This is a genomic window from Anaerolineae bacterium, assembly GCA_016931895.1.
Lineage (GTDB): Bacteria > Chloroflexota > Anaerolineae > 4572-78 > J111 > JAFGNV01.
This window is the reverse complement of sequence record JAFGDY010000039.1, coordinates 1-42,643: the sequence shown is the minus strand read 5'-3', so window position 1 is coordinate 42,643 and position 42,643 is coordinate 1. Positions and strand designations below refer to the sequence as shown.

The 42,643-nt window shown below is 52.1% G+C and carries 24 protein-coding genes and 1 tRNA gene; 18 read left to right on the top strand and 7 right to left on the bottom strand.

The window, feature by feature from the left end; all coding sequences use genetic code 11:
• Positions 1–197: 197 nt before the first annotated feature.
• Both JW953_03500 and JW953_03495 read left to right on the top strand, forming a co-directional pair.
• The gene (locus JW953_03500) at positions 198–2,267 is read left to right on the top strand and encodes a hypothetical protein (GenBank protein MBN1991743.1); all 2,070 of its coding nucleotides are present in this window, start codon (positions 198–200) and stop codon (positions 2,265–2,267) included.
• 42 nt (positions 2,268–2,309) lie between these two features.
• The gene (locus JW953_03495) at positions 2,310–3,821 is read left to right on the top strand and encodes a hypothetical protein (protein MBN1991742.1); all 1,512 of its coding nucleotides are present in this window, start codon (positions 2,310–2,312) and stop codon (positions 3,819–3,821) included.
• Positions 3,822–3,831: 10 nt separating this feature from the next.
• Here the strand turns inward: JW953_03495 and JW953_03490 are convergent, their stop codons facing one another.
• From JW953_03490 to JW953_03480, 3 genes are all read right to left on the bottom strand, one after another.
• Positions 3,832–5,118, bottom strand: a complete 1,287-nt coding sequence (locus JW953_03490) for a glycosyltransferase (GenBank protein ID MBN1991741.1) — start codon at positions 5,116–5,118, stop codon at positions 3,832–3,834.
• 18 nt (positions 5,119–5,136) lie between these two features.
• Entirely contained in the window at positions 5,137–6,150 is a 1,014-nt protein-coding gene (locus tag JW953_03485) for a GNAT family N-acetyltransferase (protein ID MBN1991740.1), read from the bottom strand.
• Between the two features lie 201 nt (positions 6,151–6,351).
• Positions 6,352–6,422, bottom strand: a tRNA-Gln gene (locus JW953_03480).
• A gap of 100 nt (positions 6,423–6,522) precedes the next feature.
• Between JW953_03480 and JW953_03475 the strand changes: the two genes are divergently transcribed.
• The 9 genes from JW953_03475 (at position 6,523) to JW953_03435 (ending at position 23,085) form a co-directional block, all read left to right on the top strand.
• Positions 6,523–11,175: a glycosyltransferase family 39 protein gene (locus tag JW953_03475; GenBank protein MBN1991739.1), complete on the top strand. Its 4,653-nt coding sequence runs from the start codon at positions 6,523–6,525 to the stop codon at positions 11,173–11,175.
• Position 11,176: 1 nt separating this feature from the next.
• The gene (locus tag JW953_03470) at positions 11,177–11,947 is read left to right on the top strand and encodes a class I SAM-dependent methyltransferase (GenBank protein ID MBN1991738.1); all 771 of its coding nucleotides are present in this window, start codon (positions 11,177–11,179) and stop codon (positions 11,945–11,947) included.
• A 122-nt stretch (positions 11,948–12,069) separates the two neighbouring features.
• Positions 12,070–12,612 (top strand): hydrolase, encoded by a 543-nt coding sequence (locus JW953_03465; protein MBN1991737.1) that lies wholly within the window; start codon positions 12,070–12,072, stop codon positions 12,610–12,612.
• 29 nt (positions 12,613–12,641) lie between these two features.
• Positions 12,642–13,808 carry a hypothetical protein gene (locus tag JW953_03460; protein ID MBN1991736.1) on the top strand — a complete coding sequence of 389 codons (1,167 nt, stop codon included), beginning with the start codon at positions 12,642–12,644 and terminating at the stop codon, positions 13,806–13,808.
• A gap of 148 nt (positions 13,809–13,956) precedes the next feature.
• A complete protein-coding gene (locus JW953_03455; protein ID MBN1991735.1) occupies positions 13,957–16,608 on the top strand; it encodes a hypothetical protein in 2,652 nt (883 codons plus the stop codon).
• Between the two features lie 62 nt (positions 16,609–16,670).
• Positions 16,671–17,237 (top strand): sigma-70 family RNA polymerase sigma factor, encoded by a 567-nt coding sequence (locus tag JW953_03450; protein MBN1991734.1) that lies wholly within the window; start codon positions 16,671–16,673, stop codon positions 17,235–17,237.
• Complete coding sequence (locus tag JW953_03445; GenBank protein ID MBN1991733.1) at positions 17,234–17,755, top strand: hypothetical protein; 522 nt, start codon at positions 17,234–17,236, stop codon at positions 17,753–17,755. The genes JW953_03450 and JW953_03445 overlap by 4 nt, the downstream gene beginning before the upstream one ends.
• 233 nt (positions 17,756–17,988) lie before the next feature.
• On the top strand, positions 17,989–19,803 hold the full coding sequence (locus JW953_03440) for a glycosyltransferase family 39 protein (GenBank protein MBN1991732.1): 1,815 nt from the start codon (positions 17,989–17,991) through the stop codon (positions 19,801–19,803).
• 78 nt (positions 19,804–19,881) lie between these two features.
• Positions 19,882–23,085 carry a TIGR03663 family protein gene (locus JW953_03435; GenBank protein MBN1991731.1) on the top strand — a complete coding sequence of 1,068 codons (3,204 nt, stop codon included), beginning with the start codon at positions 19,882–19,884 and terminating at the stop codon, positions 23,083–23,085.
• Here the strand turns inward: JW953_03435 and miaB are convergent.
• From miaB to glpK, 4 genes are all read right to left on the bottom strand, one after another.
• Complete coding sequence (gene miaB, locus JW953_03430; GenBank protein MBN1991730.1) at positions 23,048–24,388, bottom strand: tRNA (N6-isopentenyl adenosine(37)-C2)-methylthiotransferase MiaB; 1,341 nt, start codon at positions 24,386–24,388, stop codon at positions 23,048–23,050. The genes JW953_03435 and miaB overlap by 38 nt on opposite strands.
• A gap of 151 nt (positions 24,389–24,539) precedes the next feature.
• Positions 24,540–25,319 (bottom strand): methyltransferase domain-containing protein, encoded by a 780-nt coding sequence (locus JW953_03425; protein MBN1991729.1) that lies wholly within the window; start codon positions 25,317–25,319, stop codon positions 24,540–24,542.
• A gap of 43 nt (positions 25,320–25,362) precedes the next feature.
• On the bottom strand, positions 25,363–26,445 hold the full coding sequence (locus JW953_03420; protein ID MBN1991728.1) for a ketopantoate reductase family protein: 1,083 nt from the start codon (positions 26,443–26,445) through the stop codon (positions 25,363–25,365).
• Positions 26,446–26,651: 206 nt separating this feature from the next.
• On the bottom strand, positions 26,652–28,163 hold the full coding sequence (gene glpK, locus JW953_03415) for a glycerol kinase GlpK (protein ID MBN1991727.1): 1,512 nt from the start codon (positions 28,161–28,163) through the stop codon (positions 26,652–26,654).
• 395 nt (positions 28,164–28,558) lie between these two features.
• Between glpK and JW953_03410 the strand changes: the two genes are divergently transcribed.
• The 7 genes from JW953_03410 to JW953_03380 all read left to right on the top strand — a co-directional run.
• Positions 28,559–30,844 (top strand): S1 RNA-binding domain-containing protein, encoded by a 2,286-nt coding sequence (locus tag JW953_03410; GenBank protein ID MBN1991726.1) that lies wholly within the window; start codon positions 28,559–28,561, stop codon positions 30,842–30,844.
• Positions 30,845–30,896: 52 nt separating this feature from the next.
• Positions 30,897–36,944: a GAF domain-containing protein gene (locus JW953_03405; protein ID MBN1991725.1), complete on the top strand. Its 6,048-nt coding sequence runs from the start codon at positions 30,897–30,899 to the stop codon at positions 36,942–36,944.
• A 31-nt stretch (positions 36,945–36,975) separates the two neighbouring features.
• A complete protein-coding gene (locus JW953_03400; protein MBN1991724.1) occupies positions 36,976–37,356 on the top strand; it encodes a response regulator in 381 nt (126 codons plus the stop codon).
• Positions 37,357–37,471: 115 nt separating this feature from the next.
• Positions 37,472–39,427, top strand: coding sequence for a winged helix-turn-helix domain-containing protein (locus JW953_03395; protein MBN1991723.1), 1,956 nt, complete (start codon positions 37,472–37,474; stop codon positions 39,425–39,427).
• A gap of 448 nt (positions 39,428–39,875) precedes the next feature.
• The gene (locus tag JW953_03390; GenBank protein MBN1991722.1) at positions 39,876–40,976 is read left to right on the top strand and encodes a hypothetical protein; all 1,101 of its coding nucleotides are present in this window, start codon (positions 39,876–39,878) and stop codon (positions 40,974–40,976) included.
• 31 nt (positions 40,977–41,007) lie between these two features.
• Positions 41,008–42,126 carry a hypothetical protein gene (locus JW953_03385; GenBank protein MBN1991721.1) on the top strand — a complete coding sequence of 373 codons (1,119 nt, stop codon included), beginning with the start codon at positions 41,008–41,010 and terminating at the stop codon, positions 42,124–42,126.
• Between the two features lie 317 nt (positions 42,127–42,443).
• On the top strand, positions 42,444–42,643 hold a 200-nt coding region (locus tag JW953_03380; GenBank protein MBN1991720.1), incomplete at its 3' end, for an aldo/keto reductase.

Here is a 42,643-nt window from a genome sequence, read left to right as displayed (position 1 = left end):
CGGTTTCGAGGAGATTTCTCCCTTCGGTCGAAATGACATATCCGCCATTGTTACTGAAAGTAATGGTTTCAAACTAATCTCAGTATAGGTCAAACGATTCGGAATAGGACGGGGTAAAATGACCGTGATTTTTGGCGATTCCATTCGCCTTGATTTCTGGCTTGGCTGTAAAGCGCCCCTGGCCAGGTGAGGACATCATGAAGCCTTGTTTTTGGCTTTTAATATGCTGTGGGTTTTTAGTTTTTGATTTGACAGCGTGCCAGGCCGAAGTCACTTCGTTGCCTCACTGGCGCTGGGAACGAGCCGAAGCTGGCCTGCCTCGCCGGGCTATTATGCTGGCCGTAGCCGCCGACCCGCTCACTGATGATCGGTTTTGGGCCGGCTATTACGCTCCTGCTGGCCTGGCTACCACCCACGATGGCGGTCAAACGTGGACCACCGGCGCTGCTGGCCTGGCGGACAATCCTGTTTTTGACCTGTTGCCGCAACCCATTTTAAGCAACGGCCAGGTGGATTTATGGGCGGCTACCCGTGACGGCTTGTTGGGAAGCGCCGACGCCGGAGCAAGTTGGCAACCAGTTACAGGCTTACCAGCAGTAACTGCCTTTGCCCTGGCCGCCGATGCAACCGGGCGTCTCTATGTAGGCCTAGATGGGGTCGGCGTTTATGCCGAGGCGCAGAATGGACAGGGGTGGCAGGCGCTAGCCGCTAATGAGTCGCCCCTGGCCTCTGCCGCCGTAATTTCCCTGGCCGTTTCTCCCGATGGCCGGTATCTTTACGCCGGCACCTCCGGCCAGGGTGTGTTTGCCAGCCAAGATGGCGGCCAAACCTGGCAAAGCACCTATCCGGGCCGGTACATAACTAATCTGGCCGTTAATCCGGTTAACCCCACGCAGGCTATGGCCAGCCTGCGCGAGCAAACCATTAAAGAGGATGGCCTGGCCAGGGTGTTAGACAATTACAGTACGCAGGACCGTTTAACGCGAACGCTGGATGGCGGCCAATCCTGGCATACGTTGTTATCGTTAGCCTGGGCGCAGGATGAAGTGACTGCTTTGCTCTGGCTGGCGGATGGAGTGGTGGGGGCCGGAACCGGCCAGGGAGAAATTTATCGCAGCCCAGACAGCGGCGAAACCTGGCAACAAGGCGGGCCGGGACGAGCCGCCGGTAGTATTTTAGGCCTGGCCGCAGTCAGGTCGGCCAGCGGCGTGGAGAAATTTTTGGCCGCTACCTGGAACGGTCTTTATGCCAGTATTGACGAAGGGCAAACGTGGGCGTATCTTGCCCCCTCGGTGGGCAGCCCCAACGCGCAAACCCTCCTGACAACCGATGCCGGGGTTTTGCTGGGCGCTCAAACCGGCCTCTTTCGCTGGCAACCCGATACCCGCTGCTGGACTCTGTTAACGGATGAATTTCCATTGGGCGTAGCCTCACTTGCTGTTGCGCCTCAAGATGGCCAACGGCTTTACCTGGGGACCTCGTTTGCCGGAGTTTATTATAGCCATGATGCCGGAGCAAGCTGGCAGCCGACTTCCTCGCCGGGGGTGGGGATTCCCGCCCTGGCCGTTGACCCCCAAGAACCCAACCACCTCTATCTCCTGGCCGCCTGGGAGCGCCCTTATGAAAGCCAGGATGGCGGCCAAACGTGGCATGCTCGCTGGGCAGGTTTGGGCGAGGTGCTGGAAACAACCAGTTTGGCGGTTGATCCCCTGGAGCCGGTGGTTTATGTGGGTACGGAAACCGGCCTTTACCGCAGCCGCAAACTTGAGGAGTGGCAGGGGAAGTTGCAAACATTGCTGTTCCAGATGTGCCCAGATTGGTTATGCGCCTCGCCGTACCGGTCTGAAATATGGCAATTGGTTGCCCCGGAGTTGAACGAGCAATCCATTCTGGCGCTGCTGCCCCAGGCCGGTTCATCCATCTTTGGAAACGATCCGGTTCTTTATATTGGCGCAACGCGCGGCGCGTATCGCAGCCTTGACCGCGGCGATACGGTGCAAGGGCCAACCGGCGAGCCGGGCTGGGGCTATGGCCTGGCAGACATCTCGGTGACGGCTTTTTTGGCCGATCCCGCTGAAAGCCGGCTGCTTTACGCCGGAACGGCTTACGCTGGGGTGTACCAATCGGCGAATGGGGGGCAAACGTGGCAGCCCATCGGCCCGCCTGATTTGAGCGACGAGGTGGTTAAAGCGATGGCCTGGGGGCCAGATGAGGAATTATTTGTGGCTGCTGCCGGCGGGGTTTGGGTGGGGCAAAGGGTGGATTAAAGGCGGGGTGTCGAGTGTTAAGTGGAGCGTCAAGGGTCAAGTATGCGATACGCACTACGTAATATGCAATACGTTTTATTGATCTTGATTTTCATCACTTTAGCCGGGTGCAGCGAGAGCAGGAACCCGGCGCGGATGCCTCTCCGTTTTGCCGTCCACACCCTGCGCCCCGCTGACTCAATGCTGGTTTTGGCCCAACAGTCAGGGGCGGATACCATTGTGCAAGTTTTTCCCTGGCGAGAAGTTGAACCGACGCGGGGCCAGTTTCACTGGGAAGTGACCGATCAGATTGTGGCCGGGGCCGAGTATTATGGCCTGGATTTAATTGTGCGGCTGGACCAACACCCGGCCTGGGCCAGTAAAGTTGACTTATCGCTGAACGCGCCGCCGGATAACTTGGACGATTATGGCTATTTTGTGCGCCGGGTGGTTGAGCGGTACCGTGGGCGAGTGGGGACTTACATCATCTGGAATGAACCCAATTTGGCCCTTGAATGGGGCGGGCAGCCGCCGGACCCGGCGGCTTTTACGGAGCTTTTGCGGGTAGGATATCAGGCCGTCAAAACGGTTGACCCCAACGCAGTGGTTGTAGCGGCCGGGCTGGCTCCCACCAACAGCAACAATGGCCAGGCGATGGACGAGCGACTTTTTTTGCAAGAGATGTATCGCGCCGGGGCGTCGGCCTATTTTGACGTGCTGGCGGCCCATCCTTACAGCTTTGGTCAACCGCCCCTCGCTGCGGCAGGAGACCGGGAACATCCCGCCTTTAAACGCTTGGCCGAGTTGCGAGCCATTATGCTTAAAAACGGCGACGCCCATAAGCCGGTCTGGATTACGGAAATGGGCTGGACCGTTGACCCGCCGCCGGAACAGCCGGACATCGGGGTGAACTTGGCGCAGCAAGCCGCCTATTTGGTTGACGCTTTAAACATGATCCGTCGCGAGTGGCCCTGGGTGGAATTGGTGACGGTGTGGAATCTGTCTGTGCCGGAGCCGGGCGACCCCTTTGGCGGTTATAGTTTGCTTAACTTTGACGGCACGCCTCGCCCTGTTTACCGGGCCTGGCAAGAAGCCATCGGCAGCCGGGACGAACGGGGCATACCTGCGTCCCAACTTGAGCCGCAGGACACTATCCAAATTTTGGGTCGGGATGTTCTCCTACACCTGGGCGATAGCGACTTGCGCCCGCCCTGGTGGCCCCTCTTTGCCGGGCGTAAGCCCAGCCTTTCCTGGACCGGCGGTTTTTACGTGGTTGACCCCGGGCCGGTGGCCTGGACGCTGCGGCTGGAGTTGATGCAGCAAAATGAAGTTGGGACTACGGTGGCCGTTAACGGCACGCCCCTCTCCCCGGATTTACCCCAGCAGGATTATACTCGCCGCTGGCTAACAATACGCCGTTCCGTGCCGGCCTCGTTGTTGCGCCCCGGCTATAACGAACTGACCATTACCACTACCCGCCTTATCCCCGACGCCCAACATGAAAATTTTGTTTGGGATGATTTTCAGGTGAGACACATCCGGCTGGCGCGGCCGGCCGTAACCACTACCCACTGACCTATACCTTTCACCACACCACATCCATCTTTTCTTTGCGTTTCTTTTCGTACTGGGTCAAGGTATCGGCAAAAACATCCAACAACTCGTCGGCAATGTCAACCCAACTGTAGCGAGAAACCCAGGCGCGGGCCTGTTCGCCAAACTGCTCCCGCAAAATGGGATACTTGAGCAGCATCACTATCTTGTCGGCCAGGGCCTGCGGATTACGGCCCGGCACCAGGTAGCCGTTGAAACCGTCTTCAATGCTAAAGGATAAACCGCCCACATCCGAAGCGATGATGGGCGTGCCGCAGGCCATTGCTTCCAGGGCCACCATGCCAAATGACTCGTAATGGGAGGGCATAACCACCATTTCGGCGGCAGAGTAATAATAAACCAGGGTGTCCTGGTCTTTGGCCCCCAGAAACGTCACCAAATCGCTAATGCCCAGTTCCGCGCGGAGCGATTCCAGGCGTTCAAGCTCAACTTTTTCTGTTTCAGCGTCAGGATTAGGATCGCCGCCAATGATAGTAACACAGATATTTTGGGCAATTGCCGGGTCTCTTTGTTTCACCAGGGCCAAGGCTCTCATCAAAATATCAATGCCTTTTAACGGCTGAATGCGGCCCACAAATAGGATCATCTGGTGATCGGGCGGTATGCCAATGTAACGCCGCGCCTCAGCTCTATCCAGCGGCTGAAAACGCTCCAGGTCAACGCCGGGCGGAACAATATTGATTTTGTCGGAGGGCGCGCCGTAAAGCCAGGTCATCTGGTTTTTTTCCAGGGGCGTGGCCGCAATCAGGCGGTCGGCCAAGCGCATCACTTCTCCCTCACAATCAACGCGCCGCGCAGGCTCGCGTTCGGCGGGGGATTGGGCCACCCGGTTTTTCATCTCGGCCAGGGTATGAAACATTTGCACAATGGGGATATCCCAGGTTTGGCGCAAGGCCGCAGCCGCAATGCCTGAGAGCCAATAATGGCTGTAAATCAAATCATAAGCCAGGCGATCGGCTTCAACTTGGGCTTTGACCCCTCTGACAAATTCATCTAAATGGTCATAGACCAGATTTTTGTTGTAAGGATGTTCCGGCCCGGCTTTTACGTGGATCACCCGCCCCCGTTCGGCCAGGGAGTTACTGACCCGGGCGCTGGTTGTATTTTGGGAACGGGTGTACACGTCTACATAGATTCCGCGCCGGCTCAAGGCTTTACTTAAATCGCGCACGTACACGTTCATCCCCCCTGTCTCCTTGCCGCCTAACATGGCCAGGGGGCAAGTATGTACGCTTAACATCGCTATTCTCTGGATCATGGTTACCCCTTTGTGACCTTATTGCCAGGTAATATGCAAATCATACACCGGCTCGGCTTTGGCTCCAAAACGGAATTTGTAAACCTCGTCGCCGCGCAAAAAGTCGTAGCGGCTGCGCCCCAACCTGATGGCTTGCTGGATAGAGTAAGCCACTAGCACGTTGCCCGGACTCAGATTGGCAAATTGGTCGGGGTCGTATCCGGAATTATAAACCAGGAATTCGTTATTATAGTCAAAACAAAGCAGCGCTGCGGCTGTTCTCCCATTGACTTCGATAAAGAACAGTTTGAGCCAGCCCGCCCTGGCCAACTCGGCGGCCAGAGCCTTGAAGAACAAAATCATCTCCTCACCCCAAAAATTTCGCTTATCGCGGGTTGATTTTTGGTGCAGGTCAATAAAAATATCCATTGCTGCCGCTAACCCCTCTTCCGAATCAACCACGTTCCAACGTACCTGGGCGCTGTCTTCGATGCGCCGGATCTTACGCCGGATTTCGTGGCGCTGTTTTTTGTCAATCCCGGCCAGGTACTCATCCCAACTATTGGCCAGGGTGATGACGGGACACACATCCTGCTGGCAGACCTCAACTTGCCAGCCACGGGCGCGGGCGGCCTGGGCCAGGAGAGTGGAGGTGAGAGAGGACTGCGGCAAACTGCATAGATAGAGTTTATCCCAGGGCGGCCCGTCTGTCCCGGCCAAACAGTCGAGCAAAGCCTGATGCACCCTGTCCACGCTCTCTTTATCAACCAACAGATCCAGATAATCCGACACATCCACGCAACCCACAAAGCTCAGCTCTCGCTGTCCGGTCAGGTTGATTTTGCTGTAGAGTGGGGCCAGGCCCACAAGCTGGTTATTGTTATCGCGGATGGCAATCAACACCAATTCATTATTGCCTAAATATTGCCACCAGGTTTGCTGATAAACATATCGCATAAAAATAGGAGCATGTTTAGTCCGCGCCAGTAGTTCATCCCATTCACCGGCCAATGCCTCAAATCCACCGACATCATTATACACTATTGTTTTCATGGCAGTTCCTTATGCTGACTCCAAGGCTATGCTGGGCCAAGTTTGGCTGTTCTGTATCTCGGTACCGCAAAAACTTCCGCAGTCGGGAACCTGGATTTACTGGGACTGGACTTTTAAGGGTGGAGAGAGTAAACAGAAAAAACGAGGCCACAACATAAAAAAGTAGGGCAAGTTTTTGTCTTGCCCTAGCCAATAGTGATACTGGGGAGCAGGGACTCGAACCCCGACCGACAGATCCAGAGTCTGCTGTCCTACCATTAGACGACTCCCCAATGATAAAAATATTGTAGCATTATCAGACGGTAAGAGCAAATTGGTCACTTACCCCCTTATCACTTGCTCAACCTCCATCCCCCGATTACAATACTCAGCATGCACCAACAAAGATTAACCCACCGACTGGCGCCAGTGCTGCTAATTGTGATTATGGCCATAGCCGCTGGCCTTCGCTTCTACAATCTCAATTGGGACAATGGCATCTTCGCTCATCCCGACGAGCGTTCGACCGTGGCTTTTTATGCGCCCACCATCCACTGGCCGGAAGACCCGGCCAAGATTCTTAATCCCCGCGCCTCAACCCTGAATCCTTTTTGGGATGTTAATCATCAAACACGGCGCAGTTACACCTACGGCCATTTTCCGCTGTACACCCTGGTTTTTGTGGCCAACGTGTGCAATGATTTAGCCCAATATACCGACTCTCTGCCGTTTGACCTGCCCCCGGAATGGAAACAATTTCTATCAAGCAGCCTCACGCCACACGGTTTTGCCCGCATCGGTCGTGGCCTGATGGCCCTGGCCGATTTACTGAGCGTCTACCTGATCTTTCTATTGGGCCGGCGTTTGTACGGGGTTTGGGCGGGTTTGTTGGCCGCAGCTCTTTCTACCTTTACTGTTTTGCAGGTGCAGTTGGCTCATTTTTTTGCCGTAGACCCGGTTTCCACTACTTTTACCTTACTGGCCATTTATGGCGCTATTTTGTTGTACGACTGTCAGTCCATTGGGGCCGCCCTGGTCACCGGCCTGGGCATTGGCCTGGCTGTGGCCTCAAAGTTCAGCGCCCTGCCCATAGCCTTTGCTCCGGTGGTAGCCGGTTATTTGATTATTTGCCATCAACAAAAAATGGCGGGCAAGTCTGAATTTCCAACCTCTGCTCTCTCCTCTGCCCTTTCCAGTCGGGTGCTGATCTTGGTTATCATGGCACTGTTTGTGGCCTTTGTTGTTTTCGCCGTCACCTCTCCCTTTGTGCTGCTTGATTTTGAAAACTTCAAGCGGGCGGTCATAGATGAACAGGGTAATATGGTCAGTGGCGTGGCCGACTTCCCCTTTACCCGGCAATACCGCCAGACCTGGCCCTACATTTATTTTATCTGGCAGCAATTACGCTGGGGCATGGGCTGGCCGCTGGGGCTGCTGGCTTTTGCCGGGTTGGGCTGGGTGATCGGTAAGGCCGTTCGCGGCAAAGCCCACCCCGGCGAGTGGATCATTCTCTGGTGGATTATTCTCTACTTTGGCCCCACCGGCCTGTTTCTGGCCAAATTCATGCGTTATATGATTCCGGTGGTGCCCCTCTTTATCCTGTTTGGGGCAGGGCTGGTTGTGGCTTTGTGGCAGTACAAAACCAGTAAAGACAATCAAAAGTCGTCCGCAAATGGGCAAATTATCAATGAAACGCTCCCACCCTCATTTTCCGGCTCTCCCTGGCCGGAGAAATTAACCAAAATCGCTGCCGTTATTCTAACTGTTCTTGCTCTCGGCGGCGCAATTTTCTGGGCCCTGGCTTTTGTCAACGGCGTGTACGGCACCGAACATACCTGGGTTACGTTTGCCCGTTGGGTCTATGCCAACGTGCCGGATGGCTCGTGTATTGCCTGGGAACATTGGGACGACCGCATGCCCACCGACATTCCCGAACCCGGCGGCAACCCCGGCGCGCACGGTTACTTTCAGCCCCAATTGCCTATGTACGATGAGGACAGCCCGCAAAAGTATGCGTTTCTGCGCCAAACCTTGCTGGATTGTGATTACCTTGTGCTGGCCAGTAACCGGCTATATCGCACCATTCCCCGCCTACCGGAACGTTATCCTATGAGTACGCGCTATTACCAGGCTCTCTTTTCCGGCGAGTTGGGCTTTACTAAAATCTATTCTGTGGAAACGCCGCCCCGGCTTGGCCCTGTGGTGTTTGACGACCAGGCCGCCGACGAAAGTTTTACCGTATACGATCACCCCAAACCCATCCTGTTCCAAAAAACTCGCCAGCTTTCTGCCCCAGAATGGGATGCCATTTTGGGCGATACCTGGGCCGGGGCCAAGCCCGGTTACGTTGGCCCGCCCACCCTGCTCACCCGCCTGCGCAGTATTGGTAAAAATTCGCCCGCCCCGTACCAGCCGGAAGAAAAAGATGAGGGTAAATCTCTACTACTGACCACGCCGGTTGACCAACTGCCTGTTGTTGACGATTATAACTGGAACACCCCGGCCAACAATTCAACTTTCCTGGCTGTCTCAATTTGGTGGTTGGCGGTCATATTAATTGGCTTTATGACCTTCCCCCTTACCTTTTTTTTCTTTCACAAATTGCCGGATCGAGGGTATGCCTTGAGCAAAAGTTTTGGACTGCTGCTGGTTAGTTACTTTGTCTGGCTCAACAGTAGCCTGGGCTGGCTGGGTAATACCCGCGCTACGGCTATGTTGGCCGTCATCATCCTGCTTGGTTTTGCTCTTTGGGTCGCTATCAAGTGGCGTCAGAAAATTGCCCAATTCTGGCGGCAAGAGCGATGGCTCATTCTGGTTACGGAAATCATTTTTCTCCTGGTTTATTTATTCTTTGTCCGGCTGCGAGTGCTCAACCCTGATCTGTGGCAGCCCTGGCAGGGCGGCGAAAAAATGCTGGAAATCGGTTTTCTCAACGCCGTGGTCAAAAGCGCCACGATGCCACCCTACGACCCCTTTTTTGCCGGAGGGGTGATGAATTATTATTACTATGGCCTGTTCCTGGTTGGCCTTTTGATCAAATTGACCGGCATCCGGCCGGAGATCGCGTTTAATCTGGCTGTGCCGATGCTGGCCGGCTTGACGGCCAGCAACGTCTTCAGCCTGGCCGGGAATCTATCAAACAGAGGCATGGCAAATGGCAAATCGCAGAGTTTGAGTGCCAGGTATGTCATTGCCGGGCTGCTGGGTATTTTGTTTGTTGTTTTTCTGGGCAACCTGGAAGGAGCGGCCCAATTTTTACGGGAGTTGGGCCAGCTTGGCACCAGCGATTTTCGGAGCGCCATCCCTGGCCTGGAAACAGTGGCGCGGGCCGTAAGCGGTATTCCTCCCCTCATCGGCGGCGAAAGGCTTCCCGCCTATAACTATTGGGATCCCACCCGCGTCATCCCGGAAACAATCAACGAGTTTCCCTACTTCAGCTTTATTTTTGCCGACCTGCACCCACACATGATTGGTCTCCCTTTTACTGCGCTATTTCTGAGTCTGGTCTACCACTGGCTGAGGCCAGCCCGCCCGCCAGTTACCGTGTCGGCGAGTCAACCTGCTGATGAAATTGCTGGCCAACCGGAGAATGGCCCATTGGCGTCCAATTCACTCCTCTCTACCCTCCTCCGTTGGCTGGCGTTGCCTTTTGTGCTGGGCGCAGTGGCCGTGATCAATACCTGGGACCTGCCTACCTATCTGGGCCTGATGGCGGCAGCTTTTCTGCTCAATGATTACCGCTGTTTGGAAAGGCCCTTGACCATGCAAAAAAGTGGCTTACTGTTACTGAAAAGTGGTATCTTTGCCGGGGCTTTATTTACCGTTACCTATCTTCTATACCTCCCTTTCTTCCTCAATTACCAGGCCATTGATGTGGGCCTGGGCCTGGTGCATACCAAAACCCCGCTCGACCAGCATCTCAAAATTTGGGGCTTCTTTTTGTTCATCCTGGTGACATGGTTATGGGTCTCCCTGCTCTATCCGGTCAGTCGTAATAGTCTGCTGCGGGTTATGAGTCTGGCGCTTCGCCGCTGGCGGGTTTGGCCCCATCTTTATGAAATTTATCGCCGGGTGGTCAAACGGCAGACCGATGCCTGCCGGGTGGGTTTACTGAGCCTGGCCGGGATGTTTGTGATTGCCCTGGCCTTGTTCCTGTTGGGGTATGGGGTGCCGGCTTATCTCGTGCCCCTGGTAGCTCTGGCCTTGCTCTTACTTTTCCGGCCAGAAGCTTCCGGAGAAATTGCCTCCCTGAACCTGTTGGCCTTCACCGGCCTGTTGGTTTTGCTGGGCATGGAGTTCTTCTTTTTACGCGATTGGCTCGGCGGCGGAGATTATTACCGCATGAACACCCTGTTCAAATTCTATATCCAGGTCTGGCTCATTTTTGGGGTTGTGGCCGCCGTCACTCTGCCTCAACTCTGGGCGTGGAGCGGACGCTGGTCCTGGCCGGGACAGTTAGCCTGGCAGGACGCTGTTTTACTTTTGCTGCTGGCCACCCTGGTTTATCCCGCGCTGGGCACGCGCACGCGGGTAAACGACCGTTTCCCCGGCGATGACAATCGTCCGCCTATCGGCACGCTCGATGGCCTGGCTTATATGACCGTGGGTACGTTTGAATGGCCTGCCGGTAAACTCATTGAACTCAAATACGATTACGAAGCTATCCGCTGGCTGCAAGCTAACGTGTTTGGCACGCCCATCATCGCCGAAGCCAAAGTGGGTTATTACCGCGAAGGCGGCATGCGGGTGGCGGCTTACACCGGCCTGCCCTCGGTGTTGGGCGGCCTGCATCAGAACGAGCAGCGCTACGCCCGGCAAGTCGGCGAGCGTGACTTTATGATCAATCAATTTTGGACCACCCCAGACCCGCGCCGTACCCTGGAACTGATAGACGAACTTAATATTACTTATGTCTATCTGGGCCAACTTGAGCGCATTACCTATGGCGACCACGTTGCCGTTGAATTTGAGCAGCTTGCGACTCAAGGCGAACTGGCCTTGGTTTTTGAAAATGAAAAAACAAAGATTTATAAACGGGTAAAATAAAATGACCATAGACTTTGGCAAAACCGCCCAGGATTACGGCAAATACCGCGCCGGTTTTCCCGAAGCATTTTTTGAACGTTTGACGACTTTTGGCATCGGGTTGAGAGGGCAGCGTGTGCTTGACTTGGGTACCGGCGCGGGCACGGTGGCTCGCGGCCTGGCCCAACGGGGTTGCCGGGTGGTGGGGCTAGACCCATCAGCCTCTCTCCTGGCCCAGGCTGAACAACTGGATAAACAAGTTGGCGTCACCGTTCATTACCTCAAGGGTGTATCGGAGCGAGTGGCCCTGGCAGACGGCAGTTTTGCCGTGGTTACGGCCGGGCAATGCTGGCACTGGTTTGATCGCCCCAAAGCGGCGGCAGAGGTTCGCCGTTTGCTGGCGCCGGGCGGTCATCTGGTGATTGCCCATTTTGATTGGTTGCCTCTCCCCGGCAACGTGGTTGAAGCCACCGAGCGGTTGATTTTGCAGCATAATCCTGCTTGGCGGGGCAGCGGCGGCAACGGCATTCACGCGGCCTGGTTATATGATATGGCGGTGGCCGGTTTTGAAAATATCGAAACCTTTTCCTTTGACCTTCCGGCCATCTACACCCACCAGGCCTGGCGGGGGCGGATCCGGGCCAGCGCCGGTGTGGCCGCTTCTCTTCCCCCTGCCCAGGTTGCTCAATTTGACCAAGAACTTGAACAACTTTTGAAGGAGCAATTTCCTGATGACCCCCTGGCTACGCCCCACCGGGTTTTTGCCGTTATTTGTACCGCGCCGAAAAATTGAAAGGCTGGGCCATCCTAACGACCAACGACCAATGACCAACTTTTGTCGTTCGCCCTTCGTCATCTGCCGATGACTATAGAGCCACTGAACTTGACCAGTAAGTATTTTTAGGAGAGACAAATATGCTCAAAGTAAACAACACCGCTTTAATTGTTATTGATGTGCAAGGCAAACTGGCCCAACTGATGTATCAAAAAGAAGAATTGTTTGCCCACCTGGAGCAAATCATCAAGGGCTGCCAGGTATTGGCTATACCCATTATCTGGACCGAACAAGTGCCAGAAAAATTAGGGCCAACCTTGCCTGAGTTTGCCGAACTCTTAGCCCCCAATGGCGATCCCCTGGCCAAGTCCAGCTTTAGCTGTTGCGGCCATCAACCCTTTATGGCGGCGCTCCAGGCTTTGGAGCGCAAACAGATTTTGTTAACCGGCATCGAAACCCACGTGTGCGTATATCAAACCGCGCTAGATTTGCTTGAGGCCGGCTACGAAGTGCAGGTGGTGGCCGATGCCGTCTCATCCAGAACCAAACAGAACCGAAAAATTGGCCTGGAACGAATGAAGGAGGCGGAGGCCAAGTTGACCAGCACCGAGATGGCCCTCTTTGAATTACTGCGCGTGGCTGAAGGCGATCAGTTCCGGCAGATTGCCCGTATTGTTAAATAAGAACGTTGATCCCAACCAAGGTAAAGACTATGACCGAACTACATCAAAAATATGCGCCTATTCTACGTTATGCCAAAGGTGAACACTTTTTTCCGATGCGGGTTGATGACTTGCTCAAATATAGTAGCCTGCATGTCAAAAGCCAGAGTACGCCCCTGGCGCCAACAGGCCGAGTCACCCCGGATCATCTGGTCAAACATGCCTCATTGCCGGAAGTGTTTTTACGCTCGGTGGAGACTGGGCCGTTGTCGGGTGGGGAGGTTGTCAAGGGGTGGAGTCAAGCGGCCATCGAGCTGGTGTATCGCTGGTCGTTGGAAGCAGCCTCGAATTGGAGTGAGGAGTTGGCCAGCTGCGCTTATAGCTGGTTCAGCCCCAAGACCAAAAGCGCGGCTCGCTTGTTTTGGTGGAACGACTTGATTACGCCTTTGCTCCAGGGAACGCTCGAAAGCGCCTCACCGGAGGAACTGCCCCGCCTCATTCTCCCGCTCCAAACACGTGACACAGCGGTAGACCGCTTCCAGTCTCGCAAACCGGCCTACACTTATTACTATCGCCAGAGGCGTGATGGCCAGTACCTCTGCCTGCAATATTGGCTTTTCTACAGCTACAACGATTGGGGTCGTAGCTTCAACGGCATGAACGACCATGAAGCAGACTGGGAAAATATGATGCTCTTTTTCCGGCTTGACGCCCAAGGGCGTCCCCATGAGCCGCCCGCTTATGTCACCTTTGTCGGCCACCACTCCCGCCTCACCAAACCCTGGGACCACCAAGATGTAGATAAGGTGGGGTCACACCCCATTGGCTATGTGGCCGCCGGTTCGCATGCCACTTATCCCGAAGCCAAACCTTATCCCCTGATGGAGTTGTATAATCTGGTTGACTACGCCACCGGCGACGGCGTTACTATTGGCTATGATGACTGGGTGCATCGCATTTCTCTGGATGATGTGCCCTGGTTGCCAGCCTATCGCGGTTCGTGGGGCACTCGGTTCTGGCTGCCAGTGGAGCAGACTCACAAGCTGCTGAAATTGGTTACCTTGGCCACTCCGGTTGGCTTTTTAACCGCCCGCTCTAAAACACCTGAAATTGAGTTGCCCGGCGTCAGCGCCCCGCATGGCCCCATGATCGGTGATACCGGCAAGCAGCGCCCGCAGTGGGTCGGGCCAGTGGCATGGGCAGATGTACCAGGATAAAAAATTGCCCCCGGACAAGAATTTTGTCCAGGGAACCTTTCCCCAACGAATGGGGTATTCAACTTGAACAATCATAGGCCAAAGTGTAATTTGCAACAGAACATTTCACGTTATATCATCACTGCAATCTGTTAAGGGATAACCCACCTTGGATCTTACGCCTCTCCTGATTTGGTGGCTGATCACCTTCATCGTTGGCCTGGTCGGCTGGCCGCTGGCGTTTTGCCTGCTGCGCTTTTTGCCCGACCGGGGCTTTGCCTTTGCCCGGCCTGTAGGGCTGCTGCTCGCCGGTTATATTTTGTGGCTGGGCGGTACGTTTCGGCTGCTGCAAAATAATAGTGGCGGTATCCTCATTGCTCTGGTGTTGGTGCTGGCCTTGGGCCTGCTCTGGCGACGACAGCAAGTCCAGACCGGGGACAGGACGCTGCTAACCTGGCTCAAACAGGAATGGCGTTACGTTCTGGCCGTGGAATTACTCTTTCACCTGGCTCTGGTGGGCTGGACTATCTTCAAAGCCTATAACCCCAACATCGAAACTGCGGGGGGTGAAAAATGGATGGAAATCGCCTTTATCAACGGCACATTGAACAGCGATTATTTTCCCCCGCAAGACCCCTGGCTGTCCGGTTTTGCCATCAGCTACTATTATTTTGGTTACGTCCTGATGGCGATGCTGACCCGCCTGTCGGGCCAGGTTTCCACTATCGCCTTTAACCTTTACATCCCCACGCTCCTGGCGCTGACGCTCACCGCGGCTTTTGGCCTGGGCGCTAACCTGATCAATTTATATCAAAGTGTAAATCGCCAATTTGTCCCAGGCAAAGCCCAAGGATCGCCAGACTATTCTGAACCGGGCCAAAGGATCGCCAATCTTCCGGCTGTACTTACCGGCTTTGTAGCTGCGCTGTTTGTGGCCTTTTTGGGCAACCTGGAGGGGCTGCTGGAAGTTTTTCATGAACGGGGCCTTTTTTCGGTCGGCTTTTGGGCCTGGCTCGACATTCGCAATTTAAAAGAACCACCTGTGCCCGGCAGTAGTTGGATTCCCGACCGCTTCATCTGGTGGTGGCGCGGCTCTCGCGTGCTCACCGATTACACGCCTACCGGCCAGGAACAAGAGGTTATTGATGAATTTCCCTTTTTTAGTTTTCTATTAGGCGATGTTCATCCGCACGTGCTGGCGTTGCCGTTTGTGCTGCTGGTAGTGGCCTTGGCCTTGAATTTATTGGTCAGCCGACAGGCGGCGGCCGGTAATCAACATCAGCCAGCCCAAACAAAAATGGGGTCAAGCCTAACCGCTCTTTTTGAGCAAACCAAAATGATTCTAAAGGATAGCTGGCAGGCGATCACCGAAGCTACTGGCGGACGGTTGGCTTTTGCCCTCTATGCCGTGTTTGTGGGCGGTTTAAGTTTTTTGAACACGTGGGATTTTCCCATTTACCTGAGTGTAGTTGGACTGGCCTTTATCCTCTGGTTAACCCAACCCCGGACTGATAAGAGTCAATCTGCTCTCGTTTCAGGAATCATTGGCGTGGCCATTTTGGGTGTTGCGGGCATAATCCTCTACTTTCCCTTCTATGCTACCTTCCAATCACAAGCCAGAGGAATTCTGCCCAATCTGTGGAATCCAACCCGTTTGCCGCAATTCTTCGTTTTCTTCGGCCCGTTTCTGGTAGCCGGTTTTGTTTTTTTGCTGGTTTTATCCCGGCAGTATCAAAATTGGCAAAAAAATCTTAGTTGGTCGCTGCCCCTCACTGTCTTGGGGCCGATCTTGCTGATGTTGGCCTCTCTGGTCGGCATCCTCTTCAGTCCAAGCGGGCGTCGTTACATTGAAGGAATACTCAGTAATCCAGAAATACAGCAAGCCCTGGGTGTGTCAACGGTGGGCGCATTAGCGCAGGTAGCTCTATGGCAGCGCATCCATAATCCCTGGACATTCTTGCTGGTTGGCGGCTTGGTGGGCTGGGCTTTGGCTTTGTTGGTTGGGGAGTCAGCCGGTCAGCGAGTCAACGAACCGGCCTATGGATCAACGCCCAGCCAAGAACAATCTGAAAACCATTCCCCTACTTCCCTTCTCATCGAAAAGTTCATCCTCATTTTACTCCTGGTTGGCCTGGGCCTGACCCTGGCCGTGGAGTTTATCTACCTGCGCGATAATTTTGGGATTCGGATGAACACGGTTTTTAAGTTTTATTTTCAAGCTTGGGTCCTGCTGGCCCTGGCCTCGGCGTTTGCCCTTTATGCTGTTTCAAAAAATTTGCGGGGCTTTTGGGTCGTGCTCTGGCAAGTTGGGATGGGTTTGTTGGTGGCCGGTGGATTGGTCTATCCGATCCTGGCCATCCCCAACAAAGCCAATAACTTCCAGGATGAACCCACCCTGAACAGCATTCGCTGGATTGCGGAACACCACCCCGGCGATTATGCCGCCATTCAATGGCTGCGGGCCAATGCCCCCCCCAACGCGGTCATTCTGGAAGCGCATGGCGGGGGCCAGGCTTATAGTTATACCAACCGTATCTCGGCCCTGACGGGCCTGCCCACCCCGCTTGGCTGGGGCAATCATGAGGCTCAGTGGCGCGGCAATTATGATGAACCAGGCCGCCGCGAGTTGGATATTGAAGAACTCTTTAATACCATAGACTTTCAACGCGCCCAGGAATTGCTGGACAAATACAATATCACCTACGTTTATGTTGGCTTGTTGGAGAAAGAACGCTATTCAGCGCAGGGCCTTAAAAAATTTGCGTTTCTGATGGATGTTGTTTTTGAACAGGATAATGTGACGATATATCAACGCCGGTAGGGAACCAACTCTAACCGGACGGTGTATATGCAGTAAAATAATCTTTTCCGGAAAAGATTCATGTGAACGAATCTGATTTCATCACGCAGGCTCGCCAGGGAGACGAGGAAGCGTGGGCAATGCTGGTTGACCACCATCAACAAGCTATCTTTCGCCTGGCCTATTTGTTATTGGGCGATGCCGACGAAGCCGAAGATGTGGCCCAGGAAGCTTTTATCCGCGCTTTTTACGCCCTGGATCTTTTTGACCTGGCCCGGCCTCTGCGGCCCTGGTTATATCGCATCACCATCAACTTGGCCCATAACCGGCGCCGGTCGGTGGGGCGTTATCTGGCGGCCCTGGGCCGGTGGTTTCAACAAGAGTCAGAACCAGTGGGGCCAACGCCTCAAGAGCAGCAGCTCCAGCAATGGGAAGCCCAAACCCTCTGGCAGGCGGTCCGGCATTTGAACCAGGCTGACCAGGAAATCGTCTACTTACGCTATTTTTTGGAACTATCGGTGGCGGAAACAGCCGAGATAATGAACATCGCCCCCGGCACAGTTAAATCTCGCCTGCACCGCGTCCTGAACCGTCTCCGAGAGGTGGTAAGCAAAGAATTTCCGGCCTTAAAGGAAGAACGTGCGGTATGAACAAACCATCATTTGAACAATCCGTTGAGCCGTTGGCAGCCCACCTGCAAAAAGTGGCCCCTCACTTTCCTTATCCGGCCACACCCAATATAGTCGCAGGGGTCAAACAACACCTGGCGGCTCCAAAGCTGCAAGCTGTTCAATCGTCGCGGCGGTTGGCCTGGACCATGTTGGTGGCCGGGCTGGCCGTAGTAGCCTTATTAGCCTTGCCCCCGGTGCGCGCGGCAATCTTTGACGTATTGCGCCAGGGCGTTGTGCGCATCTTCCTGCTGGAGCCTTTGGCCACCAGCACGCCCCTGGTTACAATCACGCCGGCCGCTTCCGCCGAGTCGCCTGCCTGGGTCAGCCCCCAATCATTTTTGGCGACGCCCCGGCCTTCGGCCACGCCTATTTCGTCTATCCAGGTTTTAATGGGGGTAGATACACCTGCTGCGCCGCCGGTTCAGCCCACTCTGACCGGCCGCCCGTCCCCGCTGCCCCCGGCAATGGGGAACAAGGGGGGCCAGATCGGCCCGTAAACAGGAACAAGCGCGCAATATGCGGCTTTATTTATGAACAAAGCCAAAAGTTGTGCTATAATGATACCCGTTTAGAAACTTCCGGGGCAAAAAATCTTAAAGACGCCTGGACCAACGATTTGTTCAACAACCTTTAGGGTTTACCTACAAAATTTCAATCAATCACAAACGGTATAATCTTGACCAAAAAGATACGCAGAAAAATCAGACCTCATCCTTTTAAAACGGAAATAGTGGAAAAGCCAGGGCCGGAAACAGAAATTCAGGAGGTTATAATTCCTGATTCTGAAACCAGACCTGTTATTCTGCCCTGGTTATCTCTGGAAATCTTTCTCTACGCGCTCATTTTTATCCTGGCCCTGGGCCTGCGGTTGTGGAATTTGGGAACCTATCCCCTTTCAAACGTGGAAGCGCAGCAAAGCCTCTTGGCCCTGGCCCTTTATCGCGGCGACCTGCCCCCAGCGGAATATTACAGCCCCCTGTTAGTGACGCTGAACACGTTCACTTTTTTCCTGATTGGCAGCAGCGATGCTTCGGCGCGACTCGCGGCTGCATTATTGGGCATGGCTCTGGTTTTACTGCCCCTGACCATGCGCTGTCTTCTGGGCGCGCGAGTCTGCTTACTGGCCTCATTTCTACTGGCCATTTCCCCCGGCGCTATCTATCTCTCGCGCACGCTCAATCCCGAAATCGGGGTGGCAGTGGGGACCTTGCTGGTGGTGAGCGGCTTTTTCAATTGGGCTACGGGCAGACAACGGCGTTGGTTTCTACTGGCGGCGGTAGGGTTGGCTTTGATGTTTGCGGCCGGGCCAATGGCCTTTTCCATCGTGTTAGTTTTTGGCCTGATTATCTTTGTCCAGTTTCCGGCTTTTAAAACTTTGGAGAAAGAAAGGAGCGAGGCTGAAGATAAGGCTACCGATACGGGTTCAATTCCTCCCTGGGGTCAGGCCGGTATCTTTTTTGTGGTGGCCCTGGTTTTATTCTCTACTACTGCGCTATTCAACGTGAGCGGTCTGGGCGTCTTGACCGGCGCTTTGCCTGATTGGTTCAACCGTTTCAGTTTTGCCCCGCATCCCGAGGCCGGTTTCAACGCCGTATTTTTGTTGACCATTTACGAGCCGTTGCTGGTTTTTAGCGGCCTGGCCGGCCTGGCCATAACCCTGGTGCGCCGCAGCCTGTTGATGGTCAGTTTTAGCCTCTGGTTTGTGGGCTTGTTGGTGCTTGACGTGCTCATGGCCGGCCGTCCCACCGGCAATGTTATTTTGTTGGTAACGCCGTTGGCTTTTTTGGCTGCTTTTGCCCTGGCCGAACTATGGGCAGGTATCCAAAAGCATGGTGCCTGGCAAAACGAAGGCCTTATCCTGGCCGTTGGCCTGGTGATAGCCAGTATTGGCTATATTCTGGTGACCGGCTGGCTTACGCGTGATTGTATTTTCCCCATCCCCTGGCTTTGCCAAAATGCTATTTGGATGCAATTGATAGTGTTAACCATCCCCCCCCTTCTTTTTCTATTTATATTTGGCTTTTTCTGGTTTATGAACGGCCCCGAAATTGCCCTGCGGGGTCTGGGCCTGGTTGGGGTAACGCTGGGCGTGTTATGCGCCGTTAGCATTGGCTGGCGTTTAAATTTTGGATCGCTGCGTTACCTGCCCTACCAACCCCTGGCCGGAACCCCACCGGCAACCGGCCTGGAACTGTTGGCCGACACCCTGGCCAACCAATCGGCTCGCCGGGTGGGTGATGAAACCTTGCTGGACGTAACCCTGGCCAGAGTGGCCAGCCCGGCCCTGCAATGGCAATTACGAAACTACCGCCACCTGGCGATTGCCTCCAACCTCAATACACCTACCACGGCCATCATTACCCCCCCTACCGACGAATTGGGTTTGGATCAGGCCTATTTTGGGCAGGACTTTGCCCTGAACGCTCGTTGGTCGCCGGCCGGTTTGCCGTCAAAAACATTGATCACGTGGCTAATTTACCGCCATACCAACGAGTTACCCACCGGGGATAAAGTTGTTCTATGGTTACGCCTGCCCGAAAATTAAAATATTCAGCAGTAGACCTTTCTTCTTTCCCACATGGCCCTGTCTACTGTCTACCATTTACCTGAAAAGGAGCGCACCTTGACCGTTCAAAACAATACGATCAACAAAAAAAGCGGCTTAGACCTGCCCCTTTTGAACACCTTCACCCTCAATTGGGAAGTGGCGCTGTATATCATTCTCTTCCTCCTGGCCGTTATCACCCGTTTTTACGATTTGGGCACGCGGGTAATGAGTCATGATGAAAGCCTGCACACGCTCTACTCCTGGAATCTTTACGCGGGTAAAGGCTACCATCATGATCCCTTGATGCATGGGCCGTTTCTGTTTCACATCACCGCGCTCATGTATTTTCTGTTTGGCGATAATGATTTTACGGCCCGGCTCTCAACCGCCCTCTTTGGCATTGCCCTGGTGATGCTGCCGTATTGGTTCCGGCCCTGGTTGGGCCGGCTGGGCGCGCTGGTCGCTTCGTTTATGATTCTGATATCGCCAGGCTTGCTTTACTACAGCCGCTACATTCGCAACGATATTTACATTTCTGTGTGGACTGTGCTGATGGTGCTGGCCTTCTTTCAATACATGCGCACCCGGTCCAACCGCTGGCTATTTATTGGCACTATAGCCATAAGTTTTATGTTGACCACCAAAGAGGTGGCCTTTATTCATGGGTTTATTGGTTTCACCTTTATCTTCTGGGCCTGGGTTTGGGAAAACGTCAAATCGTCGCGGTTGTGGCTTAATGTTTTTCTGGTGGGCCTGATTCTATTGCTGGTTATTGTTATTGCCATTTTGGCCGCCCAGGCCGATACCTTGCTGCCGGCGGCAGGGACTGAAGCAGCAGCAGGGTTTGATGCCTGGGACTATATTGGCATGACCATCATGCTGATTGGCCTGCTCATTGGCGCGGTTTTGATCCAACTTGGCGTGGATCGAAACAACCGGCCGGTCACGGCGATGATCGTTAGCCTCTCGGAACGCCTGCCGGTGCTAATGCAGGCTTTGGTGGCGGCCGCCATCATTTTTGTGCTCCTGTATACCACCTTTTTCTCCAATATTGGCGGCCTGGCTACGGGCACGTATGGCGCCTTGCACTACTGGCTCAGCCAGCAGGAAGTAGAACGCGGTTCACAGCCCTGGTATTATTACCTTTTCCTGGTGCCCATGTATGAGTTTTTGCCGGTGCTGATTGGACTCGGCGGTAGCCTGGCGTACCTGTTTCGTCCCAGAGGCTTTCCGGCCCATACCAACTCAGAGACAGCCCAGCCAGCGGATGCGTCCTCTCCCCGCGCCATCTGGCCTTCGGATGGGGGAACGTTTGCGGCCTTTGTTATTTACTGGACCTTGCTGGCCGTGGTGATTTATAGCTGGGCCGGGGAAAAAATGCCCTGGCTGTCCGTTCATCTCACGCTGCCCTTTGTGTTCCTGGCCGCGCACGTTATCCAGACAGTGCTGCGTCGTTTCAACTGGTCGGAAGCACGGCAAAAAGGCGGGCTTATCCTGGGCGGGGGGCTGCTCTTGACTATTCCTACCTTGATTGCTCTATTTACCGCAGAACCATTCCAGGGACAATCCATCAACGATATTCAGGAAACGTTCCAATTTTTCCTGGCCTTGATTGTTTTGCTGGGTCTGGCCGTAGTCGTCTGGTATTACAGTGTCAGAATGGGGCTGGGGGCGGCATTACGCATCGCTTTTGTTACCCTGCTTTTGGTACTCAGCCTGTTGACCATCCGTTTTGCCTGGATGTTCAATTATATCAATTATGATTATGTCAATGAGGTGATGGTTTATGCCCACGCTTCGCCGGATGTGAAACTGGTGCTGAACCAGATTGACGACATCTCCCGCCGCACGGTGGGTGACAAACAGATCAAAGTAGCCTACGACAATGATTCCACATGGCCGCTGGAGTGGTACATGCGCCAGTATCCCAACCGGGCCTACTATGGCGAAAATCCCACCCGCGAGGCGTTGGATTCACCCATTGTCATTGTCGGCTCGGCCAATGAGAGCAAGGCCAAACCCTTTTTGGGCGATAGATATACCCGCTACCGCTACCGGCTGGTGTGGTGGCCGATTGAGGATTATAAAGACCAAACCTTGACCAAGTTATGGCAAAATTACGTTATCGGCCCGCCACCGGCAGACCTGGCCGCCGACACCGCCGAGGCCCAGGCCGCCCGCCGGCAAACGGTTAAGGACAATTGGCGCAAACTGTGGAAAATCTGGTTTTACCGGGAATATGAGGATTACGAACTCAACGAGTGGCCCTATGTGCATCGTTTTTACCTTTACGTGCGCAAAGACGTGCTTAACGATATATGGGACTACCAGAGTGGTCCCATTGAATTGGTGCAGGCCCCCAGCCTGGACCCCTACGAAGGTAAACGAGCCGAAACCGATGCCCTGCAAATTTGGGGCAGCAACGGCCAGGGAGAGGGTCAATTTGTAACCCCGCGCAACTTGGCCGTAGCCCCCGACGGGCGCATCTATGTGGCCGATAGCGGCAATCACCGGATCCAGGTTTTTGACCCGGCGGGCAATTTCCTCTTTATCTGGGGCAGCGAAGGTGCTGCGCCGGGCCAGTTCAACGAGCCGTGGGGTATTGCCGTGGCCCCGGATGGCACGGTATACGTGGCCGATACCTGGAATCATCGTATCCAAAAATTTTCCGCCAACGGTGAATTTTTAGCTGCCTTTGGCGCCTTTGCCAATGTGCAAACCGACCCGCAGGCCGAACCCGGCAACTTCTGGGGACCGCGCGATATTGCCCTTGACGCCCAGGGCAACGTGTACGTTACCGATACCGGCAATAAACGGGTGCAAAAATTTACCCCCACCGGGGGATTTTTACAGGCCTGGGGTGGCGGGGGTATTGTGCCCGGCACGTTTGAAGAACCCGTGGGCATTGATATTGACAGCCAGGGCAACTTCTATGTGGCCGATACCTGGAACCGGCGCGTCCAGAAATTTGATTCTAACTTCAATCCTATCATTCAATGGGAAGTGGTGGGCTGGGAAGGGGAAAGTGTGGTCAACAAACCCTACCTGACCATTGATAACCAAGATCGGGTTTTCATCAGCGACCCCGAAGGCTACCGGGTGATTGCTTACGATAGTAACGGTAACGTTCTGGTAACCTGGGGCCAATATGGCCAGGACCGGGCCTCATTTGCCCTGCCGGTTGGCCTGGCGGTTGACATCGAGGGCCATGTGCTGGTAGCCGACTCTGACAATAACCGGGTCATGAAGTTCCAGGTGCCGGTTCCCTCACCTCAATAATGCCGCGCATGCTCCACGGGCCGGTCCAGGTGATTTTTACGTTTACCAGTTGGCCCTGCCATTGGTGAGCGTCATCTTCAAAAAAAACTAATTTGTTGGTGCGGGTGCGGCCTTTCCAGCGCCCGCGCTGTTTTTCTTCGACCAGAATTTCCACGGTTTGGCCCAACAGCCGGGCGTTGATCTCGGCCACAATCTGCTCTTGCAAATTATTGACTGCTTGTAACCGGCGTTTTTTCTCTTCCGGCGGCACGTCATCCGGCATCATTTTGGCCGAAACCGTGCCGGGCCGCGGCGAGTACATGGCTACGTGGCAAATATCCAGTTTTAATTCGGCCAGGGTGTCCAGGGTATGCTGGAATTGGGTTTCCGTTTCACCGGGGAAGCCGACAATGACGTCGGTGGCAATGGAGACGGTGGGCATCCGTTCCCGGATGCGGCGAATTAAATTGTAGTAGCCGACCATGTCGTATTCCCGTTTCATGCGGGCCAGCACTTCGTCATCGCCGGCCTGGTGGGGAACTTCGATGTGTTCGCACACTTTGGGCAGTTCGGCCACCGTGTCTAGCAGTTCGTCGGTCATGTAGCTGGGGTGGCTGGTCAAAAAGCGAAGACGATACAGGTCGTCAATCTGGTGAATAACCCGCAGCAGGTCGGGCAGGCGCGGGCCGTGGGGAATATCAAACCCGTACCGGTCCACAATTTGGCCCAACAGGGTCACTTCGCGCACGCCCTGGGCCGCCAGGCTGCGAATCTCGGCGGCAATCTCACCTGCCGGCCGGCTGCGTTCCCGCCCGCGCCGGGAAGGGATGACGCAGAAGGCGCACACGTGATTGCAGCCGTAAATGATGGGCACGTAGGCCGCTACCAGATTATTTTGTTGGCGCCGGGGCAAGGCCAGGGCTAGCTCCTCGTTTTGTAATTTGTGACGATATTCCAGTGTGGCCTGCTCGCTCTGGCGGGCCAGTAAAAAGTCAACCAGCGGGTCCGGCCGGCTGGGCGGCATAAACACGTCTACGTGGGGAAAAGCCTGGGCCAGCTTGCCGTTGCCCCTGACCCCCACCATGCAGCCCATCAGGGCGATGGTTTTATCCGGTTTAGCTTCCTTAATGGGTTTGAGACTCCACAGAAAGCCGGTCGCCTTATCTTCGGCGCTCTGGCGCACCACGCAGGTGTTCAGCACCACCACGTCGGCCTGGCGGTAATTGCCGGTGTAACGGTAGCCAAGTTTTTCCAGTTCCGATCCCACCCGCTGGGAGTCGGCCACGTTCATTTGACAACCGGCGGTCCAAATGTGATACTTCATCAACAATCCACTCCTGGCCGGGAATTGTTTTGACCAATTCCTTAAAGCCAAAACCTCAACCGCATTATTTCAACATTCAACATTGTAATGATACCTTGCCCGGTTTCAAAAAAGCGGGTCTCGTTTTGCGGTTGAACGCGCCCTGCCATCCTTAATCTTGGGGCAAGCGTGCCACCAGCACTACTTCGTGTAGGGTGAAGTACATGGTTCCATCCGCCCAGCGGGGTGCCAAAAACGGCTGGAGGGTGGGGGGAAGGTGGCGCATCATGGCTACTAACTCTTCTTTGTCAGGGGCGGAGACGCGCATCCGGTCGGCCCAGTTTTGGAATTCAAGCTCTTTTTTTAATTCACGGCCGACGATTATTTGTAGTCCAACTTCTGCCCACATTTCCTGCAAATCGGCCAGGGGATAAACCCAATGATGCGAAGGGTCGCGCAGTTTTTCATAGGCGTTGTAATATGTGGCTGCGGCCCTATCTGGCCCGGTGAAGTTATCTGCAAAACCGAGCCAACCGCCGGGCTTGAGCACGCGCGCAAATTCGCGCGTGGCCTGTTGGGGATGGGGAAAATGATGAAACGCCAACCGGCAAGTAACCAGGTCAAACGAGGCGTTGGCAAAAGGCAATGCTTCCGCATCGGCAATTTTGGTTTTAACGTTGGTCAAGCCCCGTTGAGCGGCTAACTCGGTGGTTTTTTTGACCATGGCCCCGGTTAAGTCGGTGGCCGTTACCCCGGCCACATGCGGAGCAAAGGCCAACGCCGTATGGCCGGCGCCCGTGCCAACATCTAACATTTGCCAGTTGGTTTCGGGTTGAACCAATTCAACCAGCAGCGCCAGGCTTTGGCCTTTGGCGTGAATAGTACTGGTAGCGTAAGCATGGCTTGACCGACCAAATTGGGCCTGTGTTTTTGCTTTTAGATTTTGGGACATTATGCTCCCTCTCCAAAAATTTGCCGGGCCTTGTTTGAAAACTCTAAAGGTCTCTCAAACCTTTAGAGTCTGGGGATTGTGTTTGACGGACAGTTTGGAGTAACTTATCCGGCCGGCGCTGATAATCGGTCCAGGCCAGTTGGCCCGACACCAGGCCGTTCAAAAGCTCGGTTAAAGTTTGGTTGGCGGGGGTAGGAATGCCTGCATTTTGCCCCGCCCGCGCAATAGCCCCGTTCAGCACGCCCACTTCCGACGTGGGTTGTCCGGCAGCCAGGTCAATTTGCAGCGAAGGCATTTTGGTTCCCCGCCCGCTAACCATAAAGGGGCGCAGAATGGTTCGTTTTGCGGCCAGGGGAAGCCAGCGGGCAGACACCAACCGAACCAGCCAGTCAACGGGATAGCCGGGAAGATTGACTGCTTTAAGGCCCTGCGCTTTCATTACGGCTGCGCCTTCCCGCAGGGCTTCGATTTCTAGGTTGAACAGTTGAGGGTGGGCAATAATTTCGGCGGGCGGCTGGTTTAAAATGGCGCTGGAAGCGTTGTTGACAATGTTTAGCAATAATTTTGACCACTTCATGGCCCGGTAATCGGGGTAGGTGGCGGTGGGCAGGCCGGCCTGGTTCAGCGCGCCGGCCAGCAGGTTGACCGGCTGCTCGGCAGCCAGCGGAGCCAGACCCAGGCCGCCTTTGGCTTTGCTCACTTCAATTACGCCCAGTTCCGGCACGCTGATGGGAATAGTGACGGTGCCGGCAATAACTTGCTGCCGGCCAAATTCCGCCGCCAATTGTTCCTCGTTGCCAATGCCGTTCTGGAAGGAGACAAAGTAAGTTTTGCGGCCGGCCAGGGGTAGGGTAGCCAGTTGTTTCACGGCCGTGGCTGTGTCCGGCGATTTGACCGCGAGCAGAACGAAGTCGTATGCTGTTTCCGGGCCAACTACGGTGGTGGCGGTGCCGGGAAAGATTGTTTGCGCCGGCCGGTTGGGCCAGCGTAAGGTTAACCCATCGGCGGCTATTTTGGGGATGAGGGTAGACAACCCCACCAGAGTGACTTGATGGCCGGCGGCGAAGAGGTGGCCGCCGATAAAAGAGCCTAAAGCTCCTGCGCCCATAACAAGTATGTTTAGCATAAATTTATCCTTGCGAGTTATTATCAGGCCTTATCACATTTTGAATGTTCCGTCAATGACCAACGACGAATGACCGACGACCAACTTTCGCCGTTTGTTATTCGTCGGTGATGATAAAGCCATTAAGCTTAACCAGTGAGGAGGGTCGCTTCATCTTTGAAAATCAGCTTTCAGCAGGGGTAAGTCAGCCACAGTTTGATCAGGCCCTACTCAATCCAGTTAAAGGTGCGGGTAACGGCCTTTTTCCACAGGGCGTAGTTGGTGGTGCGGGCCGTGTCGTCGGCGGAGGGTTGCCAGATTTTATCTATGCCCCAATTTTGCCGCATTTCGGCGGTATCTTTCCAGAAACCAATGGACAGCCCGGCAGCGTAGGCTGCGCCCAGGGCGGTGGTTTCGGCCACTTTGGGGCGAATGACCGGCACGCCTAACACGTCGGCCTGGAATTGCATAAGCAAGTCATTGTAAACCATGCCCCCGTCCACTTTCAACGCTTTGAGGTCAAAGCCGGAGTCGGCGTTCATTGCGTCCAACACTTCGCGGGTTTGGTAAGCGGTGGCTTCCAGCGCGGCGCGGGCAAAGTGGCCTTTGTTGATGTAGCGGGTGAGGCCAACGATGGCTCCTCGCGCATCGCTGCGCCAGTAGGGGGCAAAAAGGCCGGAAAAGGCCGGGACAAAATAAAGACCGCCGTTGTCCTCCACGGCGCCGGCCAGGGTTTCCACCTGGGCGGAGGTGTCAATCAGACCCAGGTTATCGCGTAGCCACTGCACCAGCGCGCCGGTAATGGCAATGGAGCCTTCCAGGGCGTAAACCGGGGGGGCATCGCCAAACTGATAACAAACGGTGGTGAGTAGGCCGCTTTGGGAGGCTACCAACTGCGGGCCGGTATTGAGCAGCATAAAACAGCCGGTGCCGTAGGTGTTTTTGGCTTCGCCCGCGCTAAAGCAGGCCTGGCCCACGGTGGCGGCTTGCTGGTCGCCCACATCGCCACACACCGGGATTTTGCCGCCAAAGGGACCGTTGGGCAGGGTGTAGCCGTAGAAGGTGGGGTCGCTGGAGGGGCGAATGTGGGGCAGCATAGACCTGGGGATGGACATAGCGGTGATGATGTCGTCATTCCAACTTACGTCGGCCAGATTCATCAACATGGTCCGAGAGGCGTTGGTAACGTCGGTGACGTGCGCGCCGCCTTCAGGCCCGCCGGTCAGGTTCCAGATGAGCCAGGTGTCAATGTTGCCAAAGAGGGCATTACCTTTTGCCGCGGCCTGGCGCAGGCCGGCAACGTTGTCCAGTAGCCATTTTACTTTGGGCCCGGAAAAGTAGGTGGCCAGGGGTAGACCCACTTGCGCCCGGAAGCGATCCTGCCCGCCGTCCTGGGCCAGTTGCCGACAGATTTTGTCGGTGCGCGTGTCTTGCCAAACGATGGCGTTGTAATAGGGTTGGCCGGTGTTTTTATCCCACACCAGGGTGGTCTCGCGCTGGTTGGTGATGCCCACCGCGGCGATGTCTTCTGCTTTAGCTCCAGCCTGGGCCATAGCTTCTTTGATGACGTCCTGGGTGCGCGCCCAGATTTCCAGGGGGTCGTGCTCTATCCAGCCCGGCTGGGGATAGATTTGTTGATGTTCCAACTGGTGCAGGCCAACCGATTGGCCGGCGTGGTTGAAAATCATACAGCGGGTGCTGGTGGTACCTTGGTCAATAGCGGCAATGTATTGGGTCATTTTAGGCTCCTTTGACCTGAGAATGGCTCAATGTTTGAGTTGAACTATGCCTCAACTCCGGCTTAATTGTCAAATTTGGGGGTGGCTGGGGAAGGAGTGGGGGCACTTATCAGGCCAGTCTGGGTATTGGCTTGTACAATTTCAATTCGATAATTCTTTTTTCGATGAGTCCTCTCATTGATTACAAAAATTTATCCCAAAGAAAGCATTATCATTTCCAGAAGAAACTATGACACAACACATTTCCTAAATCCGGTGGTTTTACGTCTACTTGACTCAAATGTAATCTTGTTATCATATATATGTAATTTTCGAGTGTGACATCTTGGTGTATAACGTAAAAAAGCCTATGACCAAATAAGTAAGATTGTTTAAATCTGCATTGGGTGTTAGAGTTGAGTAACTACAAAGATAATGTTTATCAAATTAACCAGATGATTGTTGCTCATGTTGAACAAATTTTTCCCTTTGGAGTCTTTGTTCGTTTATCGGATGGGACCCAGGCTTTCATCCGCCGACGAGAGTTGACCCAGGCTGGTAATCTGGACCCTGATCAGATAGTATCAGAAGGGGACGAAATAAAAGGCCTAGTTATTGGTCTGGCTACGCCTAATCAAAATTTAGAGTTGAGTGTCCGTCGGGCAGAACCGGATCCCTGGGATACATTTCTGCGGTCCTACAACGTGAGGGATACGATCACGGCTACGGTTAAGAATCTATCAGCAAGGGGAGTATATGTCCAAATCGTACCTGGCATAGATGGGTTTATTCCTTTGGCCGAATTGGCGCCCTGGTCGGTGAAGCAACCCAAAGCTCTCTTTTGGGTTGGTGACCATGTGAAGGCAATGATAACCTTTCTTGACAAACAGAAGAGACGAGTAAAGCTTAGTATTCGGCAACAGATGAAGCATGAAATCTTGGTGGGGCAGATGCTGGATTCTCTGGGCCAAAGAGAAGGTATTAAAGGAGAAGGGGTAAAGGGTGATTTTGAAAGAGACGATATTGCCCCTCATACAGTAGGGTCAAGAGATGTTGACTCAAGTTTGGTTGAGAAGATAGGAAGGGTCTTGGTAGTAGACGATCATGACGAGGTAAGAGAGCCTCTGGTAGCATGGTTAAGCCGCTTGGGCTTTGCTGCCGAAGGAGCTGGATCAGTTGAACAAGCGCTATCCTACTTATATCAGCGAACATACGGCGTAGCTTTAATTGATTTGGACCTATCCGGCAAAGATGGTTTAGACTTTATCAAAACACTGGTACAAGTAGCGCCAAATACTAAGGTGGCTGTCATGAGCATCCCAGAATGGATTGCCCAACGGAGTGAAGAGTTGGAGGCATTGGGCATCAGCGATATTTTTGCTAAACCCTTGAACTTAGAAGAAATTTACGAATCATTCATTCTGTTGAGACAAGGCCAAATATCTAACTTTTGGAAGTCAACCTCAAAGGTAAAACCTAAAGAATCGCCCAATGTATTTCAGCAACTAACAGGGACAATGCATAGCGGGTTGCCTCTTCCGCTTCGTTTTGAGGCCGGTTTGCGAGAGTTGGTTCGGTTTACTCAGGCTGAACAGGGTTTGATTTTTTATCTGGCCCCAGATTCGCAACAGATATCAATTGTGGTCCAAGTTGGACACTTGCCCTTGGATCAGGAAGCAATCTATGCTTTGGGAGAGAGTCCCGTAAAAGACGTGATTTGTGAACGGGGTGATATTTTCGAAGCCTGTGTCTCACAGCAAGCGATGCGCCGATTTGATAAGCTGTTAGACCTGGTGGTCTTTGAGTCGTGTTTGGGCGTACCCATTTCGGCGGGTGGCGAGGTGCACCATGCCCTCTTCTTATTCCACCGTACTGCAAATGCTTTTGCTCGTTATCGCCTGCGAGATGCCCGGGCAATGGCCCTATTATTTAGTGTCGCCCTGGAAAGTCAAGCCTTAGAACAGCGTATTGAGGCTGTTAATCCTCTCCTTTTGAGTGGCCAATTGGCCGCTGGATTTAGCCATGAGGTATATAACAAAATTTCGGGTTTAGAAATCCAGCTTCGTAACTTACGAGCGGACTGCGCGAGTTGGCAACAAGGAGGGTCTACAGATTCTTTCAGCGTAACTGAGTTGGAAAACACTACTGACCAATTGTTAAAAGTAACCCTGGATCTAAAAAGCACGGTAGAGCTTTTTAGAGAATTGATGCGAACTGAATACGAAGAAGAGGTAAATGTTAATGAGGTAGTGCAACGAACGGTGAAATTGTTGCGCCCTACTATTCACCACTACCGGGTACGGGTCAAAACTGAACTTACTTTAGATTTACCTACGGTCAAGGGTGGTATAGTGCGCTTACAACAGATATTTACTAATCTGATACTTAATGCAATCCAACAGATTGCCCGGAAAACGGAACAGTGGCCTGATGGTCAACGAGTATTGTTTATTACCACTAATTGGGAAACAAACAAAGAATGTCCCGTTAGGATAAGGTTTACCGACGTTGGCCCTGGCATTCATAGCCAACTTTGGGAAAGCATCTTTGCTCTTGGTTTTTCAAGCCGACCTGGCGGGACAGGGCTGGGATTATTCATTGCGCGAAGCTTGGTAGAGTCCATGGGTGGGGGGATTGTAGTTGAGGAAAGCATTATTCCAATGGGTACTACCTTCCGGGTAGAACTGCCACAGAGTTCATAAAGGTTTGTTGAAGCGATTACGTAGAATATGCACCATCAAGAGGCATAGCGAAATGAAAGACGCCTTGTTAAGAGTGTTACTGGTGGAAGATGAGAGCAGCTTACGCGAACCATTGGCAAAACGTCTTCGAGACAAGTATCACTATCAGGTAGATACGGCCGCAAATGGAGAGGAAGCCTGGCAACGAGTTTGCGCGGCTAAACGAGCTTACGATGTGGCCTTGATTGATGACTTGCTCATACCGGCGCCAGAGATTGACCCAGAACCGAGTGGCATCGAATTAATGCAAAAAATCAAGGAAGTTTATCCTGATACAGAATGTATTGTCTTTACCGGCTGGGGCATGGATCGAGCCTTGGTTGCTTTGCAAGCAGGAGCCTATCGTTACCTGACCAAACCCTTAAATCTTGACGAGTTGGGGATAACTATTCGCCTGGCTGCAGAACAAACCCGTCTACGCCAGGAACGGGACTTACTCTCAACAATCTTAAAGATTACTAATACCATGGTGAGTGGCTTGGACCTGGCCAGGACATTAGAGGTAATTGTTGAGGCTGTATCCAGATTGGTTGGCGCAGAATCCTGTTCAGTCGTCTTGATGAATCCTACGATAAACCAGGTGCAATATGACTCTGGCAGTCTTATCGGTCAGGCAACGATAAAATGGAAACGCCATCTCAAAAATACCCTACTGACCCGGCAAATCATTCAAACCGGTGAGTTATATAATCTGGCCGACGTAGAGACCCAGGCTGATGAAATATTAGACGAGCAGCTACTTCAGGCTGGGGTGAAGTCTTTTATTGGCGTGCCCATCCCTGGTGAAACAGGGAACCAAGGGGTATTATATGCCTATAGCACCCATCGTGAGGCCTTTGGGATATATGAACAGCGGGTATTAAAATTATTGGCCGATCAGGCTGCTATTGCTTTAGAAAACACCCGCTTGTTTGAAGCTGAAGCTCAACGTCGCCAGGAGGCTGAAACTTTACGAGAAACGGCCTTAGTGCTGACAACCTCCCTGAAACCAGGGGAGATTTTTGAACGAATTCTGACAGAACTACAGAGGGTAGTGCCTTATGATAGCGCCTCAGTCCAATTGCTAAAAGGAGATCGGCTCGAGATTATTGGTGGCTGTGGGTTTCCTAATCTGCCTGAAATTGTGGGGCTTTCGTTTCTGGTGAATGGCGAGAAGAATCCTAATCGAGAGGTGGTTCGCCGCCGAGAATGTTTTATTGTTTCAAATGCGCCTGCCGAATATGAAGTATTCTTAAAAGAACCTCATGTTCAAGCCGGCATCCGTAGCTGGTTGGGAGTGCCCATGTTGGTTGGGGACCAACTTATTGGAATGATCACGCTAGACAAACATCAACCAAATTTTTACATAGAAGAGCATGCCCGGCTGGCCCGAGCTTTTGCCACCCAGGCCGCTCTGGCCATTGAGAACGGGCGACTGTTTGAAGAGGCTAACCATCGGGCCCGAAATTTGGAAACGTTACAAAATTTAGCTTTAACGATTAACTCATCATTAGACCTAAACGAGGTGCTAAAGAGCGCCTGTCAGGATGCCGTTGAATTTTTCAGCGCCGACCATAGCGGCCTGGTTCTTTTTGACTTGGATTACACGCAAGGCTGCGTAACAGCGGAATACCCGGAATTGGGCATTGTGAATACGAATATCCCCATAAAAGATATACCGGCTGAGGAGCAACTTATAAAAACCCGCCAGCCCCTTATTATTGAACAGGTCAATGCCGCCGAATCCATGGGCGTGGTCCGGGATATTCTATTGAATTTTGATATTCAATCTCTCCTCATTATCCCGGTAATATCCAAAAACAACGAATTATTAGGTTCTTTTAGCCTTGATGCGGTCGGCCATTTGCGCCGGTTCTCGACAGAGGAAGTTGAACTTTGCCGTGTATTTGCCGCTCACGTTGCAGTTGCAGTAGAGAATGCCCGCTTGTTTTCGGAAATGGTTAAGGCCAAAAACTGGCGCGAGGCCCTGGTTGAAAATGCTAATGATGCCGTGATAGCTATTGACCAAAATAAAAAGATTAACATATTTAACCAGCGGGCCGAAGAAATGTTAGGATGGGCATCGGGAGAGGTAATTAACAAAACTGCAGCGCGGCTATACCTGGATGTGGAAAAGGCTCAGGAAATCTTTGAGGCAGTAAACCGGGGAGAGAGTGTTAAGGGTTGGCATGTAGATTTTAAACATCGAGACGGCTCTCGCATCCCGGCTTTGCTTTCCGGTACGTTGATCAGAGATAAAGATGGCCGTTCTATTGGACAGGCCGGATATATTCGTGACTTGCGCCAGGTGACTCTATTGGAGGAACGATTGCGCGCCCTCATCCAGGTTAGCCAGGTCATTACCGGCGTTTTGGAACTGGATGAAGTATTGGAGCGAATTGTTAGTTTGACTGTGGAAGCTTTTCCTATGGCGCAACGCGGCACCCTTTATCTCTATGATGAGTTAACTGATACTTTGTGGTTGCGGGCCAACACGTTTGGCTACAGCCCAAAGGTCATTGATGCCCTCAGCCTAAGGTCTGGCGAAGGCATTGCGGGCTGGGTGTTCCAACATCGCCAACCCACAGTGGTGGCAGATGCACACCAGGATCCTCGTTACAAACGGTTCAATCATCCAGAGGTGCCGTTGCACAAATCTATGGTATGTGTGCCGCTCAACGTTCGAGGGCGGATAATCGGCACCTTGTCTTTGGATAACCTGGATGTAGCCGGTGTATTTCAAGCCGATGATCTGGAATTGCTCGCTACTTTTGCCGATCAAGTGGCTATTGCTGTAACTAATGCGCAGTACTTTGAAGAGATTCAAAAGGGACTCAAACAACTTCGCTCTTTATATGAAGCGGGTAGCGCCATCATCTCGGCTATGGAGCCAAAGCAAACCCTGCGGATTGTTGTTGAGGAAGCTTGCCAGGCTTTAGCTGGATGGCGGTCTAAAATAATCCTGATCTCGCGCAAAGGGGAGCTAACTGATTTAGTGGCCGTTGGTTTTGGTGACGGTCTGGATACGGGTGAGATGATCAGGCCTGATGGGATTTCGGTGCAGGTGATGACTTCGGGAGAACCCTGGTACACAGAAGATGTCCAAAAACTTCCCGATAGAGTCAATCCAGTCATGTTGAGCGATGGGGTTAGGGCGGCAGCGTGCGTGCCATTTGGGGTGCGCGACTGCAATATTGGGGTGATGTGGATTCATTATCGTGTTCCCCGCATCTTTCTACCAACCGAGACGGAAGCCCTGCGGCTTTACGCAAACCAGGCCGCGATTGCCTATGACAACACCCGTCGGATGCGTGAACTGGAGCACCTTCATCAGGCTGCCGAGAAGTTGGCCAGTGTAGCGAGTGTGCAAGAAGTTTTGCAACAGGTGGTAAAGAGCGCCAAAGAGGTCTTGGAAGCCGATTCTGTCGTGATCTGGTCTTATGACGATATTCGCCATACCTTTCTGCCCGACGAATTGATTACTGAAGGCATCCGGCCCAAGCTTGTAGAACGGTTCAGAAAAGATGAACCACGTTCAGGCGGTACGGCTGAAGTGGTGATGGAACGAAAATACGTGGCTATATCCAACACTGATGATCCGGAGTATGCTTTTCTTGGCCCAATTGGGCACGGCTTGCGCGGCACCATTGGGGTACGGGCTTTTCAAGGGATTTCTCTACAGGTGGGCCAGGAAACCTTGGGCGTCTTATACGTAAATTACAAACTACCTCGCACCTTTGGCCGTGAAGATAAAATAACCCTGGAAACCTTTGCCAACCACGCCGCTCTTACTCTTAAAAAGGCCAGGTTACTAGAACAAGTGAGCCGCACGCGAGATACGGCAAAAATTGTAGCCAGAGTGAGCGTACTGGAAAACCTACAGAGTACGCTTCATTCCATTGTCAAAGGTACCTACGAGGCCCTTCAGTGTGACGCCGTTACGCTCTACACTTATGATCAAACCCGGGATGAATTTGGGTTTCCGCCAACGATGTTTGGCGTGCATAATGAGGAAGAAGTCCTCAAGATAGGCTCAGTGGTAAGAGAGTCGGTAGTGCGAAATATTTTGGCATTGGATAAACCCTATATCGCTGAAGATGCGTCATCCGACCCCATTGTTGGCGGCGTTTTTGTGCAACGGGAAGGTATCAAGTCATCAGTCAGTATTCTCCTCAAGGTTGGTTCACAAAAAGTGGGGGTCATGTTCATCAATTATCGCTCGCACCATCGTTTTACCGGTGAGGAACTCAATAACATCGAGCTTTTCTCTTACCAGGCGGCTATTGCCATTAGCAATGCTCGCCTGTTGGCCGATATGTCACACCGCCGGATGCAACTGCAAACTGTGGCCGAAGTCTCCAAGTCAACCAGTACCATTCTTGATCCCGACGTGCTAATCAGCCAGGCGGTTAATCTTATTCGCCAGAGATTCAATGTGTATTATGTTGGGTTATTCCTGACGGATGAGACGGGTGAATACCTGGTGTTGCGGGCGGGTACGGATGAAGCTGGTCAAAAAATGCTCAAAGAAAAGCATAAATTACCCATCGGGGGTCATTCGATGGTGGGCTGGAGTGCAGCCCATAGGCAAGCGCGCATTGCGCCCGATGTTGATAAGGATGATGTTCATTTTGATAACCCCTACTTACCCAAAACTCGTTCCGAGTTGTCTCTGCCGCTCATCAGCCGAGATCAGTGTATTGGCGCCTTAACGGTACAGAGTGTTAAAGAAGCCGCCTTCTCTCAAGAAGACATTGCCATTTTGCAAACAATGGCCGACCAACTCGCCATCGCCATTGAGAATGCGCGGCTGTACCAGGCCGAACAGCAGCGAAACAAGGAACTTTCCGGTCTGCATAGAATTTCGCAAACAATCAGTTCGTTAACTGACATTCAAGAAGTATATCAGCGAGTAAACGAGAGTATCGCAGAATTAACAAATGTTCAGATGTGCGCTATCCTCCTTTATGATGAGGTGGAGAGGAAGCTGGTTTGCCAGTTGCCATTGTATGGTGTCCCCGATGCGCTTGGTCAAAAATATCACATCCCCCTGGACAAGGATGATCTTGCCACCTTATGGGAGACAATGCCTCATTTGATTCTCAACGAAGCAGAAGGAGACCCTTTGGTAACTGCATTGGGGTTGAATGATCTTATCAAAGAAGCCGGTTTGCGGGACACCTTGCTGGTAAAGCTGGTCGTAGGTCGGCGGAATATAGGCATTATTCAGGCCTCTAATAAATTAGATGGAATGCCTTTTAACGAAGATGATGCTCGGCTCTTGCGTATTTTTGCCGGTCAGGCCGCGGCGGTGATTGAAAATGCACGGTTATATGAACAACTCAAACAAACAAATGAAGATTTGCGCCGGACGAAAGGGCTGGTAGGAGCGCGAACTGCGGTGGCCTGGATGGGCATGACCAGTAGCGCCTGGCGACACACAATAGAAAAACATGCTTTAACCATCCAGGAACAGGCCCAGTTGTTGCACCGCGATTTTAAGCAGCTATCCTCTCACTCTGAACAAACCAAAATCAGTAAACGAGCCGCCACAATTGAACGTTTGGCCGCGCAAATTCTGAAAAAGCCTATTACCCCTCCCCTGTCTACTGAAGCCGGAATGGAATTAGTTTCAATCAACGAGTTGGTCAGTGAGCGAGCCAAACAACTATGGCAAAATGACCCCTATAAAAAAACTGTACTTTGTTTTGATCTTCAGCTTCCGGCTCACCTGACCTTATGGTTGAGTCCTGAATGGTTGCGCCGAGCATTTGATATTTTGGTAGACAATGCGGTAAAAGCTGTAGATGGGTGTAAAATACAAGAGATTATTATTGGCACCCAATTGACCAACGCCGGAGTTGAAATATCCGTTTCTGACACCGGTTCAGGAATTCCTCAGGAGCTTAGAGACAAAATTGGATACGAGCCGATTCAGAAACCTGATGAAGCTAAAGGGTTAGGGATGGGTTTATTGATGGTTCAGACGATTGTTCAGACTTATGGCGGCGAAGTACGAGTGGCCGTTACAGGGCCAAAGGGCACCAAGATGGTTATCTGGTTGCCCGTGAAGAAACAGTAGAATCCATCGGTCACAAGATAAGGTTTACTTTATGGGACACCATTTTTTATTAATTGGCGAGAAAACTGAAACACTGTGGCCCTTAGTTTTAGAACAAAGTGTATTGTCTCTGGGAACATTACAAGTAATTTCAGAAAAACAGGCAGAACAGCAAGGTATTGAGCAAGAGTACACCGCAATTATTATAGATGCAGGGGCAGTTGATAATGTGGCGCAATTAGTATCCAATTTGCGCAAAATGCAACCCGCGTCCCATATTATTGTTGTCACAGCTTCTCCCACCTGGCAAAGAGCCAGAGAAGTACTTTTGGCCGGAGCAACTGACTATATTCGCAAATCATTTGACCAAGACGAACTTCTTTCCAAAATTAAGGCAGCCTTGGATATCTCCTCCCCTGCTCAATCTCAATAGGCGTTTATCTTCAGGCTGTCACTGAATGGATATGACTTGCGCAATGGAAATAGTTTACCCCCCTCAGTCTTCCCGAACTGGGGGAATAGATTTAGCCATCAATAGGAGTTGAGCAGTGAGTACCGAGAGGAGACCTTATTCGATTCTTTTAGTTGATAATGATCCTGATTTTCTGGAAACCCGGGCCGAATTTTTAGAGGAGGCCGGTTATCGAGTGATCAAGGCGCATACGCCGGAGCAGGCCCGACACCTGCTGGTTACAGCTCACATCCATTTGGCTATTTTGGATATTCGCCTGGTTAACGATGACGACGAGAAAGACACTACAGGTTTGACGGTAGCTAAAGATTCCACCTATGAATTGATACCCAAAATCATTCTTACAAATTTCCCCTCTTATCAGGATGTACGTGAGGCGCTGGGGCCGGCAATAGATGGCTTACCGCCGGCCATAGATTTCCGTTCTAAACAAGAAGGCCCCCAAATCATGATCCAAGCCGTGGAACAGGCTATCGCCAAATATGTTCGTCTGAATACAGATTTAGATATTCAGTCGGACCATCGAGAAGGTTTATTTCTATACCTTGTAGGTTTATTACAGCCAGATCCTCTAACCGAGACCCTCCTGCATCGAGCTGACGAATTGAAGGATCTCTTTCGCCAGCTATTCCACGATTACCGGCAGATCAGAGTGGGGACACTCTTTTGGCATGATAGGCAGCGCTTCTGTCTGCCGGTTTTGGCCCAATCGCCACAAGGCGTACTGGACCCGCGTATTTTGCTCTGCGGCGAACGTAACCAGCTGGAGCGAGAAGTAGAACATCTGCTGAATTTGGCTCCCGACACATTTCAAGGTGCTAAATTCAAAATGACCAGGTCAGTCCATTTTGGCGCAGCAACTTATGTTTTACCCACAACCAACCTGGAGGCAATTCAATCTCTACGACAATTATTTGGGGGAAGTAAGGAACGACCGCTTAAAGTAGCTTTTGATCACGTTATCGAAGTTTTGGCAACGTGGCACCAGCAAGGGCAGCGTATTGTCACTAATGATTTAATGTTGTTATATCGTGGGCGGATTGGGTTGGAAGAGCCAGCCTCCCGCCTTGAAGTAGAACATAGGTTAGCCGCTCTTGTACAAGCGGTAAGGCCGTTGAATGCCATTGAAGTGGAATATACCGACCAATCTTTGGTTTTTCACTTATCCAGTCAAGCGACCCTAATTTGTCCTAATCCTATTGCCACCATCTACACCCCTATAGAGTATGACCGGCCAATTGTGTGTAAAACTTCGCCGGGTCAAATTACTGCCGATAATATCTTGGTGGATATTTACGGACGACAAACTTGGTTGACTGATTTTGCATACGCAGGATATATGCCCAATTGGTGGGATTTTGTGTGTTTGGAGGCGATCGTCCGCTTTGAACTGAGTCAAGCTCCTGACTTGATAGCCTGGCAAGATCTTGAAGAATGTCTGGTGAAACCAAGTCGGCTCGATGGGCCATTGCCTGAACGAGAGGTGGTTGCCGACTTAAGAAAGAGCCTGGTTCTCATTGGCCAAATTCGACGGAGCGCCTATGGCGAAATTGGTCACTATGATCCGTTGCCTTATTATGCCGGTCTATTGGTATGGGTCATCGGAATTATTCTCCATCATGACCCCAACAAAATCTTTACGCAGGTCGAACGAATACGGGGGGCGCATCTACTTCTGGCGGCCGGCATGCTGGCCCATCGGTTACATGAGCCATTTGACTCTCCCTCACCTGGCGGCAAATTACGTTTTGATGAGGATGAAGTAGTATGGCTGGGGAATAATAAAATTGAGTTGTTTGGGCAAGAGCTAAAATTATTCCGCTGCCTGTATCAACAGCCTGGCAAATTGGTGGGGCGAGAAGAAATTGTAGAGACTGTGTTTGATGAAAAATACGAGGCAGGAGACTACCAATTGGATGGTCGTATCAATGCCTTAGTGAGAAGGCTGCGCCTTCGCATTGAACCTAACCCCGATAATCCACGTTATCTGCTTATGGTCAAAGGTCAGGGATATCGTTTACAAATTGAGTAAAAGCAAGATTTATTAGAAAATCAGATTAATGTTTGTTTCATATTAGATAGGTGCAATTTCATATCAGATAACGGTAGTATTTAATTATAAATTGTAAGTTTGCTGCAAGCCGGTTTTAATATAGCCGGCTTTTTTTATTGGCTATAATTGGGGTAAGGATGAAAAAATCATAAAGATATGGAGGTAGGTGGCTATGTCTCGTGATATTTTTGATCATTGTCCAAATTGTGGACACAACTCACTCTTTCATAGGATCAGGGTTTATAAATGCCCAAAATGTTTTAGATTCTTTTGTCAAAGGTGCCGTGGGGGAAATTGGCTCAGACACAAATGCCCTCATTGCACCCTACATGTTGATGCAGTCAAACTGGCCGAGATACAAAATGGGTACTGTTAGATAAGCATTACCAAAACCGTTTGACGGTTTGATAGCAGGAGGGCTATAAAAATGAAGAACAATGCGGATATTTGTCAAGAATCGTTAATATCTGAGGCAATAAACACGCTTCTAGATCTGTTGAGCGGCCCTGCGTACCATCCTGAACCGGCTAATGGGGATTTGTATGCTGAACGTTTTATCTTGCCTCGCAGCTTTTTTGGCTGGGGTGGTCAATTGGTTGTGCCTGATGCTTCTTGTGTGATTATCTGGGGGCGTCGCGGTTTCTGCCATACCTTTTGGCCTGGCGTGTATAGCCTGCGTCACTGTCCGGCCGGCCGGTTGGATGGTCGGCTGGTAGATATGTCCCAACATAGCCGCGTGATTGAGCTGAGGGGTCTTTATACCGGGGACCTGGCTCGAATTTCGCTGCAAGTTGATGTGGAATTTAAGGTGGATAATCCCCAAGCTGTGATTCAGCTTAAGTCGCCTACCCAAACCCTGACCACAATTGTGGAAAGTACAGTTCGCCAGGTGATAGAGAAGCTGCCCCATTGTTTGTTATTTGGCGGAGCAAACTCTACGGAATTGACCAATAAAATGGCCCTGGAACGTCAAATTCGCCAGTCCTTGCATACCGAAGAAGCTCTAAACGGATTACGAATTTTGAGTCTCAAAATCATCAAAACCGAGGGCGACCCTACTTACCTGACCTTGACTACTAAAGAGGTTTTGGCTGAACAACAACTTATCGCCGAAAAGGCAACCCTCCAAATTCACCAGCAACAGGCCGAAAATAAACGCGAACTCACCTTATTCCAGGCTGAAACTGAACGGTTGGCTACTTCAACCCGCCAAAAGGTTGCCCTGGATGAGGCCAAAAGACAGGCGCTTGTCTTTAAGTTAGAGAGCACTCAACGTGATTTTCAACGACAGATGGAGGAAATGCGTCTGGTTCATGAGCAAACCCTGGCCCGAATAGATGCCCTCAGTCGAGCCATAACCGCTTGGGGAGACCCGCGCCATTTGCTTGTTTCCAACGGTCTTTATGCCCAAACCAACAACCCGAATGGTCATGAACAAACTTTAAGCAAGATGATTGACCATTTGATTGAACCACAACCAACGCCTGTCTCAGCCCCCACCAATGGTCATGGCAAACACTCATTATGAGGCCATAAAAACCGGTTAAGGAGTGATCAATATGGATTTGTATGTCCATCTGGTACCACAAAAATGTCAAAAAATAGAAGCAGCATCAGGTTATCATGCGCTCTTTGCTTTTGAAATATCCCCTTGTCCTTTTACCGAGTTTCGGCAACGGGCCTGGAATCCAATGATGGCCGGTCATCTTATGGAGGCGTGGGAACGGCAGATCCGGCTGATTGAGTGTTTACATCTGCCCAATATTGAGTCCAACAGCAGCCCTGTCTTTGAATTACGCCTTATCTCTTCTGCAACAAATCAAACCCAGATAGATATATTTTTTATGGGTAAGGCTTTTGCGCCCACCCCCGACCAGGCCCGTACCGAAGCTATCACCCTGGCCCAAGATGTGTTTGCTCTCTTTCCTTTTGACTTTGCTTTACGTTCCCTATCTAACCAGACGGACTTTGAACGAGCCTACCAATCCGAGTGGATTACCGGCCTCAAAAATCCCCACCAGATTGTTGAAATCAGACACTTTGAACGAGTGGCGTCTAAGGCCAATAACGACAATACAATTGAGCTGCTTTATCTCAACTACGGTTGGCGATGGAATCTGCAAAGTATGGAACAGGTTTGGTGTGCTCTGGCCAGATACCCCCAACGCCTGATGTTAAGTGTCAGCCTGATGCCGATCCTATGGGACCAGGGAGATTATGTCTATTTGAATGAATTGGAAGTTGTAGGGGACAAGGGGAATCTGCCGGGAAATCTGAAGACTGAACTCACTTCGGCGCTCAAATTCTATCACCAATTGCTATACCAAACTCCCCATCCCTTTACCCTCCGCATAGCCCTCATCGGCGAACCTATTGTGCCGCATGGCCTGGCCAACGCCATAGGTGTTGGTTTATGCTTACCTTCACTCCAAACAGAGAATGAAACGCCAGGAGCAAACTACAATTTAGACTGGGCCTTATCTCCCAATGAACTCTCTACCGCCAAAATTAATCTGATACAACTCAGTCAATATTATTGGGGCACTGATTTGGTTGGTTTACCCTTACGGCGATTACGATACGCAGTCAGTGCCAAACAAGCGCAGGCAATCTTCCGCATTCCAATACCCCCAGAAGGTGGTTTCCCTGATGTTTCCTTAGGACATCAACGGGAGTGAGAATGAAGAATGAAATAAATCTTAAGCTTACGCAAGTTCCAGAGGTGACCGTCATTTACAAGGTGTCTGTCACCTCTGGACGCATTAATGATTTGCGTAAGCCCTATCTCAACCAGAAATCAAAAATCACCAATCTCAATTTTGCTTCACAGGATAGTCGGAAATCAAGAATACACCGCATGCTGACGCCTTTGTTCTGTCTGAGGCGCAGATTCACGTTGAGATCGTATGAATCTGCGCCACATTTTTGACTCTCTTTCCAAAAGCTTGTACCCTCTAGCCATAGAACCCCATATTAAAAATTCAGGAGGCAAATAATGGAATATATCAATTTGGGCCGCACCGGCCTCAAGGTATCGCGGATTTGTTTAGGCACTATGACTTACGGCACACCCCAATGGCGTGACTGGGTGCTAGCGGAAGAAGACAGCCGTGCTTTTATCAAACGGGCGCTGGAGTTAGGCATCAACTTTTTTGACACCGCCGATATGTATTCGCTGGGCGTCAGTGAGGAAGT

Coding starts and splice junctions, on each gene's coding strand:
- JW953_03500 (MBN1991743.1), top strand. CDS start 198: ATGAAGCCTTGTTTTTGGCTTTTAATATGCTGTGGGTTTTTAGTTTTT.
- JW953_03405 (MBN1991725.1), top strand. CDS start 30,897: ATGAAAGACGCCTTGTTAAGAGTGTTACTGGTGGAAGATGAGAGCAGC.
- JW953_03385 (MBN1991721.1), top strand. CDS start 41,008: ATGGATTTGTATGTCCATCTGGTACCACAAAAATGTCAAAAAATAGAA.
- glpK (MBN1991727.1), bottom strand. CDS start 28,163: ATGACCCAATACATTGCCGCTATTGACCAAGGTACCACCAGCACCCGC.
- JW953_03420 (MBN1991728.1), bottom strand. CDS start 26,445: ATGCTAAACATACTTGTTATGGGCGCAGGAGCTTTAGGCTCTTTTATC.
- JW953_03475 (MBN1991739.1), top strand. CDS start 6,523: ATGCACCAACAAAGATTAACCCACCGACTGGCGCCAGTGCTGCTAATT.
- JW953_03470 (MBN1991738.1), top strand. CDS start 11,177: ATGACCATAGACTTTGGCAAAACCGCCCAGGATTACGGCAAATACCGC.
- JW953_03465 (MBN1991737.1), top strand. CDS start 12,070: ATGCTCAAAGTAAACAACACCGCTTTAATTGTTATTGATGTGCAAGGC.
- JW953_03460 (MBN1991736.1), top strand. CDS start 12,642: ATGACCGAACTACATCAAAAATATGCGCCTATTCTACGTTATGCCAAA.
- JW953_03490 (MBN1991741.1), bottom strand. CDS start 5,118: ATGATCCAGAGAATAGCGATGTTAAGCGTACATACTTGCCCCCTGGCC.
- JW953_03495 (MBN1991742.1), top strand. CDS start 2,310: ATGCGATACGCACTACGTAATATGCAATACGTTTTATTGATCTTGATT.
- JW953_03425 (MBN1991729.1), bottom strand. CDS start 25,319: ATGTCCCAAAATCTAAAAGCAAAAACACAGGCCCAATTTGGTCGGTCA.
- JW953_03485 (MBN1991740.1), bottom strand. CDS start 6,150: ATGAAAACAATAGTGTATAATGATGTCGGTGGATTTGAGGCATTGGCC.
- JW953_03400 (MBN1991724.1), top strand. CDS start 36,976: ATGGGACACCATTTTTTATTAATTGGCGAGAAAACTGAAACACTGTGG.
- JW953_03445 (MBN1991733.1), top strand. CDS start 17,234: ATGAACAAACCATCATTTGAACAATCCGTTGAGCCGTTGGCAGCCCAC.
- miaB (MBN1991730.1), bottom strand. CDS start 24,388: ATGAAGTATCACATTTGGACCGCCGGTTGTCAAATGAACGTGGCCGAC.
- JW953_03390 (MBN1991722.1), top strand. CDS start 39,876: ATGAAGAACAATGCGGATATTTGTCAAGAATCGTTAATATCTGAGGCA.